The organism is Corynebacterium amycolatum SK46 (genome assembly GCF_000173655.1).
Classification (GTDB): domain Bacteria; phylum Actinomycetota; class Actinomycetes; order Mycobacteriales; family Mycobacteriaceae; genus Corynebacterium; species Corynebacterium amycolatum_A.
Map to the genome: position 1 here is coordinate 1 of NZ_ABZU01000009.1, position 57,671 is coordinate 57,671.

The 57,671-nt window shown below is 58.5% G+C and carries 42 protein-coding genes, 1 tRNA gene, 1 other RNA gene and 2 pseudogenes (1 of these 46 running past the window's edge); 27 read left to right on the plus strand and 19 right to left on the minus strand.

Translation table 11 applies throughout. The annotated features are described in order from the left end of the window. Positions 1–318: 318 nt before the first annotated feature. A complete protein-coding gene (locus tag CORAM0001_RS06820) occupies positions 319–2,193 on the minus strand; it encodes a vWA domain-containing protein (RefSeq protein ID WP_050773621.1) in 1,875 nt (624 codons plus the stop codon). A 489-nt stretch (positions 2,194–2,682) separates the two neighbouring features. Then, positions 2,683–3,798 (minus strand): branched-chain amino acid aminotransferase, encoded by a 1,116-nt coding sequence (locus tag CORAM0001_RS06825; RefSeq protein ID WP_005511072.1) that lies wholly within the window; start codon positions 3,796–3,798, stop codon positions 2,683–2,685. Positions 3,799–4,020: 222 nt separating this feature from the next. Here CORAM0001_RS06825 and CORAM0001_RS06830 point away from each other — a divergent pair, with 222 nt between their 5' ends. The 7 genes from CORAM0001_RS06830 to CORAM0001_RS06860 all read left to right on the plus strand — a co-directional run bounded on the left by CORAM0001_RS06830 (position 4,021) and on the right by CORAM0001_RS06860 (position 14,298). Beyond that, positions 4,021–5,559: a leucyl aminopeptidase gene (locus tag CORAM0001_RS06830; RefSeq protein ID WP_005511042.1), complete on the plus strand. Its 1,539-nt coding sequence runs from the start codon at positions 4,021–4,023 to the stop codon at positions 5,557–5,559. Between the two features lie 173 nt (positions 5,560–5,732). After that, positions 5,733–7,343 carry a 2-oxoglutarate dehydrogenase, E2 component, dihydrolipoamide succinyltransferase gene (gene sucB / locus CORAM0001_RS06835; protein WP_005511027.1) on the plus strand — a complete coding sequence of 537 codons (1,611 nt, stop codon included), beginning with the start codon at positions 5,733–5,735 and terminating at the stop codon, positions 7,341–7,343. Between the two features lie 570 nt (positions 7,344–7,913). After that, positions 7,914–9,539, plus strand: a complete 1,626-nt coding sequence (locus CORAM0001_RS06840) for an inorganic phosphate transporter (RefSeq protein WP_005511010.1) — start codon at positions 7,914–7,916, stop codon at positions 9,537–9,539. A gap of 130 nt (positions 9,540–9,669) precedes the next feature. Further along, positions 9,670–10,473, plus strand: coding sequence for a lipoyl(octanoyl) transferase LipB (lipB, locus tag CORAM0001_RS06845; RefSeq protein WP_005510992.1), 804 nt, complete (start codon positions 9,670–9,672; stop codon positions 10,471–10,473). Positions 10,474–10,482: 9 nt separating this feature from the next. Beyond that, on the plus strand, positions 10,483–11,541 hold the full coding sequence (lipA, locus tag CORAM0001_RS06850; RefSeq protein ID WP_005511014.1) for a lipoyl synthase: 1,059 nt from the start codon (positions 10,483–10,485) through the stop codon (positions 11,539–11,541). A gap of 93 nt (positions 11,542–11,634) precedes the next feature. Then, on the plus strand, positions 11,635–12,414 hold the full coding sequence (locus CORAM0001_RS06855; protein ID WP_005511046.1) for a DUF4191 domain-containing protein: 780 nt from the start codon (positions 11,635–11,637) through the stop codon (positions 12,412–12,414). 264 nt (positions 12,415–12,678) lie between these two features. Then, positions 12,679–14,298, plus strand: a complete 1,620-nt coding sequence (locus CORAM0001_RS06860; protein WP_208854646.1) for an aspartate:alanine exchanger family transporter — start codon at positions 12,679–12,681, stop codon at positions 14,296–14,298. Between the two features lie 52 nt (positions 14,299–14,350). Here CORAM0001_RS06860 and CORAM0001_RS06865 read toward each other — a convergent pair whose 3' ends face one another. Continuing rightward, the gene (locus CORAM0001_RS06865) at positions 14,351–14,869 is read right to left on the minus strand and encodes an RDD family protein (RefSeq protein ID WP_005511045.1); all 519 of its coding nucleotides are present in this window, start codon (positions 14,867–14,869) and stop codon (positions 14,351–14,353) included. Between the two features lie 404 nt (positions 14,870–15,273). Between CORAM0001_RS06865 and glnA the strand changes: the two genes are divergently transcribed. The 4 genes from glnA (at position 15,274) to CORAM0001_RS06890 (ending at position 19,000) form a co-directional block, all read left to right on the plus strand. Then, a complete protein-coding gene (gene glnA, locus CORAM0001_RS06870) occupies positions 15,274–16,710 on the plus strand; it encodes a type I glutamate--ammonia ligase (protein ID WP_005511002.1) in 1,437 nt (478 codons plus the stop codon). Between the two features lie 796 nt (positions 16,711–17,506). Then, positions 17,507–17,701, plus strand: coding sequence for a PspC domain-containing protein (locus CORAM0001_RS06880; RefSeq protein ID WP_005511104.1), 195 nt, complete (start codon positions 17,507–17,509; stop codon positions 17,699–17,701). A 51-nt stretch (positions 17,702–17,752) separates the two neighbouring features. Beyond that, on the plus strand, positions 17,753–18,043 hold the full coding sequence (locus tag CORAM0001_RS06885) for a PspC domain-containing protein (protein WP_005511008.1): 291 nt from the start codon (positions 17,753–17,755) through the stop codon (positions 18,041–18,043). A 309-nt stretch (positions 18,044–18,352) separates the two neighbouring features. Further along, on the plus strand, positions 18,353–19,000 hold the full coding sequence (locus tag CORAM0001_RS06890; protein ID WP_005511089.1) for a YtxH domain-containing protein: 648 nt from the start codon (positions 18,353–18,355) through the stop codon (positions 18,998–19,000). An 82-nt stretch (positions 19,001–19,082) separates the two neighbouring features. Here the strand turns inward: CORAM0001_RS06890 and CORAM0001_RS06895 are convergent, their stop codons facing one another. Both CORAM0001_RS06895 and CORAM0001_RS06900 read right to left on the minus strand, forming a co-directional pair. Further along, a complete protein-coding gene (locus tag CORAM0001_RS06895; protein ID WP_005511087.1) occupies positions 19,083–19,700 on the minus strand; it encodes a DNA-3-methyladenine glycosylase I in 618 nt (205 codons plus the stop codon). 52 nt (positions 19,701–19,752) lie between these two features. Next, complete coding sequence (locus tag CORAM0001_RS06900; RefSeq protein WP_005511070.1) at positions 19,753–20,670, minus strand: 2-dehydropantoate 2-reductase; 918 nt, start codon at positions 20,668–20,670, stop codon at positions 19,753–19,755. A 263-nt stretch (positions 20,671–20,933) separates the two neighbouring features. Here CORAM0001_RS06900 and CORAM0001_RS06905 point away from each other — a divergent pair, with 263 nt between their 5' ends. The 9 genes and pseudogenes from CORAM0001_RS06905 (at position 20,934) to CORAM0001_RS06940 (ending at position 34,312) form a co-directional block, all read left to right on the plus strand. Beyond that, on the plus strand, positions 20,934–23,045 hold the full coding sequence (locus tag CORAM0001_RS06905; protein ID WP_005511077.1) for a glucose PTS transporter subunit IIA: 2,112 nt from the start codon (positions 20,934–20,936) through the stop codon (positions 23,043–23,045). Positions 23,046–23,110: 65 nt separating this feature from the next. Then, a pseudogene (locus tag CORAM0001_RS11520) lies at positions 23,111–23,926 on the plus strand (PRD domain-containing protein); the annotation flags it as partial. A 192-nt stretch (positions 23,927–24,118) separates the two neighbouring features. Next, positions 24,119–24,385 (plus strand): HPr family phosphocarrier protein, encoded by a 267-nt coding sequence (locus tag CORAM0001_RS11525; protein ID WP_244262016.1) that lies wholly within the window; start codon positions 24,119–24,121, stop codon positions 24,383–24,385. An 88-nt stretch (positions 24,386–24,473) separates the two neighbouring features. Continuing rightward, positions 24,474–26,165, plus strand: coding sequence for a phosphoenolpyruvate--protein phosphotransferase (ptsP, locus tag CORAM0001_RS06915; RefSeq protein ID WP_005511102.1), 1,692 nt, complete (start codon positions 24,474–24,476; stop codon positions 26,163–26,165). A 467-nt stretch (positions 26,166–26,632) separates the two neighbouring features. Then, the gene (gene brnQ, locus CORAM0001_RS06920) at positions 26,633–28,036 is read left to right on the plus strand and encodes a branched-chain amino acid transport system II carrier protein (RefSeq protein ID WP_005511012.1); all 1,404 of its coding nucleotides are present in this window, start codon (positions 26,633–26,635) and stop codon (positions 28,034–28,036) included. Between the two features lie 80 nt (positions 28,037–28,116). Beyond that, complete coding sequence (locus tag CORAM0001_RS06925) at positions 28,117–29,361, plus strand: dicarboxylate/amino acid:cation symporter (protein WP_005511105.1); 1,245 nt, start codon at positions 28,117–28,119, stop codon at positions 29,359–29,361. Positions 29,362–29,484: 123 nt separating this feature from the next. Beyond that, entirely contained in the window at positions 29,485–30,933 is a 1,449-nt protein-coding gene (thrC, locus tag CORAM0001_RS06930; RefSeq protein ID WP_005511003.1) for a threonine synthase, read from the plus strand. 135 nt (positions 30,934–31,068) lie between these two features. Beyond that, the gene (locus CORAM0001_RS06935) at positions 31,069–32,805 is read left to right on the plus strand and encodes a thiamine pyrophosphate-binding protein (protein ID WP_244262014.1); all 1,737 of its coding nucleotides are present in this window, start codon (positions 31,069–31,071) and stop codon (positions 32,803–32,805) included. A 79-nt stretch (positions 32,806–32,884) separates the two neighbouring features. Next, positions 32,885–34,312 (plus strand): MFS transporter, encoded by a 1,428-nt coding sequence (locus CORAM0001_RS06940; protein ID WP_005511000.1) that lies wholly within the window; start codon positions 32,885–32,887, stop codon positions 34,310–34,312. Positions 34,313–34,341: 29 nt separating this feature from the next. On the opposite strand, the gene CORAM0001_RS06945 is transcribed toward CORAM0001_RS06940, so the two are convergent. The 3 genes from CORAM0001_RS06945 to CORAM0001_RS06955 form a co-directional block, all read right to left on the minus strand. Further along, positions 34,342–36,555 (minus strand): hypothetical protein, encoded by a 2,214-nt coding sequence (locus tag CORAM0001_RS06945; RefSeq protein ID WP_005511082.1) that lies wholly within the window; start codon positions 36,553–36,555, stop codon positions 34,342–34,344. Between the two features lie 98 nt (positions 36,556–36,653). Further along, positions 36,654–39,836 (minus strand): bifunctional [glutamine synthetase] adenylyltransferase/[glutamine synthetase]-adenylyl-L-tyrosine phosphorylase, encoded by a 3,183-nt coding sequence (locus CORAM0001_RS06950; RefSeq protein ID WP_005511091.1) that lies wholly within the window; start codon positions 39,834–39,836, stop codon positions 36,654–36,656. A gap of 62 nt (positions 39,837–39,898) precedes the next feature. Continuing rightward, complete coding sequence (locus CORAM0001_RS06955) at positions 39,899–41,239, minus strand: glutamine synthetase family protein (protein ID WP_005511085.1); 1,341 nt, start codon at positions 41,237–41,239, stop codon at positions 39,899–39,901. Positions 41,240–41,379: 140 nt separating this feature from the next. On the opposite strand from CORAM0001_RS06955, the gene panB reads away from it, so the two are divergent. Beyond that, complete coding sequence (panB, locus tag CORAM0001_RS06960) at positions 41,380–42,189, plus strand: 3-methyl-2-oxobutanoate hydroxymethyltransferase (protein ID WP_005511006.1); 810 nt, start codon at positions 41,380–41,382, stop codon at positions 42,187–42,189. A 29-nt stretch (positions 42,190–42,218) separates the two neighbouring features. Further along, positions 42,219–44,051 carry a CYTH and CHAD domain-containing protein gene (locus CORAM0001_RS06965; RefSeq protein ID WP_040361493.1) on the plus strand — a complete coding sequence of 611 codons (1,833 nt, stop codon included), beginning with the start codon at positions 42,219–42,221 and terminating at the stop codon, positions 44,049–44,051. A gap of 11 nt (positions 44,052–44,062) precedes the next feature. On the opposite strand, the gene CORAM0001_RS06970 is transcribed toward CORAM0001_RS06965, so the two are convergent. After that, a complete protein-coding gene (locus CORAM0001_RS06970) occupies positions 44,063–44,266 on the minus strand; it encodes an SPOR domain-containing protein (protein WP_005510996.1) in 204 nt (67 codons plus the stop codon). 263 nt (positions 44,267–44,529) lie between these two features. On the opposite strand from CORAM0001_RS06970, the gene CORAM0001_RS06975 reads away from it, so the two are divergent. Next, the gene (locus tag CORAM0001_RS06975; protein ID WP_005510979.1) at positions 44,530–45,693 is read left to right on the plus strand and encodes a galactokinase family protein; all 1,164 of its coding nucleotides are present in this window, start codon (positions 44,530–44,532) and stop codon (positions 45,691–45,693) included. Between the two features lie 11 nt (positions 45,694–45,704). Here CORAM0001_RS06975 and rnpB read toward each other — a convergent pair. The 5 genes and pseudogenes from rnpB to CORAM0001_RS06995 all read right to left on the minus strand — a co-directional run bounded on the left by rnpB (position 45,705) and on the right by CORAM0001_RS06995 (position 50,058). Next, positions 45,705–46,169, minus strand: an RNA gene (rnpB, locus tag CORAM0001_RS10910) — RNase P RNA component class A. 59 nt (positions 46,170–46,228) lie between these two features. After that, positions 46,229–46,894, minus strand: a pseudogene (locus tag CORAM0001_RS06980) (histidine phosphatase family protein); the annotation flags it as partial. Between the two features lie 24 nt (positions 46,895–46,918). Then, positions 46,919–47,662 carry a zinc ribbon domain-containing protein gene (locus CORAM0001_RS06985; RefSeq protein ID WP_005511052.1) on the minus strand — a complete coding sequence of 248 codons (744 nt, stop codon included), beginning with the start codon at positions 47,660–47,662 and terminating at the stop codon, positions 46,919–46,921. Positions 47,663–47,667: 5 nt separating this feature from the next. Continuing rightward, positions 47,668–48,855 carry a Nif3-like dinuclear metal center hexameric protein gene (locus CORAM0001_RS06990; protein WP_005511048.1) on the minus strand — a complete coding sequence of 396 codons (1,188 nt, stop codon included), beginning with the start codon at positions 48,853–48,855 and terminating at the stop codon, positions 47,668–47,670. Between the two features lie 69 nt (positions 48,856–48,924). Further along, positions 48,925–50,058: an aminotransferase class I/II-fold pyridoxal phosphate-dependent enzyme gene (locus CORAM0001_RS06995; RefSeq protein WP_005511076.1), complete on the minus strand. Its 1,134-nt coding sequence runs from the start codon at positions 50,056–50,058 to the stop codon at positions 48,925–48,927. A 35-nt stretch (positions 50,059–50,093) separates the two neighbouring features. On the opposite strand from CORAM0001_RS06995, the gene CORAM0001_RS07000 reads away from it, so the two are divergent. Next, complete coding sequence (locus tag CORAM0001_RS07000; RefSeq protein ID WP_005510993.1) at positions 50,094–50,774, plus strand: HAD hydrolase-like protein; 681 nt, start codon at positions 50,094–50,096, stop codon at positions 50,772–50,774. A gap of 68 nt (positions 50,775–50,842) precedes the next feature. Continuing rightward, positions 50,843–51,346: a low molecular weight protein-tyrosine-phosphatase gene (locus CORAM0001_RS07005; RefSeq protein ID WP_425265863.1), complete on the plus strand. Its 504-nt coding sequence runs from the start codon at positions 50,843–50,845 to the stop codon at positions 51,344–51,346. Here CORAM0001_RS07005 and CORAM0001_RS07010 read toward each other — a convergent pair. Next, positions 51,343–51,918: a GtrA family protein gene (locus CORAM0001_RS07010; protein ID WP_005511040.1), complete on the minus strand. Its 576-nt coding sequence runs from the start codon at positions 51,916–51,918 to the stop codon at positions 51,343–51,345. The two genes, CORAM0001_RS07005 and CORAM0001_RS07010, sit on opposite strands and share 4 nt — an antisense overlap. Positions 51,919–52,054: 136 nt before the next feature. Between CORAM0001_RS07010 and CORAM0001_RS07015 the strand changes: the two genes are divergently transcribed. Beyond that, positions 52,055–53,041 carry an SURF1 family cytochrome oxidase biogenesis protein gene (locus tag CORAM0001_RS07015; protein WP_005510999.1) on the plus strand — a complete coding sequence of 329 codons (987 nt, stop codon included), beginning with the start codon at positions 52,055–52,057 and terminating at the stop codon, positions 53,039–53,041. Here CORAM0001_RS07015 and CORAM0001_RS07020 read toward each other — a convergent pair. From CORAM0001_RS07020 to CORAM0001_RS07035, 4 genes are all read right to left on the minus strand, one after another. Continuing rightward, positions 53,038–53,997: a cobalamin biosynthesis protein gene (locus CORAM0001_RS07020; protein WP_279625281.1), complete on the minus strand. Its 960-nt coding sequence runs from the start codon at positions 53,995–53,997 to the stop codon at positions 53,038–53,040. The genes CORAM0001_RS07015 and CORAM0001_RS07020 overlap by 4 nt on opposite strands. A 1-nt stretch (position 53,998) precedes the next feature. Next, positions 53,999–54,187 (minus strand): hypothetical protein, encoded by a 189-nt coding sequence (locus CORAM0001_RS07025; RefSeq protein ID WP_005511024.1) that lies wholly within the window; start codon positions 54,185–54,187, stop codon positions 53,999–54,001. 72 nt (positions 54,188–54,259) lie between these two features. Next, positions 54,260–54,331, minus strand: a tRNA-Val gene (locus CORAM0001_RS07030). 123 nt (positions 54,332–54,454) lie between these two features. Then, positions 54,455–54,865, minus strand: a complete 411-nt coding sequence (locus CORAM0001_RS07035; RefSeq protein WP_005511050.1) for a DUF3052 domain-containing protein — start codon at positions 54,863–54,865, stop codon at positions 54,455–54,457. Positions 54,866–55,141: 276 nt separating this feature from the next. On the opposite strand from CORAM0001_RS07035, the gene aceE reads away from it, so the two are divergent. Then, on the plus strand, positions 55,142–57,671 hold the 5' portion of the coding sequence (gene aceE / locus CORAM0001_RS07040; RefSeq protein WP_005511071.1) for a pyruvate dehydrogenase (acetyl-transferring), homodimeric type. Its footprint extends 227 nt past the window's final position; only the first 2,530 of its 2,757 coding nucleotides appear in the window; the start codon lies at positions 55,142–55,144; its stop codon lies off the right edge, out of view.

Sequence of the window (57,671 nt, forward strand, 5' to 3'; positions counted from 1 at the left end):
GGGTTTGGGTTCAGTGGGGTTTGGGTTCAGTGGGGTTTGGGTTCAGTGGGGGGGGCTAGTGACTGCGGTTATGGCTGGCGGCGGTGGGTCGATGCGAGTTACTGACTGCGCTTATGTCAAAACTGGCCCGAAAAATGGCCTGAAAGTGTCATAAACTCACACAGTTTCACATCTGCGGCCCGTACTTCTTGGAGTTGTCAGTTTTTGTGGCTAAGTAGCAAAATGTGTCCGCCAGCGATACGCCAAGCGGACACAATTTTGCTGCCTGCCCCCTGCGCTCTGCCTCCTGCTCAGGAGCTTCCTAAGCTTACGATTTGTCTACTCCTTGCGCTTCTTGTTCTGGTAGACGATTGCGCCTGCGATGCCAATAAACACGGCGACCACTGCCACAACTGTGCCAATGACCAACGGGCTCATGCCCTCATCTTCCATGTCCGACGAGGATGCGGATGCCTGAGAATCCGTATCCGAAGAGTCGGATTCCTTCGACGCATCGTCTGACGAGTCCCTTGACGATTCCTGTTCCGACTCTCCCTTGGCCAGAATCGGCTTATCGGATGGAGTCGGGCCGTTCTTGTCGGTCGGTCGCCAGTCAGGCCCCTTAGTTGGCTTGTTGTCCAGGAGGAATGCGAGCTGGAACGGCTGATCGATACCACTGACCTCTTCATCAGGGCGATAGTTAGCCATTCGGACAGTCGCGTAGTAATAGCCGGCGTTGGCTATAGACTGTCCGCCAACATTGGTGCTTCGGTTGTTGTATTCGACCGGCCGATCTGTTGACAAGTTCAGGTCCTCGGAGTCCTGATAAAAGTGCATCGTTCCATCCGCCACGGAAACCTCGAATGGATTCAACAGCGCAACTCCCATGGAATCGGCATTGTCGCGCTCCGAATTTCCAGTGCGGGCAGCAATCACTGGTCGTTGACCCCACTCGACAGGAATCTTGTAGAACTTCTGCTCACCGGGCACGATTGTGTCGGAGATGGTATCCCCAGATTTAACTTCCGGTGCCTGAGCTGCGTTATTGCCACCGCTCACAGGTTTAGCTTCCCCGAAAGTGGCCTTGTTGTAGGCTTTGTCGCCGGAGGATAACCGACCTTCATTTAGCTTGTCAGCCTCCTGCTTTTTCAGCACTGGCTCAAACTGGACGCTAACCTCAACCTTCACGGGTTCATCACGATAGTCTGCTACTGATTCACTGTCATAGACCCACACGTTGTTTTCGACGAGCCATTTGGTTTGATCGCAGCTGGATTCGATGCTGTCGCTATCCCATTCAAGAATGCTTGCATCAGCTGAATTTGGAGTCCACGAATCGGCAGTTGCTGTGGCTCCGGTCAACGACCCCATGCGACTATCGTCCTGGCATTCTCCGCCGGTTTCATTGATGATTTCTTCAATTTCAGTTCGGACCTCTTGCTGCCCCTTACCCTCAGCATCGATGTTCGCTAACACCTTTGAGGTAACAATCGCGTTGTGCCCCTTCGGAACTGCGATTCGGTAGTAAAGCGGGGTGCGGTCATCATGGGCAACCTCTGGCACCAGCGTCGTCTGGTACTTGCCCTCACCAAGCCATTTCGCGTCCTCCTTAGTCTCGGAGAACTCGAACGGGGTGCCCGTGGTTTCGTAGCCCTGCACTGACCGCTGAGTCAAGAACTTCATGTGGTCTGCGAGCTGGGTGGCATCGTCCGCAGTCATGCTCTGTCCACCGGATACCTGCGCAACACACTCCAGCTCGGCGCGAGCTTCTTCATCGACCTTGAAGCCCACTGTGTGAATCGTCAGGCCAACACCCTGCCCCGCCAATTCTTTCGCAACCTCACACACCGGTGGCGGTGCGCACGTGTCAATTCCATCGGAAACCAAGATGATTGATCGCTCACCGTCTGAGCCGAGCTCGTCCGCCGCCTTACGCAGTGCATTGCCAATCGGCGTGTAGCCCTGAGCTTCCAACCCGGCAATTCTGCTCTTCAGGCCTTCTTTGTCGACCTTTTGAACCGGCGACAACACCTCGATGTCCTGGCAACCACGCTCGCGGTTGGATTCATCACTGGATTCGCGCTGGCCATAAACCAGCATGCCAAGCAGCGCATCATCCGGGAGGGAGTCAATCAGCTCCGTGGATGCGCGCTTTGCCGCATCGAGGCGGGTGCCTCCGGCGTCGTCGGCAAGCATCGAGCCAGACAGATCCATGATTAGCTCTGCTTTTGCTTTGCCCGTGCCCCCTTCGCCCGTAGGAGCGGGCTGTTCCGCCCCGGACGGCGAAGGCGAATCTTGGGCTGCCGCCTCCGGAGCCGGAATCGCACTAAACCCAATCGTCCATGCAGCCAACAACAGAGTGACAACGATGGTTACCCTTAGGCGCTTTGAACTACTTGACGAAAAACTAACTTTAAAAAAGTCTTGAACTACCACCATCACAGCGCCTCAAACTGTTTTCCCAACTACAAAAATCAATCGTGTTGGTAGTTTTTCACAGTGACCCCGGTCACGCTAGAGGTGTTTTTAACGGCTAAACAAATGCCGTCTGAACAATTCATGAACCATGAGAAAACCGCGCAGCTGTTGGGGAACCAGCAAAGCAAAAACGCAGCCCCTGACCAGCGAATACTGACCAGGGGCTGCGAAAGTACTAATTCTCGTAACCACTATTAAATTATTCTTTGCCGACCTACGACGAAACTAAGCCTCCACGAGCTTGTAAATCCAACCGTGGGTGTCCTCAACCTCGCCGTGCTGGATACCGGTCAGGCGCTCGCGTAGCTTCATAGTCCACTCGCCAGTGTTGCCACTATTAATCTCAAACTCGCCCTCAGCGGACTTCACAAAACCGACCGGGGTGATGACAGCAGCGGTACCGCAGGCGAATGCCTCGCTCATAACACCGGAGGTGGCATCATTCTTCCACTCCTCGGTGGAAATGCGACACTCCTCGACATTCATGCCCAGATCCTTGGCAGCCTGCAGCAGCGATGCCCGAGTAATGCCCGGCAGCAGCGAACCAGACAGCTCTGGAGTCACCAGCCGAACACCAGCGTCAGCAGTCTCATCCGGGTAGATGAACGCCAGATTCATTCCGCCCATCTCCTCGATGTACTTGCGCTCGACAGCGTCCAGCCACACAACCTGGTCGCAGCCCTTTTCCTCTGCCTGCTGCTGGGCCGCCAGCGAAGCTGCGTAGTTTCCCGCAAACTTCGCAGCGCCGGTGCCGCCCGGCGCGGCACGCACGTACTCGTGGGAGATCCACACGGTCACCGGGTTAATACCACCGGAGAAGTACGCGCCGGCAGGTGAAGCGATGAGCAGGAAGGTGTAAGAGTTCGACGGGTGCACACCCAGGGTGCTCTCGGTGGAGAACATGATCGGACGCAAGTACAGGGATTCTTCGCCACCAGCTGGCGGCACCCATGCTGCATCGACCTCAACCAGCAGGCGGATTGCCTCGAGGAAGGTCTCCTCCGGCAGCTGCGGCATTGCAATGCGGTCAGCGGAGCGCTGGAAGCGACGAGCGTTCTGCTCCGGGCGGAAAGTAACAATGGATCCATCCGGCATGCGATACGCCTTCAGGCCCTCAAAAATCGACTGCCCGTAATGCAGGACCGAAGAAGACGGCTGCATTTCAATCGAACCGTATGCCTGCAGCTTGGCGTCATGCCAGCCCTTGTCTGCAGTCCAGTCAATTCGGACCATGTGGTCGGTGAAGTGCTTACCAAAACCAGGGTTGGCCAGAATCTCTTCGCGCTCGGCATCAGAGAGTGGATTCGGGTTACGTTCGATTGCAAATTCCAAAGCAGACATGTCTTTCATCCTAAACCGTCGAGGATCGAGTCGTATCAATACTCGCCCCCGAAAGACCGTGTTAGTCAGGGCAATGTCAGCGTCGCGGGCACTAGGCGCGGGTACATTCCAATAGTCGTGGCGCTGGCTCGTCAGTCCGCTGTCCAGGGGTGAAGGACACGAACCGGCAAATAGGGATACGGTGGTGTACCACATAGTACGACTACAAGGAGATGCAACTACATGTCAGTCCCCGCTAACAATGATTCGGCACAGCTCGGAGCCTCTCGCAACGCCGCTGTTTTGTCCAATTACCTGCCAGCTATCGGCACTCGCGTGGTCATCGCTGCCGACAAGTCTCTGCCCGCAGACACCGATGCGGTTCTCGTCGCGCTTATCGACGGCGAGGATGGCCTCGAGCTGGTCGCCCCCGAGGCCATCGGCTCGGTTGCAGAGCAGCTGCTCGCCTCCTTTGAGGCAGTCTCCGCCAGCGCTAAGGCCGAGTCCGTGACCACCATCCCGGCTCCCGCTGGCCTGGATGTCGACAGTGTCACGGGCGTTGGCGTGGGTTCTGAGGACCTGGATGCAGAGGATATCCGCCGTGCCTGCGGCGCCGCTGCCCGCCGTATGTCCAAGGCCAAGGTGGTCTTTAATACTCTCGGCGCCATCGATCCGCAGGCTGCAGCCGAGGGCTTTGCGCTGGGCGCTTACGCTTACTCCGGCCAGAAGAGCACCGAAGAAAGCAACGAGGCCACCCAGAAGGTGGTCGTGTTGGGCGCCGATGACGACGTCGTAAAGCGCGCTGCAGCGATTGTGGATGCCGTTGCCACCGCGCGCGACTTCGTCAATACAGCATCGTCGCACCTCTACCCCGAGACTTTTGCTGATGCTGCCGCAGCGCTGGGCCGTGACGCTGGGCTCGAGGTCGAGGTGCTTGACGACGACGCTCTGCGCGCCGGCGGTTTCGGAGGCCTCAATGCCGTGGGTGGTGGATCCTCGCGCGGGCCGCGCCTGGTACGTCTGATCTGGAAGGGCGATGAGTCGGCAGAAAATTCGCTGGGCCTGGTCGGTAAGGGCATCACCTTTGATACCGGCGGTATTTCGCTGAAGCCGGGCGCCAGCATGGAGAACATGATCTCCGATATGGGCGGCGCTGCGGCTGTTATTGCCACAGTCGTCCTGGCTGCTCGCCTAGGGGTATCCACCCCGGTGACCGCAACCGTTCCAATGGCGGAAAACATGCCGGGTGGTAAGGCGTACCGTCCGGGCGATGTCATTACGCAGTACGGCGGTAAGACCATTGAGATTCTGAATACCGACGCCGAGGGCCGCCTCGTTCTCGCAGACGCCATCGTCCGCGCCTGCGAAGACAAGCCGACTCACCTGATTGACACCGCCACCCTGACCGGTGCGCAGCTGGTCGCTCTTGGCGAGCGCACCCCAGGTGTTCTGGGTAACGACGAGTTCCGTGACCGTGTTGCAGAGCTGTCTCAGAGCATTGGTGAAAATGGTTGGGCAATGCCAATTCCAGTTGAGCTAGCAGAGGCCCTGAAGTCGCCGGTAGCTGACCTGCGGAATGTCACGAACTCTCGCTTTGGCGGTATGAGCGTTGCAGCTGCATACCTGCGCGAATTCGTTGGCGAGGATGTTGAATGGGTTCACATCGATGTTGCCGGTCCGGCCTTCAACACCACCGGCGAGTATGGTTATACCCCGAAGCGGGGCACTGGTGTTCCGGTTCGGACGATGTTCTCTGTGATTGAGGATTTGGCAACGAAGTAGCCGGTCATCCGACTGCGCCCCGCCCGGCTGGATTCCTGGCTGAAATGAGCTATTCCACGCACCAGCCGAAAGCGGGCGCAGCCCACGGGGCAAGCAGAGTATTCAACCTGTAAGCTAGTTTGTAATAACCGTCTTAAAACGAGATTTCTTAACTTTTCGAGGAGTGCACAAACATGGCGACCTCTATTGAGATGCCGGAGCTCGGTGAATCAGTTACCGAAGGCACCATTACCACCTGGCTGAAGAAGGTCGGCGACACCGTCGAGGTCGACGAGCCGTTGCTCGAGGTTTCCACCGACAAGGTCGACACCGAAATTCCATCTCCGGTCGCAGGTGTTCTCACCGAGATTCTCTTTGAAGAAGACGACACCGTCGATGTAGGCGAGGTCATCGCAAAGGTCGGCGAGCCGGGCGAAGAACCGGAAGGCGCTGACGATTCCGCTGAGGAGACCGAGGAAGAGGCTCCGAAGGAAGAAGCTGAAGAGCCAAAGAAGGAAGCACCGAAGGCCGCTTCCGGTTCCGCTACTGACGTTGAGATGCCGGAGCTCGGCGAATCCGTCACCGAAGGCACCATCACCACCTGGCTGAAGAAGGTCGGCGACACCGTCGAGGTCGACGAGCCGTTGCTCGAGGTTTCCACCGACAAGGTCGACACCGAAATTCCTTCCCCGGTCGCAGGTACCCTCCTCGAGGTCCTCTACGACGAAGACGACACCGTTGACGTCGGCGAGGTCATCGCTCGCGTTGGCAGTGGCCAGCCAAAGAAGGACGCACCAAAGAAGGACGCACCAAAGAAGGAAGAGCCGAAGAAGGAAGCTCCAAAGGCAGAGGCTCCGAAGGCTGAATCCAAGCCTTCCGCTAACAAGGACGTTCCTTACGTCACCCCGCTGGTCCGCAAGCTGGCTGACAAGCACGGTGTTGACCTGACTAAGGTCGAGGGCTCTGGAATCGGCGGCCGCATTCGTAAGCAGGATGTTTTGCGCGCTGCTGAGGGTGGCCAGGAGACTGCTGCTGAGTCTGGCTCCAACTGGTCCACCAAGGGCGTTCGCCCTGAGCTGGCTGAGCTGCGCGGCACCACCCAGCGTGTCAATCGCATCCGCGAGATTACCGCTGCCAAGACACTCGAGTCTTTGCAGACTTCCGCACAGCTGACCCAGGTCCACGAGGCCGACATGACTGCCATCTGGGATCTGCGCGCTACAAAGAAGGCTGAGTTCGAGAAGAAGCACGGCGCGAAGCTGACCTTCCTGCCATTCTTTGCAAAGGCAATCGTTGAGGCTCTGGTCAGCCACCCGAACGTCAACGCTTCCTGGAACGAAGAGACCAAGGAGATTACCTACCACGAGCAGGTCAACCTGGGTATCGCTGTCGATACCGAGCGTGGTTTGCTCTCCCCGGTCATCCACAACGCTCAGGATATGTCCCTGCCGGAACTGGCTGCTGCTATCGCGGACATCGCAGACCGCGCTCGCAACAACAAGCTGACCCCGAACGACCTGTCCGGCGGCACCTTCACCATTACCAACATCGGCTCCGAGGGCGCGCTGACCGACACCCCGATTTTGGTTCCGCCGCAGGCCGCAATGATCGGCACCGGCGCGATTAAGAAGCGCGCAGTAGTCGTAACCGAGAATGAGGCAGATGCCATTGGTATTCGCGCCATGGTCTTCCTGCCAATTACCTACGATCACCGCCTGATCGACGGCGCTGATGCAGGTCGCTTCATGACGACCGTTGTTGATCGCCTCGAGGTTGCTAACTTCGAATCGGACCTGCAGCTCTAAGCCGCCTGCTCCCCTCCTGGGGTAGTAGCGCCGTGGGAATCCAGCTAGCTTGCTAACAGGAGGTTCTGTCTCTTCCCGGCCCGCGTTAGTCGCACTTTGCGGCTGACGCGGGTATTTCTTTTGCCACATTCGTCCCACAGTTGAACCGAATCAGCGATTCCTTCAAATGCGCAGGTACCCTATTCTTGGCTAGTGCTCAGATTTCGCCTAGCCACACATAGCTAACAAAGGCTCCATCGGCACAAAGAATTTACGTGCTGTTATTGTGCCATTAAGCCACTAGCGGACTGCAGGAGGAGCTAACCGAAAGCAAAGCCGCAAGTAGCAAATGTGCATGCTTTTTGTACTGCCGAAATGCAAAAACGCCACACACCCCCGCACACAGTTCCGGCTATCGCTTCCAGCTACGCCAACGAGAGCAGAAGATAACGATAATTAAATTCATTATTTGTTAACCTAGCCGTCACCTAGTTAGCAATTAGCCTTTACCAATCTAAGAAATCATTAGGCAGCAGGCTTCTTTGGCGTGCCTATTTTTTGCTCTCTGTACGTAACTTAGAAAGGTGGAGCATGTCCTCGGCTCCAGCGAATACTAGTTCGTCGACCGGGACCACATCGTCTGAGCAATCGAGCTCCTCAGATAAGTGGTGGCACCTCTTCTTCGGCGGGCTTCTCGCAATCAACATCGTAATTTTTGTCTTCTGGGCTTATGACTTTGTCGGACCGCAGGCAAATACGGCAATTCTTCTGATTACCATCGCGTTCGCCATCTTCATGGCGTTCAACATCGGCGGTAACGACGTTGCTAACTCCTTCGGTACTTCAGTCGGTGCCGGCACCCTGAGCATGAAGCAGGCGCTTGTTGTCGCTTCAGTCTTTGAGGTTTCGGGCGCCGTCCTCGCTGGTGGCGAGGTTACTGACACCGTCCGTTCCGGTATTGTGGACCTGAGCGCAATCCATGGTTTGGACCCGATGGAGTTCGCCTTCATCATGATGTCCGCACTTCTCGGCGCGGCAGTGTGGCTCCTCGTTGCCACCCGCATGGGTTGGCCGGTCTCCACTACCCACTCCATCGTCGGCGGTATCGTCGGTGCCGCACTGACGGTCGGTTTCATCACCGGCAAGGGTGGCTGGAGCATGGTCCAGTGGGATCAGATCGGTCAGATCGCGATTTCCTGGGTCCTGTCCCCACTGCTCGGTGGCCTAGTCGCGTTCCTCCTGTTCGGCGGCATTAAGAAATCGATTCTCGTCTACAATGACAAGGCTTCACAGCAGCTGCAGGCCATCCACCAGGAGAAGGCGAACCTCAAGGCTCAGCACCGCGAGGAATTCGAGAGGCTTCCTGAGCACGATCAGATTTCGTACACCAACGCGATGCTTCGGGACGCGACGACGATGCGTGACAACGACTGGACTCCGGATGACCTGGAGTCTGAGTACTTCCGCAAGCTCGTTGACATCGAGTCCAAGGTTGACGATGTCCGCGCTCACCGCGCGCTGGAAGCTTGGGTTCCAGGTCTGGCTGCACTGGGTTCCGTTGTCATCTCCGCGATGATGCTGTTCAAGGGTCTCAAGAACCTGCACCTGGGCCTGTCCAGCCTGGACAGCTTCCTGATTATGGGCATGATCGCCACCGCCGTGTGGCTTGCCGTTTACATCTTCGCGCGTACTTTGAAGCGCCAGGATTTGGATCGCTCGACCTTCCTGCTGTTCAGCTGGATGCAGGTCTTCACCGCTTCCGCGTTCGCGTTCTCCCACGGCTCGAACGATATTGCTAACGCGCTTGGCCCGTTCGTGGCAATTCTGGATGTTCTCCGTACCAACGAGATCTCTTCCGAGTCCGGTGTTCCGCTGGCAGTCATGGCCACCATGGGTGTCGCTCTGATTGCCGGTCTGTGGTTCATCGGTCGCTACGTCATTCAGACTGTCGGTTCCGGCTTGACCAAGATGCACCCGGCATCGGGCTTCGCTGCAGAGCTTTCCGCTGCGGTCGTCGTCATGGTCGCTTCCCTGCTGGGTCTGCCGGTTTCCTCCACCCACATTCTGATTGGTGCTGTTCTCGGTGTCGGTATCGTTAACCGCGCCGCTAACTGGAACCTGATGAAGCCGATTGGTTTGGCCTGGGTTATTACCCTTCCGGCCGCTGCAGGTATCTCGGCAATCACTGTTTCCATCCTGCGCGTCGTCTTCGGCTAAGCCCACAAAAGCACGCCACTTTCGCCCCGGCGGTCACTTTCTCGTGACCACCGGGGTTTTTGCGTCTAGCGCTATCCCAGTAACAAGAAATCTGAGCCCCCGAGAAAATCGGCGTATCCTATAGGCCACCATGACTGCCCCAAGAAAACCTTTTACTCGCGCAGATAAATCCATTCGGGAATCAAACTCCGACATCGAGATTCAGCACCTGGGTCTTGTCGACTACGAGGAGACCTGGCGCCTGCAGGCAGACCTTGCTGCCAAGCGTGCGAAAGACCTGATTCCAGATCAGGTTCTCGTGCTCGAGCACCCGAGTCTTTACACAGCCGGAAAGCGCACCCAGCCGGAGGACCGTCCTACCAATGGGTTGCCGGTCGTCGATGTCGACCGCGGTGGCCGCATCACCTGGCACGGCCCGGGCCAGCTGGTGATGTATCCCATCATCAAGCTCGCTCAGCCGGTCGATGTGGTGGACTACGTCCGCCGACTGGAAGAAGCCCTCATTCAAACCGTTCGCCGAGCCGGCATCGCGGCTGCTGGCCGTATCGATGGCCGCTCGGGGGTATGGGTTCCCGCATCAAACGGAAAAAGCGATCGAAAAATCGCCGCACTGGGCATCCGCGTCACTCATGGTGTGACCATGCATGGACTCAGCCTGAACTGCGATAATTCCATGGAGTTCTACAACTACATCATCCCGTGTGGCATCTCCGACGCTGGAGTGACCACCCTATCCCGGGAGCTTGACCGAGATGTTAGCGTGTCAGAGATGACAGAGCCGCTTCTGGCGGATTTGCAAGATGCTTTGGAGGGCCGTCTGACCGTTGCCAACCATTCTTTCGGCTCCGCGCCCGACCCCACGAGGGACCTGCCACACCGGGTGAAGCACAACTCCACCACCGGCATATTCGAGTACTCGTCAACAAAAAAGTAGGATGAAACTGTGACTGTTAAGCCAGAAGGACGTAAGTTACTGCGCGTCGAGGCACGAAATGCCCAGACCCCTATTGAGAACAAGCCCCGGTGGATTCGCAACCAAGTCCGTCCGGGCCCCAGCTACAAAGACATGAAAAACCGTGTCTCGGGCGCCTCCCTGCACACAGTTTGTCAGGAGGCTGGCTGCCCAAACATTCACGAGTGCTGGGAAGACCGCGAGGCCACCTTCCTTATCGGCGGCGATAAATGCACCCGCCGCTGCGACTTCTGCCAAATTAACTCGGCCAAGCCCGACCCATTAGATAAGGATGAGCCGCGTCGAGTTGCGGAATCCGTCCGCGAGATGGGTCTTCGTTACGCCACTATCACCGGTGTCGCCCGCGACGATCTGCCCGACGGCGCATCCTGGCTCTACGCCGAAACCTGCCGCCAGATCCACGAACTCAACCCGAATACCGGTGTCGAGCTCCTTGTCGACGACTTCCGTGGCGACGAATCCGCCGCACAGCAGGTTTTCGACGCCAAGCCTGAGGTCTTCGCTCACAATCTGGAGACGGTGCCGCGCATCTTTAAGCGCATCCGTCCAGCATTCCGCTACGAGCGCTCCTTGGAGCTCATTACTCGTGCTCGCGAAGCTGGACTAGTTACCAAGTCCAACCTCATCCTGGGCATGGGCGAATCCTACGACGAAATCATCTCCGCTATGGAAGATTTGCACGGAGCCGGCTGCGACATCCTGACAATTACGCAGTACCTCCGCCCCACCCCGCTGCACCACCCAATTGAACGTTGGGTCAAGCCGGAAGAGTTCGTCAAGCTATCCAAGGCCGCTGAAGAGATGGGCTTTGCCGGCGTCATGTCCGGCCCGCTAGTCCGCTCTTCCTACCGCGCTGGACGGCTCTACGCCCGCGCACTGGCGCACCGCGGTCAGGAACTGCCTGCGCATCTGTCCGCGCTTGCCGACGACAGCGACAACAACCTCGCGCTTCAGGAAGCCTCGACTCTGCTCGACCGCTATGGTGCATCAGAGGATACGCCAGTCACTTCGGCTATTCCGGCTTCCTAGAGGCTGACGGCCGCAGCGCCGTCGTAAAGCGAAACGGCGCTACGGCGCGGTCTATTGCCTAAAACTACATCGCATGCCCTAAAGTTGGTGATTATGGCGACCAATGATGCGAAAGAAATGAAGAAGGCGAACCGCGCCGCCAAGCGCGCTCAGCGTAAGCAGACTCGTAGCCAGATGTGGCAGGCGTTTAAGCTGCAGCGCTCGCGGGACAACAAGCTCGTGCCCTACATGGCGCTGGGCTTCTTCGGTCCGATTATCCTGCTGTTACTGCTTGGTCTGCTGATTGGTGGAGTCTGGCCCTGGGTTCTGACGATCATTGGTATTTCGATCGGCTTTATGGTCGCGATGTACATCTTCTCCAAGCGTCTTGAGGCTTCCTTCTACACAGAGGCAGAAGGCCAGGCCGGTGCCGCAGCGTGGACGCTGGACAATATGCGTCAGGGCGTTGGCTATGTCTGGCACGTCAAGACCGGTGTTGTCGCTAATCAGCACATGGATGCTGTTCACCGTGTTATTGGTAACGCCGGTGTTGTACTGGTCGGTGAAGGTGACCCGAACCGCGTCAAGCAGATGATTGCTCGTGAGAAGAAGTCGCTCGCACGCATTGCGGGCGAAGCTCCGATTTACGACATGATTGCTGGCAGCGACGAGGGCCAGGTCCCGCCAAAGAAGCTGCAGCGCGAACTCATGCGTCTGCCGCGCAACCTAAATAAAGATCAGGCCAATGCTCTGAATGAGCGCATCCAGTCGATGGACCGTATTCGCGATGCGCGCGCGAACATGCCCAAGGGGCCGATGCCGAAGGGCGCTAACCCACAGGCCGGCATGAACCGTCGTGCACGCCGTGCCGCCAATCGCGGCAAGAAGCACTAGAGGTTTTAGCTAGGATGAACCAGGTCGGTTGCTCGGGCAACCCGCCGAGGGGCAATCTAGGTTGAAGCACAAAAAAGGGGCTTTCGGGCCCCTTTTTTGTGCTCTAAAGCTCTGCAACGAAGTCCAAACCATGCCTTCAAACACAGCTACTGATGTCTTGTTGAAGTGTTTGCTCCCACTTATCACGACGTCAGCAAAGGTTATATCCTTGCTGGAAAACAATGCTTAATGAAGATTACTGCTAGTTGTGTCACCATGGGATATGTGCAACTCTTGGCTGAAAATGAACTCTTAGCGCTTCTAGTGATTTTGTTTCTTGGCCTGGCAATTGGCCAGATCAAGATCTTCGGCTTCAAGCTTGGCGTGGCTGCCGTCCTCTTCGTCGGCCTTATCCTCGCAACTATAGAGCCGGAAATTCAAATCTCCCCGTTGATTTACATCGTGGGCCTTGCATTATTCGTCTACACCATCGGGTTGGAGGCGGGCCCCGAGTTCTTCAGCTCGTTACGCTCGCGCGGTATCAAGCACAACCTGTTCGGCATTGGTGTGCTCGCAGTTGTCACTATCGAGTCTTTCTTGCTAATCAAGTTTTTGCCTATCGACCCGGTGGAGGGCGCAGGCGCCTTCACAGGCGCCCTGACCAACACCCCGGCTATGGCAGCAATCGTCGATGCTCTTCCTAGCCTCATTTCGGATAAGGGCGAGCTGGCCGCTGCCCACGATATGCCGGTGATTGGATACTCCCTGGCCTACCCAATCGGTGTGCTGGCAGTGATTGCCTCTATCGGTATTATGTCGAAGGTCTTCCGCGTCGATCACGATCAGGAAGCTATTGACGCAGGTGTCGCCGCGCTTCCGCTGCATACTCGGGACATCAAGGTCCTCAAGGAGGATTTGCCTTCCATCACCGATCTTCCGTCGAAGTTCGGTTTGGACATCACGGTTTCACGCATCGAGTACAAGGGCCACCTCTACATTCCATCTCCGGGTGACACTGTCTCCGTCGGCGATATTGTTTCCGTCGTCGGTACAGAGGAAGAAATTGCTCGTGCCTCCGAGTACATTGGCGAGCTTATGCCAGGTGATCCGACACACGACGGCCGCCTGGACTTCCGCCGCATCTTCGTCTCTGCATCTGACGTGGTTGGCGTACCCATTGCGGAGCTTCAGACTCGCATGGACGGCATGATCATTACGCGTATTCGCCGCGGCGACCACGACATCGTCGCGGAACCAAACATGCGCCTTGAGCTTGGCGACCGCGTCCGTGTGGTTGCAACGCCCGAGAAAATCAAGGACGCAACAAAGTTCTTCGGCGACTCCTACAAGAAGCTTTCCGACGTCAACCTCTTGCCACTCACCCTTGGGCTTACGCTGGGTGTCTTGGTGGGTCTCATCAAGATTCCGCTTCCGGGCGGCAGCTCGCTCGCCCTGGGATCTGCTGGTGGTCCACTGGTTGTGGCGCTGATTCTGGGTGCTGTCGGCCGCACTGGCCCGTTGGTCTGGCCTATCCCCTACTCGGCTAACCTGGCGTTCCGCACGATGGGGCTAGCGCTGTTCCTGGCTGGTATCGGCACCACTGCCGGTAAGGGATTCCAGGCTGCGTTGTCTGACCCGGCATCACTGACAGTTCTGGGCCTTGCCGCCATCATCGCGTTCAGCTCCGCGCTGTTGACCCTCATTGTCGGTCACCGAGTGCTGAAGATTCCGTTCGGCCAGACGGCGGGTATTCTCTCGGGTCTACAGACTCACCCGGCAGTGCTCTCATACGTCAACGACCAGGCCAAGAACGAGTTGCCGGCAATGGGGTACACAACGGTGTATCCAATGGCCATGATCATGAAGATCATTCTCGCCCAAGTTCTGGTCGTGTTGGTGCTATAGCACTCGCTCGTCGCAGCGCTCCCGGTTACTGAAGCGCTAGCCGAAACTGCGGCTAACCCAAAATGACGGCTGTGCCAGTGGCACGGTCGTGCATGCCGCGCATATCCGAGTCGGTGATTGCTGGCGGCAGCAGGAAAAGAGTAAGCAAGCTGCGGAAGAAGGCACGAACAAAGCCAACTCGCTCGCCGGGCTTGTCCACGCGAGCGACGCCCATCTTCATCATCCACTGGCCCGGAGTGCGGGCGAACAGCCAAACCGACACCGTGCCAATAATGAGGAAGACAACTGGCGTATAGGTTGCAAGGAATGACTGCCAAGCGATAAACGAATCCCCGAACTGTTCAATCTGCTCCTCGCTCGAGCCGAAGAACATCGAAAAAGCGCCGGCAATCATCAAGGAAATGATCCAGTCAATGAGAATGCCGCCGACGCGACGCATCAGCGTCGCTTGCGAGCCTGGGCCATCGGGGGCGAGACCCAACGCCTGGCCGGGATAGTCCGAGAGCTTGTCCGGATTATCGAACTCTCCCGGAATCTGAGGGCCATCTAGCCAACTGTGCTTTTCTTCCATGGGGTCATAGTCTAATGCAGCAACCCGGCTATCAAATCACGGGCTGGGACAGCCACACAGCGCGTGCGGGGGTAATTCGGGGGCGATGTTGCGTCGCCTTTTCCATTTTCTTATCAGCATGGGAGCGAAAGGCTCGTCGTAAAGCGTGTGTGACGCGAATGCGCAGGGTATTGCCTTGTTTCCACAAACAGATAACTTGCTCCCTATTTGCGTAATACGTTCCGTATTGGTGAATTTATCACGCGCCATGACAGGAATTCGTGGTTCTAATTCCAGAATGATTGCGCAGTTCGTTAAGCTTGAGAGCGTCAACCGGCCAGTCCTTGACAGCGTGGCAGGCGTACGAAGAGTCGTACAAAAGTCCCCTGCCACGTACGAAACAAGGCCAACTAAGGAGACCGCACATGTCCTTCAATACTCCCGAGGAAGTAGTCGCGTATATCGAGGAAGAGGGCGTCGAATTCGTTGACGTCCGATTCACGGATGTTCCCGGCACCGAGCAGCACTTCACCATCCCGGCATCCGCATTCGACGAGGACGCGATGACCGAGGGTTTGGCGTTCGACGGCTCTTCGGTTCGTGGCTTCACTTCCATCGACGAGTCCGACATGGCGCTGCTGCCTGACCTGAGCACCGCGCGCATTGACCCGTTCCGCAAGGCAAAGACCCTGAACGTTAAGTTCTTTGTCCACGATCCATTTACCCTCGAGCCATTCTCCCGCGACCCACGAAACGTCGCCAAGAAGGCAGAGGAATACCTAATTTCCACCGGTATCGCCGACACCTGCTTCTTCGGCGCTGAGGCAGAGTTCTACATTTTTGACAACGTCAAGTTCGAAACCGACACCAACCGCGGCTTCTACGAAGTTGACTCCGTTGAAGGTTGGTGGAACCGCGGCAAGGACGAGAACCCGGACGGTTCTGCAAACCTTGGATACAAGACCCGCCTGAAGGGCGGCTACTTCCCAGTCGCTCCATATGATCACTACCAGGATCTGCGCGATAAGATGTGCCTCCAGCTGGCCAATGCCGGCTTCGAGCTGGAGCGTGCCCACCACGAGGTCGGCACCGGTGGCCAGCAGGAAATCAACTACAAGTTCAACACGATGCTGCACGCCGCAGACGACCTGCAGTCCTTCAAGTACATCATCAAGAACACCGCCTGGGAAGAGGGCAAGTCGGTCACCTTCATGCCGAAACCACTGTCTGGCGATAACGGCTCGGGCATGCACGCCCACCAGTCGCTATGGAAAGACGGCAAGCCCCTGTTCCACGATGAGGCCGGTTACGCAGGTCTGTCGGACATCGCTCGCTGGTACATCGGCGGCATCCTGCACCATGCCGGTGCGGTACTGGCCTTCACCAACCCGACCCTGAACTCCTACCACCGCCTGGTCAAGGGCTTCGAGGCTCCGATTAACCTGGTCTACTCGCAGCGCAATCGCTCTGCCGCTGTTCGTATTCCAATCACCGGCTCCAACCCGAAGGCAAAGCGCATCGAGTTCCGCGCCCCGGACCCGTCGGGCAACCCGTATCTTGGCTTCGCTGCCATGATGATGGCCGGACTGGACGGCGTGAAGAACCGCATCGAGCCGCACGCTCCGGTCGACAAGGACCTCTACGAGCTCCCGCCAGAGGAAGCCGCCGACATCCCACAGGCTCCAACCTCTCTCGAGGCCGCGCTCGAGGCTCTGCGCAACGACCACGAGTTCCTGCTCGAGGGCGATGTCTTCACCGAGGACCTCATCCAGACCTACATCGACTACAAGTACGAAAACGAGATCGAGCCGGTTCGCCTGCGCCCGACTCCGCAGGAATTCGAAATGTACTACGACTGCTAAAGTTTTCGCTTCACGACGGCCACAGCGAGCAGCACCCAATGCTTCTCATGGCCGCCCAACGGGCTTGTTAGATGCCGCCTGACCACAGTTAATGTGGCCAGGCGGTTTTTCATTGCGGCCATGCTGACTGCGGGTGCCTGGGCCCGCATATGCGCGCGTATGTGAGCACGAATTTGTGCGCGGTTCCGGGCCACTTCCCTGAACAGAGCCATACACCACCACAAAAGGGCCGAACCTCCTGCACGAGTAGAGTCGCGCTCTCTCCTCCCCAGTCTTATCGATGCAATATTCACTTGTCGATGCGCTATAGCGTGGCCATAAGTGAACAGCGCATCGACAAGTGACAGGGTGAGGAGAATACCGCGCGCATAAGAGCCGGAAAGCCGTCGATAAGTGACGAAAAATCGTCGACAAGTGAAGGAAAATCATCGATAAGTGCCAGAAAATTGGCCATAAGTGCGAGAGGGGGCGCTAGGGACAACGCGAGGGACGGATGCGAGTGACGGATGCGGGGGCGCGGGGCTACCAAGGATGGATGGGGCATGCCGCGAAGGTAGGATGCCAGGCAATCACGCCCGTTGGAATTTTTTAAGCACAGCAGCCGCATACGGTGGCCGATGAACATTAAGAAGGTTTAGGCTCCCAGGCTTCCACTCAGAAGGCTGTCGATTGGCTTAAGAACGAGTTCCCTCAGCTTGAAGAGGTCCGTATAACTGAGACATGCTGTTATAGTCGGCACAATTAGTAGAGCTAGCACCACTGCGAACTAAACGGATCAGGGCTACCCTCGATAAGTATGAACAACAAGTCACTGACCCGTTCCACCAATAACAAAATGGTCGCCGGCGTGCTCGGTGGGTTCGCTGAGTATTTCGACTGGGATGCGACTTTGCTGCGCGTTATTTTTGTCGCGTCTTTCCTGATGCCTGGTCCGCAGTTTCTTCTCTACCTGGCAGCATGGATTATCATGCCAAAGGAAACTTACGTATAAGCGCGTTCTACTGAAAAATACTTAAAAGCCATACCTTGGAGAATTTATCTAATGAGCGACGTCGCTCCCGAAAAATCCACCAAGAAAATTTACCGCTCGCGCCATGATCGCCTCCTCGGCGGCGTCCTCGCAGGAATCGCGGAAAGCCAAGGCTGGGATATCACATTCACACGAATGGTCTACATCATCCTTCCCTGCGTTGGATCGATGCTCGGCTGGAAAATTGGCGCTGGATTCCTCGCTCTTTACCTCTTGGCCTGGTTCGTCCTGCCAGATGGCGAGTACACGCTTGACGACGATGCCCGCGGCTCCAACCCCGCAGGGAAAGAAAATAAGCAATAAACGTCAAGCTTAATAAGATTGATACCTTTCCGTTACTCGCAACGCCCTCACCAGCGCTATTCCAATTTCGCAATCACGCAAATTTGGTAACAAATAGTGCATAAAGTGCACAGATTCACGCCTCTTGACTTGCGCAAGCCTCAGAATTACCTAGTGTTCCTGCTGTACGGCTTTGAAGCCACGACCTCTTCCAATGCCTGATATTCAAAAGAATTGTCAATTTCTCTTTGAATTTAATTCGGGCAAATAGTGGAAGATACCAATAATTGAATAGGTAACTTAGTTAGCTCTAAAGAAAGTGATTTTGAAATGCAGAACAAGAAGATGACCCGTATCGCTACCGCAATCGTTGGCTCCGCTACTCTTCTCGGCGGCCTGGCTGCATGTTCTTCCGATGATGCACAGGATGCTGCTAACAACGCCAAGGATCAGGCTGGCCAGGTAGCAACCGACGCCACTGATAAGGCTGGCGACGCTAAGGACAAGGCCGGCGAGGCTGCTGATGGCGCTAAGGACAAGGCCGGCGAGGCTGCTGATGGCGCTAAGGACAAGGCTAACGAGGCTATGAACGGTCTGGGTCTGGGCGACGCTGCTGGCGAGGATGTGGCAGAGGCTGACCTGCCTGAGTCCATCACCGAGGCAGCTTCTTCCTTCACCTCCCCGTACGGCACTGAGGCTGGCGAGTTCAAGTCCGCTAAGAAGGTCGGCGATGCAGTTGCCGCTGAATACGAGAACGTCACCTTCGTTGAGTCCCCGGAGACCAACGGTGCACAGCCGCTGATTGGTAAGATTCGCGAGACCTGGGTTGCCAACGGTGCACTGGAAAACGAGATTGGTCTGCCGACCGCTCCGGAGTCCGAGATTGAAAACGGCTGGGAGCAGCCGTTCACTAAGGACACCATGAAGTGGACCTCTGAGGACGGCCAGAACTACTCCGACTCCTACGAGAACAAGTAGTTCTACACGAACCGAAAGATTTTGAGCGTGCCGGGTGGCACGCTCTTTTTCTTTTCCCTAGCTAGTCAAATTCCCTTGTCCCCTAGTCAAAAACGCCAAAGGCACCGCGCCGATGTGCGCCGACAATGTTGATATCGACAATCCCCACGGCAGCCATTGATGCAAAGACCGTGGTGGGGCCTACGAACTTAAAACCAGCTTTCTTCAATGCCTTGGCAAGCGCCTTGGACTCCTCGGAGGAGCTGGGCACCTCTTCGATTGAACGTGGCTCCGGAGACTTCTCCGGTTTAAACGACCACATCAACTCGGCTAAGCCGCCGTTTTCACGCAGAGCAATAGTCGCCGCGGCGTTATTGATTACCGCAGTAATCTTCCTGTGATTCCGAATGATTCGTTCATCATTCATCAATCTTTCGACATCTTCGTCATCGAAGTCGGCTACCGCATCGGGGTCGAAGTTGGCGAAGGCCTCCTGGAAAGCGGGACGCTTCTTCAGCACTGTCTCCCACGACAGTCCCGCCTGAAATACTTCCAGGCTGAGCCGTTCGAATAGTCCTTGCTCATCGCGCACCGGCATCCCCCACTCGGTGTCGTAGTACTCTCTCAGCAGCTCACTGTGAGCAGCCCATGCCGGTCGAGCCAATCCATCCTCACCGATGATGAGCCCATTGTTTTCCGTGTAGTCCGATCCAATTTTCATCAGTCTTTCCAATCCCCCAATTCCGGTTTGACTTAGCTGAGCACCGCAGCTCTTAATTCTTATGCTTGTGTTGACGCCCAACCAGAGCGCCATACACCAGATCCAGCGTCGGCGTTTCCACTTTCGCCTTCTGCCCCATCCGGCGGATCGCGCCAATCTGGGCATCGAGCTCATTAGCAAGCCCCGCGGTGTAGTCGCGCTGCATCGACGAGGTGTTGTCGTACCCCTGAGCATCAGTAAAGGCCAAGGTCCGCGACACGATGTCCTCTGGCAGCGCGACGCCGCAGGCTCGACCAACTGCCTCGGTTTCTTCAAACATCCGCGTCAAGCTGTCGCGCATTTCCGAACGCAAGTAACCAATCGGACTATCAGCCAGGGCACCTAGTGCACCGAGGTTGGCCACGAACATCGCTTTTGCCCAGATATCGACCCAGATATCCGGGAGCTGTTCGCCACCGAGCCCAGCCGTGAGTAATGCCTCGATAACTTCCCCGACCAGGTCATTAGTGGAGCCATCGAATGTGCCGATGTTCAGGCTCATCGGTCCTGGTCGGAAGGTGACTTCTGCCGGGCCAGTGTGGATAAAGAAACCGCGGATAACACCCGGGAACACCTTGTCCTCACCGAACCGCCCCGCTGCCAAATAAGGGATTTCCACCGAGTTATGGGTGATCACCACTGCTGCACCAGCCGGAACTTGTGGGAAAGGATCGTTGCCCGGCAGCGCCTTGGTTGCCGCAATCACAACATCGACATCGACTCCATCGGCAGTGAGCTCACCCCAGTTGTCGGCTGCCTTGACGGGGATAATGCTGCGTTCCCCGTGCTCGTCGATAAGCGTGAGCCCCACCTCACAAAGACGTGTCAGGGTCTCACCGCGGGCGAGAAAGACGACATCGTAACCAGCTTCAACGAGGCGACCGCCGAACCAGCCTCCGACGGCTCCTACACCTAAAATTCCGATCCTCATAGCTGCCACCTTACGGCTTCCGCACTGCGCGCGAAGTAGGTTGCATGCGGTTGTCCACAGGCAATCCGGGCTATCCCCAAATGTGAAAATTTGGGCTTGAATTACTGCCTTGTCAAAACTATGTAAAGCGGAGTAGGGTCGAAGTCAATAGATATCAACCCAGGGTTGTTACTCTTTCGAGGCAAGACCTGAGGCCCACATTTCGTGGTGCCTCGGGTCTTTTTTGCGTTTAACGGCCCTGTCTACCGTGAAAGAAGGTCACGATGGGATCATCAAAAGATTCCAGCGCGAGGTCAATAGTTGAAAACCTCGGTGGGCCAGGGAACATCACCAGTCTGACGCACTGTGCGACGCGTCTGCGCTTTGAACTCGGTGATGTCTCCAAGATCAACGAGGACAAAATTGACAAGGTGCCGGGCGTGCTCGGCGTCGTTCACCAGGGCGATAACCGCTACCAGGTCATCTGTGGCGGTGGCGTCGAATCGATGTACACGGCAATTAAGCACCTACCGGAAATGAAGGGTGCCGGCGCAGTCGCCACTAAGTCCGACGCAGATGTAAAGGAAGAAGCCCGTTCAAAGGCACGCGGCAAGTACGCGTGGATGGACAACTTCTTCGAGTACCTCTCGGATTCGTTCCGTCCAATCCTGGGCGTGCTGCTCGGCGCATCACTGATTATCGCTATTGCCGCGGTTCTCGACGGCCTCAACATCGTCGACTTCCGCGCTGAGGATAAGTCCGCCACCTGGGTTTTCGTCGATGCCATGTGGCGCAGCGTCTTCTACTTCCTGCCAATCATGGTCGCCTACAACGCAGCGAAGAAGCTGCAGGTAGATCCGTGGCTGGGCGCAGCCATCATGACTGCTCTAATGACGCCGGAGTTTATGAGTCTGCAGGATACCGAGCGCTTCTCGGACACTATCAAGACAGTCAACGAGGAACTCGGTACCGAAAACTTCACCGCCAACATCTTCGGTCTGCCAATGCAGCTCAATGATTACGGCGGACAGGTCTTCGTACCACTAATCATGGTGGCCATCCTGGCAGTGGTTTACCACGGTTTGAAGAAGATCTTCCCGGAGAATGTTCAGATGGTCTTCGTACCGTTTATCTCCATGCTGATTATGATTCCGCTGACCGCCTTCCTCATCGGCCCACTGGGCATCTGGCTTGGTAACGGCATCGGCTCCGGTCTGGCATGGATGAACTCGAACGCACCGTTCGTGTTCGCAATTCTGATCCCGATGCTCTACCCGTTCCTCGTACCGCTTGGCCTGCACTGGCCACTGAATGCGCTGATGCTGGTCAATATCCAGACTCTCGGCTACGACTTCATCCAAGGCCCGATGGGTGCCTGGAACTTCGCCTGCTTCGGAGCAACTGCCGGTGTGCTGGTTCTTTCCATGCGCGACCACGACACTCAGATGCGCCAAACTGCAACGGGTGCACTCGCTGCCGGTCTCTTCGGTGGTATCTCCGAGCCGTCCCTCTACGGTATTCACCTGCGCTTTAAGAGGATCTACCCACGCATGCTGCTCGGTTGTTTCGCCGGCGGTCTGACCATCGCCATCCTCTCCGCCCCGTACGGTGGCGTGACAACCAACGCCTTCGTCTTCACCTCCCTGATCACCACCGTCGTGTTCAAGCCGATGTGGGTCTACCTAATCTCCATCGCTGTGGCGTTCTTCGTTGCCATGTTCGCCATCATTCTCACCGACTACCGCACGCCGGAAGAGAAGGCGGAGGCCGCACACGCCGCAGAGCTTGACGACGAGCCCAGCGACGACACCCCGCGTGCTTCGAGCAACTCCGATTCCGCTCCGGCGGAGGCTTCCAGCGACAACGGTGCCAACGTCGAGGCTGCCGCACCGGCTGCTGTGGCTGCTGGCATCGGTGGCATCGCAACTGCCGTTGATACCAAACCTGTACAGGTTCAGGCCCCGGTTGCCGGTGAGGTTGTCAGCCTTGCCGAGGCCGGCGACGCGGTCTTTGCCTCCGGTGCTCTCGGTGACGGTGTCGGTATCAAGCCGACCAGTTCTACCGTGGTCGCACCCGTATCGGGCACGCTGATGACTGTGGCAAAGACCGGTCACGCCTTCGGCATCAAGACCGATGACGGTGTAGAGGTACTCGTCCACGTCGGTATCGACACTGTCAAGATGGCCGGTGAAGGCTTCGATGTCCAAGTTTCCAAGAAGCAGCACGTCGAGGCCGGCGATGTTCTTGCCGAGGTCGATTTCGACAAGGTCAAGGAAGCTGGTTACCCAACCACGACACTGATGACCATCACCAATACCAAGAAGCTGAACAAGGTCTCCCCGGTCACCGGCATCTCCGTCCAAGCCGGCGACATGGTCATCGAAGTTCAGCCATAATTGATTTCTAGAAGGCATACCGGCCTGAAATCCCTCAACTTATGGAGGAGTTCACGGTTACCGACATGGAAATCCTGAGAGTATTCAATAACAACGTGGTCCTGGCCAAGGACGCTACCGGTGAAAAAATCCTCACCGGCCGCGGCATTGGCTTCAAGGCCCGCCCGGGACAGTCGGTTGATTCGAGCAAAGTTGTTCGCGTCTTTGTCCCCGCGGAAGGCCGCGATCCGGACTATATTGCCACGATGCTCACAGAAATTCCGCTGGCTCACATCACCCTTGTGACCGATGCGGTAACCGCAGCCGGCCTGCCGGAATCAATGACGAAGAACGCTTCCCTCCTTGTGGCGTTGGCCGATCACATTGGTTTCGCCATCATGAGGGCAGCTAACGGGCAGCGCGCCGATTACCCACTGCTCGCAGAAGTCAGCCAACTTTATAGTGAAGAATACGCGCAGGCGCAGGCAATTTTGTCGTATATCAATCGCGCCCTCAATGACCGTCGTATAGCGCCATTACCCCGCTCAGAAGCGGTGGCGATTACGTTACACCTGGTCAATGCCGGTTTTTCCACGGGTGATTTGAGCTTCACCTACACCATGACAGGCATGCTGCAGCAGCTGCTCGCAATCATTGAAAGTGATTTTGGCATCGCACTGGAGCCAGAGACTGTCAATGTGGGGCGCTTCATCACGCACCTGCGCTACCTGTTCGTCCGGATCGCCAAGCATGAGCAGTTGAAAGATCACTCCTCCGCTATTGGCCGGGCTATCCGTGACTCCGCCCCAGAGGCGTTTCGCTGCGCACAGCGCATCTCCGCAGTCATTGAACTGCGTCTGGGGGCGGGGTTGACGGAAGACGAAGTTTCCTACCTCACCCTGCACATTGCACGCATCGTGCAGGCAGCGGCTGTATCTCCCACCGCCTCCAGGGCTTCCCGGAGCGTGCGCGACGTTGATGCTAAGCAAGCACCAACGAGCGATGCACCAGCGGGCGGCGCACCCGCGGTGGGGTGTACAGGCACTGTGCCTGAGTCAGAAAATTTCACATATTCGACCCGAAAGGATTCAACCATGATTACTCGTACCGCTACCATCGGTTCCTCCGTAGGCCTGCACGCTCGCCCGGCTTCCCTGTTCACTCAGGCTGCCGCTGAGTACGACTACGACATTGTCATTTCCCTTGACGACGAAGAGGCCGATGCCGCTTCGATTCTGGAGGTCATGACTCTCGGCGCTAAGCATGGTGACGAAGTTACGCTCAGCTGCGAGGACGACTCCGCGACTGCAGCTCTGGACGAGCTTGCTGCGATGCTCGAGCGCGACCTGGATGCCGAGTAAGCCCAGCTAAAACACTCCTGGATAACACCACGGCACACCACGCCCGACGAGTATCCCCGCAGAGGTCCCGAAAAGGAGATCGGAAGCAATGAACGAGCAGCACACTGTCATCTATGGCATCGGTGTCTCGACCGGTACGGCCAGCGCTGAAGTAGTAAAGGTACTCCCCGCTCCGGGAGTTGATACCAAAGAGCCGTCGTCGACCGATCCTGTCGCCGATGGTGAGCGTGTCCGCGAAGCGATGGCCAACGTCGCAGAGTCGCTGAAGAAGCAGGCTGAGCACTCCAGCCCGAAGGCACGTCCGATTCTGGAGGCCACCGCGCAACTGGCTTCCGATAGGGCGCTCGCCAAGGCTGTGGTGAAGAAACTCAAGGCGGGCTCCGGTGTCACCCAGGCCGTTCACGATGCCGTTGAGGACTACGCGCAGCTCCTTGCAAGTCTCGGTGGCTACATGGCTGAACGTGTAACCGACCTCTACGATGTTCGCGACCGCACGATTTGCGAGCTGCGTGGCCTGCCAAAACCGGGCGTCCCGGATGTCACCACCCCAACTATCCTGCTTGCCGACGATCTCGCGCCCGCCGAAACCGTGGGTCTTGACCCCGAGTTGGTCGTAGGCATCGCCACCGCTGGTGGCGGGCCGACCAGCCACACGGCTATCCTCGCAGCACAGCTGGGCATTCCGGCCGTCGTTAAGGCGAAGGGCGTCATGGAACTTGGGGCCGGTACCTTTGTCGCCATTGACGGTGGCGCCGGTGAGGTGATTGCGAATCCGACCGCCGATGAGGTCGCCGAGTTGGAAGAGCGCGCTCGACGCCGGGAAGCTGCCCTGTCGCAGTCTGTGGGCGCAGGCAAGACCGCTGATGGTTACCCGGTGAATCTGCTGGCCAACATTGGTACGGCGGAAGATGGTGAGTCTGCGGCAGCGCAGGATAATGAGGGCACCGGCCTGTTCCGTACTGAGTTCCTTTTCCTCGACCGAGACAAGGCTCCGAGTTTGGAGGAACAAACGGAAACCTACACTCGTGTGCTGAAGGCATTCGGTGAGCGACGGGTGGTTGTGCGCACACTGGATGCGGGTGCGGATAAGCCGCTGAGCTTTGCCGACCTAGGCGAGGAAGAAAACCCGGCGCTGGGTCGCCGCGGACTGCGTCTGTCGCAGGCTCGGGAAGATTTGCTGGATACGCAGCTGGATGCACTCGCCGCTGCATTTGACGCCACCGGCCGCAAGGCTGACCTGCGGGTTATGGCTCCGATGATCGCAACGGTCGAAGAAACAAAGTGGTTTGCGGACAAGGCACGGGAGCGTGGTCTGCCGAAGGTCGGCATCATGATTGAGGTCCCCGCAGCAGCAATTCGCGCGAAGCAGCTGCTGTCCATTGTGGACTTTGCCTCCATTGGTACTAACGACTTGTCGCAGTACACTATGGCGGCCGACCGTATGCAGGGGGCTCTGGCGGATCTGCTTTCCCCGTGGCAACCAGCGGTACTGCAAATGATTAAGTCCGCATGCAAGGGCGGCAATGCTACCGGCAAGCCCATTAGTGTCTGCGGTGAAGCCGGCGGTGACCCGCTGCTGGCACTGGTCCTGGTGGGCCTCGGCGTGAGCTCGCTGTCCATGGCTTCCAAGAAAGTGCCGGCCGTCCGCGCCGCTCTCCGCCTCCACGACCGCGCTACCTGCCAGCAGATGGCAGCATACGCTGTCGATGCCGAAACTGCGGCCGATGCGAAGGCCGCAGTGACCGCGCTGGTGGATCCGAAGGTGAAGGATCTGCTGTAGAGCGACGGAATTAGTACTAAGCCTGGCGTACACACGCAGTCAGCGTAAATGTGTGTGCCAGGCTCTTTCTCTTTTGTTCGCTGCCCCATTCCAGGCAGCAAACTTTCTGGGAATTTTCTTGATTTTCCCTCTCTCGAACGCCCCATTAGGATAAATAGAGTGCCTTCGTCAGCACCACCAACGCCGTCGAAGCCCCTTAATAATTCAAATAAAGACGGCTCATACAAGCCGCAACTCAATTCACGCATCAGGCTCCACCCAGCCCGTGAAAATTCACAATTTCACATTAAAAGTGTCAGTTTTCGACATCGTGGCCCTTCATCTACAGGGGCACGCGAACTGCAATTGGGCTGCTGTAACGGGCGTTTGCGCCACCACAGCACCGGCAACAACGGCGTCGCCACAGCAGCATGCAGCATCGCCCTTGACCTTACGGGCGACACTAATTTAGAAAGAACACAATTCTCATGACCAAGTCGAGCGGAGTGGAGTCCCCGAAGTCTTTCGCTTCCATTATCGTTGTTACAGCTCTCATGCTGTTTTCGATGTTCTTCGGCGCGGGCAACCTTATCTTCCCGCCGAAGCTCGGAGTGGATTCCGGTACCAACTTTGGCCCCTCAATCACCGGCTTCCTGCTCACCGGTGTGGCATTGCCAGTTCTGGCCATCATCGCCATTGCCATTTCAGGCAACAACCTGCGTGACTTAGCGTTCCGCGCGGGCCGCATCTTTTCCCTGGGCTTCCCGGTAATCGCATACCTTTCCATCGGTGCTTTCTACGCTCTGCCGCGTACCGGTGCTGTGTCGTACGAAACTGGTGTCCAGCCGATTTTCGGCAGTGATTCGCTGGCCGCCGCTGCGGCCTTCTACTTCGTTTTCTTCGGTATCGCCTTAGCATTGGCGTGGAATCCGAATGAAATTGTGTCCAAACTGGGCAAGATTCTCACCCCGGCTCTGCTTATTCTCTTGGTTGTGTTGGTTGGAATGTCCGCATTCAAATTCGATGCCGCTCCGGCTACGCCAACTGAGAAGTACTCCTCTACCCCCTTTGCCTCCGGCCTAGTCGAGGGCTACCTCACCATGGACTCCATCGCCGGCCTGGCATTCGGCATCATTGTCATTTCTTCCCTCCGCGTCAGCGGTGTCCCAGAGGGCAAGCGTATGGTTCGCGGCACAATGATCTCAGGCCTGTTCGCCGGCATTTTGCTGGCCATCATCTACTTGGGCCTGGGCTATATCGGCCAGGTGCTGCCGAATGCCGCCTCCTTCGATAACGGCTCGGGCATTCTCGCGGAGGCTTCCAAACAGGCCATGGGTCAGGGCGGTCAGGTCGTCTTCGGTCTCATCGTTCTGCTCGCATGTATGACCACGGCTGTCGGCCTGATTGCCGCCACCAGTGAATTCTTCAACCTGCTGCTTCCGGGGATCAGTTACAAGGCCTGGGCCATTATCTTCACGGTCATGTCCTTCGCAATGGCAACACAGGGGCTGTCTCAGGTATTGGCGATTGCCGCGCCGATTATCACCTTTATTTACCCGCCGGCTATCACGCTGATCGCACTGACTCTTCTCGACCCGGTCATTTCCTACTCCTTCAAGCTGCATTACACCTACCGCCTGGGCGTCTGGGTTGCCACCATCTGGTCGGGTATCTCAGTACTCTCCGGTTTGGGTGTCGGCGGTTCTGCGTTGGCGGACTTCCTCAGTCTCGTACCTGGTCAGGCCATCGAGTTCGGATGGTTCCTGCCGACTCTGGCAGCGACGGTGATTGGTTACGCAATTGACGTCGTCACGCGAAAGCAGCGCGCAAATCGCCCGGCGAGTGTGCTTGCCGACGCGGCCGTTGCAGAAGAGGTAGCCGAAAAGGCGTAAAACCACACCCGGTTATTTGCGTTGCATAACGTAAATACCGCACGCTAGAAAAGTAATTTCCATCCGAACAAGGATTGACTATGAGTACCCGAATGCGTTTTACGCAAACGCTCCTATTCCGCGTTATTGTCGCGATTATTCTGGGCATTGTCTGCAGCTTTTTCTTCCCAGAATGGCTGGCTCGAATTTTTGTCACTTTCAATGGCCTCTTTGGTAACTTCCTGGGCTTCTTTATCCCGGTGCTGATTTTTGCCCTCATCACGCCGGCAATTGCCAGCCTGGGACGCGGCGCCGGAAAGTGGCTGGGGATTACCACTGCTATCGCCTACGGCTCGACGGTGTTTTCGGGTCTATTGGCCTACGCCGCCACCCAGGGGCTCTACCCTTGGCTGCTCGGCGCTGACCAAGCCGGCGCATCGGTGGATATTGATGAGGGCGCGCTGGAGAGCTTCTTCAATGTGGAGATGCCACCGCCGTTTGACGTCATGACCGCCCTACTGCTGGCTTTCACAGTCGGTGTGGCGATGACCACCGTGAAGTCGGACTCGCTCTACCGCGGTGCGACGCAGCTGCGCGACGTGATTATGAAGATCATCTCGGCGTTTATCATCCCGCTGCTGCCGATTTACATCTTCGGCATGTTCCTGTCTATGGGCATGAACGGCAACCTGACCACGACGCTGTCGATGTTCTTCAAGGTGCTGGTTCTGGCCGTCATCGGAACCGTGCTCCTGTTGGCTATCCAGTTCTCTATCGCAGGTGCCATCGCGGGCCGCAGCCCGTGGACGTCCCTGAAGAATATGCTTCCGGCCTACGCCACTGCACTGGGCACGTCGTCCTCGGCCGCTACCATTCCGGTGACGTACAAGGCCGCGCTGAAGAATGGTGTCTCGGAGAAGGTCGCTGGCTTTACCGTGCCGCTGTGCGCGACCATTCACCTGGCCGGTTCGATGATGAAGATCACGCTGTTCGCGTTTGCGGTGATGTTCATGGCGGACAAGCCGCTTTCGCCGGGCATGGCCATCGGCTTCATTCTCACTTTGGGTATCACCATGATTGCTGCTCCGGGCGTTCCGGGTGGCGCAATTATGGCTGCGGTCGGTGTGCTGCAGTCCATGCTGGGCTTCGATCAGGAGCAGGTCGCTTTGATGATCGCCGCCTACATCGCCATCGACTCCTTCGGTACCGCATGTAATGTCACGGGTGACGGTGCAATTGCCATGATTGTTAACCGCTTTGCCAAGGATGATGTCATCGACCGTTCCGAAGAGCTCAGCTTCGATGCTGAAGAGGCCAATTCCGCATCTTCAGCAACCGAGGCCTAACAGGCTTCGGTGCATATGTAAAAATTAAAGAAAACATCCACCGGTCAACCCCGTCGCAAACTTTCAAAAGGCCTTCTTATGGGTCGATGCGGCGGGTGTTGGCATACATGTAAGGGGCCCGCCTTGGACTTCATTTCGACTCGCGACCCAGAGCGCACGCCGCACAAGTTCTCAGACATTCTCCTGGGAGGTCTCGCTAACGACGGTGGCCTCTACCTGCCGGTCGAGTACCCTCAGGTTGACGATGCCACTTTGACGCGTTGGCGCTCCGTGCTTGTCGACGACGGTTACGCAGCCTTGGCTGCAGAGGTCGTCAGCCTTTTTGTGGACGACATTCCACTGGAGGATTTGCGCGGTATCTGCGCACGGGCGTACACCTACCCGAAGTTCTCCGATCCGAATATTGTGCCGGTGACGAAACTGGAAGATCAGCTCTACATCGGTCACTTGTCCATGGGCCCCACAGCGGCGTTCAAGGACATGGCGATGCAGCTTCTCGGTGAGTTCTTCGAGTATGAGCTGGCTCGTCGTGGCGAGACCCTGAATATCCTCGGCGCCACCTCTGGTGACACGGGTTCCTCGGCCGAGTACGCAATGCGCGGCCGTGAGGGAATCAGCGTGTTCATGCTTACTCCGGCTGGTCGAATGACAGCTTTCCAGCAAGCTCAGATGTTTGGTCTGCAGGATGCCAACATTCACAACGTCGCCCTCGACGGTGTCTTCGATGATTGCCAGGACATCGTTAAGGCGGTCTCCGGTGACTTGGATTACAAGGCCAGCCGCCACATTGGCGCAGTCAACTCCATCAACTGGGCTCGCCTGATGGCTCAGATCGTGTACTACGTCTCCTCGTGGATTCGTGTCACTGGCGGCAACGGCGCTGAAGCCGATAACGCGCAGAAGGTCAGCTTCAGTGTGCCGACCGGCAACTTCGGTGATATCTGCGCCGGCCATATTGCACGTCAGATGGGTGTGCCAATTGACCGCCTGATCGTGGCTACCAATGAAAACGATGTCTTGGATGAGTTCTTCCGCACGGGTGCCTACCGCGTGCGCAGTGCTGCGGAGACGCAGGCTACCTCTTCCCCATCGATGGATATCTCCCGCGCGTCTAACTTCGAGCGTTTCATCTTCGACCTGCTGGAACGCGATGCTGAGCGCACTGCAGACCTCTTTGGTGTCAAGGTCAAGGAGGGCGGCTTCTCTCTTACTGCTGATCCGATCTTCCCGGAGGCTTCTGCCCAGTACGGTTTCCTCTCCGGTCGCTCGACTCACGCTGACCGCGTCGAAACCATCAAGGACTGCTGGGAGCGCCTAGAGGTCATGGTCGATCCGCACACCGCTGACGGCATCCACGTCGCCCGCGGCTTGGTAGACCAGGTATCCACCCCAATTGTCTGTCTGGAGACTGCCCTGCCGGTAAAGTTCTCCGAGACCATCCTGGAGGCCACCGGACGCGAGCCGGATTGCCCGGAGCGTTTCGCGGACATCATGAATGCCCCGCGCCGCGTCACCGAGCTGCCGAATGATGCCGATGTGGTGAAGAAGTTCATCGACGACAACGTGGCTTAAAACCGGACAGAGCCCAACGTCACCCCCATCCGCGCAGCAACGATGTGGAATAGTGCCCTCTTTTTTAAGGGCAAACAGCATTATCTTGGGCTATAGGGCTGTTATTACCCCCGTGATTACCTCACAATTGTTCACATGAGTTTCACTCGAGTTAATAGCCGTCCTATGCCCCACGCGCCCGTTTCTTCCCCGCAGGAAGGTTCCCAAAAGACCACAACGGTCTCGCGGGCGCTGGCCGACACACTGGCCCAGCACTGCGACCACTGCTTCGGTCTCATCGGCAACGCGAACTCCCACTTCACGTCAGCCCTTACTGAATCGGGATTCGGCTACTCCTCCGTCCGACACGAATCGGCTGCTGTGGGTGCCGCCGATGCCTTTCACCGCGCAGGCGGAGGGCTTGCTATCGCGACCGCCACTTGCGGCGCAGGATTCACCAATGCGCTAACCACTCTGGCCGAGGCTCGAGTAGCCCGTATTCCGCTGATTTTTGTCGTCGGCACGCACCCGGAACGCCCACGTCCCTTTGACCTCAATCAGGCGGCGCTCCTCGACGCCCTCGACGTCTGTCATCGCACCGTCACTCCCGAGTCCGCGCTTGACGACGCAAACTTTGCGGTCCAGCACGCACTGAGTTCTCGGCAGCCTGTTGTGCTGCTGCTCCCCTATGACATCCAAGAAGCACCGATAACGGCATCTGCGTCTGAAACACAGTCGACGAATCAGGAGCATCTACACACCGGCCGACCAGAATGGTTGGAGTCAACTGTCACGTCGCTGGCAGAGGAACTGCAGACTGCCCGTCGCCCACTCATTATCGCTGGTAGAGGTGTGCTGCTCTCTGATACCGCAGACCTAGTCCGCCGCATCGGGGACAGTGTGGGGGCACTGTTTATGCACTCAGCGATGGCTCGTCATGTGCTTTCCAGTCCGTGGCAGATTGGCACCGTGGGCGGTTTTGCGCATGCGTGGCAGGTGGAGCTAGCTCGACAGGCCGATGTGGTGCTGTTCCTGGGAGCAAGCTTCAACGCTTTCCAAAACCGTGGCGGCAACATGTTTGCACCGGACGCGAAGATTATCCAGGTTGTCGACGAGCCCCATCCTGCCGCTCAGCCGTCGGTGACACCGTTATTGGCTAAGTTGGAGGAACTTCTGCCCGTACTGGCAGAGCAGCTGGAGAAGCCCCGGGGATCGTCGTCAAGCACATGGCGTGCGGAGTTGAAGACACTGCCGACGACAGCGGAGGTCGAATCACTGACGTGCGCGGATGGCCGGTTGGATCCGCGGGCGTGCCTGCAGTATCTGAATCGTGTCCTGCCCAATCAGCGCGCTGTGTGTACCGACGGTGGCCATTTCCTGGGGTGGGTTCCGAAGTATCTCGATGTGCCTGGTCCGCAGCAGCAAGTGATTGTGGGCACGGCGATTCAGTCAATTGGTTTGGGCATGGGGTCGCTTGTCGGCCTCGCGGCGGCGCGGCCCGAGGACTATTGCGTGCTAGTCGCCGGCGACGGTGGCGGCACGATGGGCATTGCGGATTTACCTGCGGCGATCGAGCAGCTGCGGCGTGGGCGTGGCGGTTGCGTGGTGTTCATTAACGATGCTGCCTACGGCGCGGAGCTGCATCAGTTTGGCGATGTCGGGTTGGACACCTCGTCGATGGAGATTGCCGACTACGACTTCGCCGCAGTCGGGCGTGCCTATGGCGCCCACGGTTTCAGTGTCGGCACACCTGAGGACTTTGCCCAGCTCGACGCCTATTTCCATGACGTGTCCAACTCCGCTGAGGCTTCCGTCGCCGTAATTGATTTCAAGGTCTCACGGCTGGTGGTTGCGGACTTCGTGAAGGAAGTTCTGGCAAAGGCACAAAGGTAGTTTGTCGCGGGCATAATCGGGGGTCGCCTAGACCCCCGGTTCAACCCCACTTCAGGCCGGTTGGTTGATGGGGTCTACAATGTGGCGAGTGGTAAAGCAGTGTAACGGTAAAGATCAGATTTCATCAACAGATCAGCCCGCCACCACAATGGCAAAGGACCCGCGCGAGCACGTCACTGGCCGCGCGGTTGCCGTCTGGCTGGCTGCGCTGATTACCTACATCGTTGCCATCGTCGGCCGCACCTCCATGGGTGTCGCTGGCGTCGAGGCGCTCGATCGCTTCCATATCAACGCCTCCCAACTCGCGCTGTTCACAGCCGTGCAGGTTGGCGTCTACGCCCTGGCGCAGATTCCGACGGGCATCATCATTGACCGCGTCGGCGCCAAGAAAACCATGGTCGTCGGCGCACTGATCATGGCGCTGGGCCAGGTCATCATCGCGTTTACGACATCGTATCCGCTGGCTGTCATCGCTCGTGTATTCATCGGCGCCGGCGATGCCACCGCCTTCCTCGGTGCGATGCGACTGCTTCCCGCATGGTTCCCGCTGCGTGTCACTCCGCTGTTCACGCAGCTCACGGCTGGTCTTGGCCAGCTCGGCCAGTTCATCTCTGCGGTCCCGTTCCTCGCGATTCTGCACGCCGCGGGGTGGGTGCCCGCGTTCTTGTCGCTGAGCACCGCAGGTCTTCTCATCGCCATCGTGGGCATGATCGCGCTTGCCGACGTCCCGGAGAACTCCTCCACGGTAAAGATGTCACTTCGTGAACGCCGCGCTGCCAAAAAGGCCGCGAAGACGGCTGCTGATGGCGGAGCCCCTGCCGTAGCCGATGAGAAACTGACTATCGGCCAGACGCTCAAGATTGTCACTACCCACCCGGTGTGCTGGCAGGGTTTCTTCACTCACTGGACTGGTTTGATGCATCAGTGCATCTTCACATTGCTGTGGGGCATGCCTCTGATGATGCTGGGTATGGGTCTTAAGCCCTCCGAGGCCAGTGTGGTGCTGGTCATTAACACGCTGTCAGTAATTATCGCCGGGCCGTTGATGGGTATGGTCTCGGCACGCACCGGCCGCGACCGTATCAAGGTTGTGGTCGCAATCGCGTTTATCAACATGGCCGTCTGGATTGTGTTCCTGGCACCGAGCAACCCACCAGCATACTGGGCAATTATTGTGGTCAACATCCTAATGGCCGGTCTTGGCGCGATGTCCAACTTCGGTTTCGACTCAGTGCGCGAAGAGGTCGATCGAAAGGTACTCGCGACCGGCACTGGGCTGGCGAATATGGGCGGTTTTGTCGCCACCATGCTCGCAGCACAAGGTGTCGGCTTCCTGCTGGATATTGCAGCTCCCGATGGAAACTACACCTGGGAGACCTTCCGCATTGGCTGGTTGGCTGTCGTCGGTGTGTGGGCGATTGGTTTCGTTGGCCTACTGGTCGCAAAGCGTGCGGCGGCACGCTTTGTCGCCCAGCAGAGCCGTTTTGAGCTGGAACCTACTGAGTAGGAACTATAGGAAGCCGAGAGACAGAGCGGCTAGAACAGCGAAAGCTGCTCTGGCCCTTCCAGGCCCTCCGAGTCGTCCGAGTCCTCCGCTTGCTCGGAGGAGCCTGCGTGGCCGCTATCCTCCGTGCGTTCACTGCCATCAGTCTGAGCACCATGAGAAATGCGCTCACCGGTGTCAGTTTCGGGGGCTGCGTTCTCCGGGACGTCGTCAAGCGAAGGCGTTGGTGTAACGGCCTCACGCTCATACATTTCCTGTAGCTTCTCGGTCTTGGTAATACGGACTAGTTCGGCGTAGATGACCAGCTTCATAGAACTATTGACCAGTGGTCCCAGCTGGGAAAACAGGACATCGACATCACCGTCAACCGCGAGGCATGCGCGACGCAGGCTCTCCTCGGAAATAATCCAGCGGGAGGTTTCCGCGCAGGTTTCGCGGTCGCCGATGAAGTCCAATGCGAGGGCAACCTGGTTGCTGGCGACGCCATCCAGTGTGGCAGCCAGGCGCTCGTTAGGTGCGGCATCCTTGAACAGGCGGGCAATCTGGACTGCTTCCGCCGTCGGCACCTGGCCAGCGGCATACTCAGCGATGAGTTCGGCCATACGCTGAGCACCGACGTGCTGATCCGTCAGCCAAATGTCGTGCAAGGCATACATGATAGCCATGGCCTGCCAGGAGGCGTGCCCTTGGTAGAGAATGCCCAAGATGCCGGCCTGCTCCAGCAGCCAACCGACCATCGCTTCCCCATCAGCGCCGTTGCGAGCGCAGAGGTTGTCGACATTCCAAGCCATATGCCCTTCGACGCAGCAGCCATAGAACTTCTGGTCTTCCTCCAGCTGCGCGGCCAGCGACACTACTTCGCGTGCGGCATACGGGTAGCCGTAGGCAAGGGTGGCATGCGACAAATCATCGACGCCCATAGTCACCCACGGAAACTCGCCGTGCCACGGACCGCGACCAACGAGGAAGCCCGCCGCGAGATACGCCCATCGGGTCGAGGCATCCGCGTTGTACCAGTACTGCAGTGCGCGTGGAGTCGGATGCCCGCTGTCAGCGTGAATCAATCCGGCGTTGACCAGCATCTCGACGATCCAGGGCGCCGCGAAAGCACTCGCACCTATTGATGCTGCGAAGTCCTGAATCCACAGCAGGCTCGATTCCTCATACATGTGCAACGGGTCCTTCAGACGCCCGTCGCCGCTGCCCGCAGCATCCATAAACGCCGAAGCAAACGCCACCGCAGCCACCGAAGCTTCGGTTAATTCCCTCGACTGCAGCGTTGCCGGGAAAGACTCCGTCGGATGGGGCTTACGAATCGACCACATGTCGCCCTTGAGCGCCAACGCGACTGCACCCACCAGGCGGGCAACCACTGTCGATTCGGTGCGTGCTTCCGATTCTTGCTCGGATACCGGCATCGCCGGTTCTTCTAGCACAGTCAGCAGCAGACGCTCTTCGGCCCAGCGCACCGCGTCGGCACGCAGTTCAGACCACATGTAGGAGGGCAAGTACTTCTCGTCGGTTGCCATCCAGCGCAGCTCATTGCGAATATCCACCGGAGCTGTCATCACCAGAGCCCGCACCTTCACCGGATCGCAGAGGAAGCCTGCAATTTGCTCCACCTGGCGAGCCTGCAAATTTCGCACCGTTAAATCGCTGGCGCTCAGTGCTCGCGATGTGCCCTCTCCCGGAGCGTTATACGGCTCCAGCCCCATGCGCTCCATACGGCGACTCAGCACATCCGCTGGCATATTCGCCACCAAGTCGGCGACGCGGAAGCTGAGGCTCGGTTCCGCCGGGAACACCTCCGAAATATGTGGCGGCACATGCCACACACCCGCCGGTTCCTCCCACACGAGCCCCTGACGCTGGCCACGGCGTAGCACATGCTCAAGCTGCTGCTTGCCGACGCGACGACGCTTGCGGTCAACACCCTTCGGCGTATCGTGCGCCATCACGTCCGCATCCGATGCCCAATAGGCCACTTCCGTGAGGGTATCCAGCGATGCGGAGTCCTCCAGAATATGAACCAAGTGGGCCACATCGAGAACATCGGGATCACAAAAAGACAGCGCCGTATGCGCTGAATCCTGTGACATCAGCAATTCCACCGCCTCTTGCCCAGCAGCTGAAGTGTCAGCTGCTGGACACGTGCGGCTCAATAGAAAACGCAGGTCAGTGCCATCGAGGTTGAGAATGAAATCCTCATACCTAGGGCGTACCGAGTAATCGACGTTGCGTTCCATAGCCCACCATTATGCCCGGTCGCCGTGCTAAGACAAAGGCTGCACCCCGCTGCCACATAATCAGCCTCGCAGCGAGGTTCGGCAGACCTCTGCCCGGTCTACTCGTGGTCGGGGTTCTCCTCACCCCAAAACACGCGGTTGACGACACGGCTGGAGTGACGAGTCAGACGCAAATAATGCTCAATAAAACCGTTGGAATCCGATGCTTCCCACCCCGCCGCACCGGCGACCTGAGTCAGCTGACGCCCCGGCTGTGGCAGCTGATCCGTGCGCTTACCACGCGTGAGCACCAGCGCATTGCGAGCATTCGTCGCCATCAGCCAGGCATCCCGAAGCGCATCGGTATCCTCCGCATCTAGAATTCCGCGGTCTTGCAGCACTTCCAGACACTCCAGCGTCGAAGTGTTGTGCAACTCCGGCACTTCGTGGGCATGCAGCATGATCAGCAGCTGCACAGTCCATTCAATATCGGTCAGTGCACCGGAACCGAGTTTGGTGTGGGTACGGCGATCAGCTCCGCGAGGCAGTCGCTCGGAATCAACACGCGCCTTCATACGGCGGACATCGCGGACCATCTTGGCATCAGCTCCGCCCTGTGGGTACCTCAACGGATCGATGGCCTTGAGGAAGCGGGTGCCCAGGTCTTTATCGCCGGCAATCCAGGTAGCACGTAGCAGTGCCTGAATCTCCCAGGTTTCACCCCAGCGCTCGTAGTAGGTCACATAGGAATCCAGAGTCCTGACAATCGGGCCCGAGCGTCCTTCTGGACGCAGGTCCACGTCAACCTCCAATGGCGGGTCCTGGCTTGGCTTTGCCAGCCGACGACGCAACGAGTCACAAATCCTGGTTGCCCACTTGACCGCCTCGGAATCGTCGACAAGCGGCGTTCCATCGGCGTCCTTGCGGGGTTCACAGATGAACATCACATCGGCATCGGAGCCGTAGCCCAGCTCAGCACCGCCGAGCCGCCCCATACCAATCACGGAGATAACGCCCGGGACCTCCGAGTCAGGATGCTCCAGCGACCACGCACGGATTTCAGCGGCGAGGGCAGCTTCGAGCACGTTGTCCCACACCATCGACAGAGAGTGACAGACCTCTTGCACATCCATCAGCCCGAAGAGATCCGCGGAGGCAATGCGCGCGAGCTCCGCACGGCGCAACGCACGTGCCACGCCAATGGCCTTAGCGGGACTGTTGTGACGGGCAGCCGCTGCGACCAGCGCACGCCCGACTGCATCGGAGTCGGTATTCAGTAGCTTCGGCCCGGACGCACCGTCGCCGAACCGTTTAATTACGTCCGGTGCACTCATAATCAGATCAGACGCGTACGGCGAAGAACCGAGCGCACGCATCAGCCGCTGGCCGACGACCCCCTCATCGCGCAGCGTACGCAGGAACCACGTTTCGTCGTGGAGCTTCTCAGAGAGCTTGCGATAATTGAGCAGACCCGCGTCGGGATCTGACGTCGACGATAACCACTCCATCAGCGTCGGTAGCAGCATCGCCTGAATACGCGACTTGCGCGAGGTCCCCGCCGCCAGCGCAGAAAGATGCTCGTAGGCGCGATCCGGGTACTGATAGCCCAGCGCGGCCAGCTGGCGCTTTGCCGCATCGGCCGATAGCTGCAGGGTTCCAATGTCCTGCTCCACCACGGAGTTCAGCAGTGGACGGTAGAAAAGCTTGTTGTGGAGGGAGCGAATCTGTGAGCTGGCCAGTCGAACCTGCTTGGCCAGCGGTTTGCTGGCATCGGTGCCGCCCTCACCGACGATGCCAGAGGCCCGACCGAGCCACTGAAGAGCTTCGGTGTCGTCCTCGGCAGGCAACAAATGCGTCCGCCGCATCTTCTGCAGCTGCAGGCGGTGCTCCAGTAGACGGACGAACTCGTAGGCGTTAATCAGCGCGGCACCGTCTTCGCGACCGATGTAGCCAGCCTCGACAAGTGCGTCGAGCGCCATCACAGTTGGCAGCACGCGGAGGCTATCGTCATAGCGACCATGGACCAGCTGCAGCAGCTGCACCGCGAACTCGACATCGCGCAGTCCACCGCGACCGAGTTTGAGCTCTCGGTAGCGAAGCTCTTCAGGGACGTTTTGGACCACGCGGGCGCGCATACGTTGAACATCGTCGACAAAGGATTCCCGCTGAGAGGCGGTCCACACCATCGGGGCTAGAGCATCGATATATTCGCGGCCCAGCTCGACATCGCCCGTCATCGGCCGCGCCTTCAGTAACGCCTGGAACTCCCAGGTTTCGGCCCAACGCTTGTAGTAGGCGACGTGGGAATCCACCGTGCGTACAAGCGCACCTGATTTGCCCTCCGGGCGGAGATTCGCGTCGACCTCAAAGAAGCAGTGACAAGAAATCCGGATAAATTCACTGGCCAAACGGGTGGCTCGGGCATCCGCCGGTTCTGCGACGAATATGACATCCACATCGGAGATGTAGTTCAGCTCTTCCGCACCGCACTTACCCATGGCGATTACGGCCAGGCGTGTTGAGACCGGCGACGAAGGAAATACCTGTTGCACCGCGACCGAGAGCGCAGCCGTCAACGCCGCATCAGCCAGATCACTGAGTGCCTCCGAGACCTGACGAAATGGGACTTGTGGCTGTCCCGGACGGCGAGGGCCCCGTGGGTACGTGCCAGCCAAGTCGTAGCACGCAATACGCATAATCAAATCGCGATAGGCGCACTGCATCGCAACTTCCGCCTCACGGCCGGTGAGCTTCGCACGGTATAAACCGGGGCCTTCGAGCGTGGCGGGCGCAACGACGGGCTTGCGATACTCCGGATCCTCCTGCTTTTCCAGGCTGGCCTCATCAGTGAGTTCGATGGCCTCTGGCACAGCACCGACGCTGGAAAGCATCTCGCGGAACATGTCCGCCTCAGTTGGGAGCTCAGCTTGGAGCAGAACCCACTTTTCTGGGTGTGCGACCAGGTGATCGCCCAGTGCACTCGAGCCGCCGAGCAGCGCAAACATACGCGTACGCAGCGGCACCTGCTCGCGCATGGCTTCATCTAGACCGGACCAGGTGGCCCAGCCCTCCAGCTTTCCCTGCTGCTCCAGCTCGTCGAGAGCGCCTTTCAGCCGCACTAGCGCCATGAGCGCCAGCTTGGGATCGCTGGCTCCGGCAAGCCCCCACAACAGGTGTAGGGACTCCTCGTTGTACCACCCCAAATCTTCCAGGTCAGCGCGCGTCCGATCGTCGTTACGCAAGCCCAGCGCTGCGGGCCGCGGCACTGATTGGCGGGATGTGCGAGGTCGATTCATCACCATTGAAACTGGTCACCCAAAAAACAAATTAAAGACGAGAAAAGGAAGGGAGCGGTACGGAGAAGCTAATAATCCAGGGTTGTGCGCAGCTCCCACTGCGTCACCTGACGCTGGAACTCGCGCCACTCGCGCCACTTATTGAGCAGGAAGAACTCGTAAACATGGTCACCGAGAGCATCGGCCACCAAATCGGAGCGTTCCATCTCCTGCAGCGCCACCTCCAGGGATGTCGGCAAATCGCGGTAGCCCATCGCACGTCGTTCCCGCTTGGTCAACTCGGAGATGTTGTCCTCTGCCTGCTCCGGAAGCTGATAGCCCTCCTTAATTCCCTTCAGACCGGCGGCCAAAATCACCGAGTAAGCAAGATACGGGTTACAGGCCGAGTCCAAGGAACGAATTTCCACGCGGCGCGAATGTGCCTTACCCGGCGAGTACATGGGCACACGCACGAGAGCCGAGCGGTTGGCCATGCCCCAGGTCGCGGACGTCGGAGCCTCATCGCCAAATGCCGTGCGCTTGTAGGAGTTGACCCACTGATTGGTCACAGCGGAAATTTCGCTGGCGTGAGTCAGAATGCCGGCAATGAAACCCTTTGCGGTGTCGGAGAGCTGGTTTTCATCATCCGGGTCGTGGAATGCATTGGTGTCCCCTTCAAAGAGGGAAATGTGAGTGTGCATGCCATTGCCCGGCAAATCCTGGAAAGGTTTCGGCATGAATGTCGCCTGCACACCGTTTTTCATTGCAATCTGCTTAATGATGTAGCGGAAGGACATCACGTTATCCGCCATAGTCAGCGGATCGGCGTAGCGCAGATCGATTTCCTGCTGCCCCGGCGCATTTTCGTGATGGGAGAACTCCACGGGGATCCCCATGTCCTCCAACACGGTGATCGCTTCTTGGCGAAAGCGCGGTGCGCGGTCGTAGACCGCCTGGTCAAAATAACCGCCATTGTCCGTTGGCACCGGCGGCTTTCCATCAGTAGCCAGGCTCTCTACTAGGAAAAACTCAATCTCCGGGTGGATGAACGCGTGGAAGCCCTCGTCGGCAAGCGCCTTAATTTGGCGGCGCAGCACCTGGCGTGGATCTGCCCACGACGGCTGACCGTCGGGCATGACAATGTCGCAGAACATGCGCGCGGAGGTGATTGTGTCTTCTTTATGCAAGCGCGGCATGACCTGGAACGTCGAGGGATCCGGTTGCGCAATAGTGTCAGCTTCGGAGACACGGGAAAAGCCCTCTACCGCGGAGCCATCGAAACCGATGCCCTCTTCGAAAGAACCTTCAAGCTCAGCCGGTGCGACGGCAACGGACTTCAGGTACCCCAAAATGTCGGTAAACCACAGACGGATATAGCGGATATCTTGCTCTTCGATTGCGCGGAGGACGAATTCCTGCTGACTGTTCATACTTTCCAACGTTACCCAGGTGCCCGGATTCGCGGTACACATTTTGGCCATCCGGCGTGGCTAGCCAACTGCCGCGCCCGTGCCATTACCGCTGCCCTCGTGGCCTCGAATTGCGAGTGACTATGGCATGCTCTATTGACATGAGCGGAAAAAAGATTCGTCTGAACAACCTTGCCGAATGGAAGGCTGAGTCTCGCCCCTGGGCGATGTTGACCTGCTACGACTACTCCACCGCGCGTGCCTTTTCCGCCGCCGGTATCGAGCTGCTGTTGGTCGGTGACTCTGCAGCAAACGTCATCTACGGCTATGACACCACCACTGAGATCACGCTCGAAGAAATGATCCCACTGGTTCGGGGTGTCGTCCGTGGTGCTGGTAACGCACTGGTTGTGGCCGACTTGCCTTTCGGCACCTACGAGGCCTCCGATGAGCAGGCCGTGCTGTCGGCCGCGAAGATGATGCGCGAAACGGGCGCGCACATGGTCAAGATTGAAGGTGGCGTGCGTATCGCTCCACGTATCAGAGCACTGGTCAACGCCGGTATTCCGGTAATGGCGCACATCGGTTTCACCCCACAGTCCGTCAACGCACTGTCCGGATTCAAGGTTCAGGGACGCGGTGCGGGGGCGGAACAACTGCGTGCCGACGCCCACGCGGTAGCCGATGCTGGTGCCGCGGCCGTGGTTCTGGAGATGGTGCCTGCGAATCTGGCCACCGAGATTACCCGCGAGCTATCGATCCCGACCTGCGGCATTGGCGCTGGTAATCAGTGCGATGGCCAGGTTCTCGTCTGGCAGGATGCCTTTGCAGTTCCGGCTGATGGCCGCAGGCCGTCGTTTAGTTCGGTGTTCGAAGAGGTCGGTGAGATGCTGACCAAGGGAGCTAAGCAGTATGTCGATCAGGTGCACTCCCGCGAGTTCCCAACTGAGGCGCAGAACTTCTCGGGTTAGCTCTTCGATTCGGGGTAGACTTGGTGCTTATGGCATCTAAGTCTGGTTCTAAGTCCAAAACTCCAACTGCGGCGTTGGAGGTGGAATCTAAGTTCTCAGCTACCCCAGAAGTGGTAGCCCCATCGTTCGATTTCGTTCCACAGGTTGGCTCCACCACCACTGAGGTGCGAAATCTCTCCGCGATTTACCTGGACACGGCGGACCTGCGTCTGACCCGGTCTAAGCACACTCTGCGTCGCCGCACTGGCGGCCCCGATGAGGGTTGGCATCTGAAGGCGCCGGGTACCGGCGGTCGCCTCGAATATGGCGTTGGTCTGGAAGAGGGCTCTGTTAACGGTGAAGGGCGCGATGCCGACTACGTCGTGCCGACTGAGTTGCTTGCCCCGGTCCGTGCAATTGTGCGCAATCACCCGCTGCAACCAATCGCGCAGGTAGACAATGAGCGCCACGTCACCACTGTGTTTGCCATCGATGGCGCGCCCATGGCGGAGTTCGCGGATGATCACGTCACGGCGACTTCCTTCCTCGACGGCGGCGAAACCACTACCTGGCGTGAGTGGGAGATTGAGCTTTTGGGGGATTGGGCAAATCACCCGGACGGCAAGGCCGTAATGGCAGCGATGTCCAAGGTCGCTGAGGTGGCCGGCGCCGTGCCGTCGGAAAGCCCATCGAAGTTGGCGACGGCGTTGGGTGACTCCATCAACTCCGCTCCCCTGCCGCCGGTTCCAGCGAAGCTGCCGAAGGGCACTCCGGGGCGCACCGTGGTCGATGCACTGGCCGCTAACGTGGCCAAGATGGTCGAATACGATCCGAAGGTGCGCCGCGATGAGTTCGACTCGGTACACCAGATGCGTGTCGCTACTCGTGAGCTGCGCAGTCACATGCAGACCTTCCACGGCATTGTTGTCGGTGATAAGGTCGCGGATCTCGAAAACAATCTCAAACAACTGGCGGGAGTTCTCGGCGTGGCCCGTGACGCCGAGGTCGTCGCTATGCGCTGGGAAGAGCTGCTGGCTAGTCGTGATAGCGCCGCTCTGGGTGAAGAGCTACGTGCAAATCTCGTCGCCGATGTACAAAAGGACTATGAGCGCGCTCATCACCGCGTCGTTTTCGCACTGAATTCCGGTGAGTACCTACAGCTCCTCGACGACCTCGATGAGTTCCTCGCCAACCCGCCGATTGCCGCAAATGCGGAAGAGGCCGAGGCTGCTGAAAAGAAGCCCAAGAAGAAGGGCGACCCGCTTGGCGACGGCGTGGAGAACGCAGCCACGGCGGATTCTTCGGCAGCAGACGCCAAGGGCACAGCTGAGGTTGATACTGAGGCCACCACTGAGCCCTCAGACCCGACTCCGCAGGCTGAATCTCAGCCCGCAACAACTAAGACAGCAGCTGCGGAGGAACTCGACACCACGGCGGTACTGCTTGACCATCTGGGCAAGGCATTTTCAAAGCTAAGGCGCCGCCACAACTTGGTGCTGGACGGTCGCGAGGATGCCGACCTGCCAGAAGCCGAGTTAGACGAGCGCTACCACGATGTCCGCAAGGCTGCGAAGAAGCTGCGCTACAGTGCAGAGGCCGCCCAGAATGCGGACTTGCCGACCGAAAAGCTCTACGCTGCCTGCAAGAACCTGCAGTCGGTTCTCGGTGACTTCCAGGACACCTGCACTGCGCGTGACTTCGTGCTTGCTCGCGCTAAGCGTGCCTCCCGTGCAGGCAGGGACACGTTCGGCTACGGCGTGCTCTACCAAATGGAGTACTACGACGGCCTGAAGGCCCTGGATGAGTACGACGATGCCGTGGCAAAGGTTTTCAAGGCCTTCCGCAAGATGGAAAAGAAGATTAAGAAGGGCAAGAAGGCCTAAGGGCGTAGAGCCTACTTCTCAGCTGCGCCCCAATCGTCATCCTCTTCATCCCAGTCGTCGGCCGCCTTGTTGCGCTCGGCGACTTTTTCCATGGCAGCGCGGGCTTCCTCTTCGGAATCGTAGGGGCCCATTCGGTCGTCCCAACCGGTTTTCTTCCCCTGAAACACCGTGCCCGTCGACGGCTGGTAGTACCACTTACTGCTGTTGTCGCTCACGATTCTTCTCCTCTTCTACATCGAGAACATGTCGAGTTATCAAGCGGTTCTGCCACCGCTAACTCCGCACACAAGCAAACTTGCAAAGACGCAACCTTTTGCCTGCCATGTGCACTGCGGCGACATAAAATCCCAGTATAGAGGTTTGTCACTCATCCCTGAGGCGGGTATTATCGACGGAATTGTTCACCTTAGAACACAAGCGTTGAACGCGAACACTGCACACCAGCACTATGAGTCCGATCTCTGGAGAGGTTTCACCCATGCCCGCCGCACCCGCTGTCGTAAACGACGTCTTCGATGCCGTCGGTTCTAATGCTTCAGTTGCATACGCCCCGGGTTCCATCAACCTGTTGGGTGAGGACTGCGCGTCCTCCGGCGGCATCCTCCTAGCCACCGCCATTCCGGCCTATGCCGCGGTCGGTATCGAGGAAATCGACGAGCAGCAGCTCGTTGTCGTGTACAAGCGCGAAACTACCAAGATGGATTTCCCGGATAGCGTCCCCGCCGCTTTTTCTCAGGTGCCGACCGCTGTCGCGGCTGCCATCGTCGCATTGCAGCACTCGCTGCATCTCGTTCCGCGCAATAGCAACGGCCTGAAGGTCACCATTGCTTCCACTATCGCGCCAGGTCGCGGTTTTGGAGAGATTCCGGCAATTCAGTGTGCTCTCGCGCTGGCTCTCAATGCGCGTTTTGGCGACCGCGATGATGTGCCCACCCGCACGCGTATTGCCACCGCTCTCCACGAGACCATGGTGCAGATCAAGGGGCAGTCGTGGCCGCTGTACCCCTACACCACGGCACTGCGCAGCCGCCCGGACAGCCTACTGTGCATCAACCACTCGGATGAGGCAGTCACGCAGACGGCGTTCCCGCAGTCGTTGGCGCTGACTGTCGCTTACTCCCCCGATGTCACCGGCGGTTCGCCCGACGAGGAGCGCTACGAGTTCTTCCAGCAAGCCTGCGCCGCTTTTGGCGTGCCGACTCTCGCTAGCCTGCCCGACTCACAGGAGCGGGTCGCGGACTGGGTGCGTGCTCGTCACGAGGTGCACCCGGACGACGAAGACATCCCTACCATCGGCCGTGCCATTCAGTGGCTCGACGACGCCGACGCATCCTCCGACCGCGCCCGCGCAGTCATCGGCCACATCCGTCACAGCGATATTCAAGCAGCCATCGCGGGGGTTTCGCGCGACGTCAGTGAACGTGGCTCCGCGCCGTCGGCAAGCTCTGTGCTGGGGCAGATTGCCGAGCTGACCGACACCATCGACTGCGAGAAGATCGCCCGTTGTGCGCCATGCCCGGGTGCGTCGCTTGTAATGTGGTCCCACGTCGACGACGCCGATCGGATTGCCTCCGCGCTTAACGACGGAGGTTCCGAGACCATCCGCGTGGAGAACACCTCGGCCGGCGCGGTGGTCGAGTAAAAAAGCTTATGTGAACGAGTCGGCCTATGAGCCGGATTCTGTCCCTCGGCGCTCCTTTCGGAAAGCGCCGGGTGGCGATCATCCATCTCGGTCTGCCATTGCTGACAGCCTGAAGCAGCACACCCGCGAGTATCGGACGGGCAGCCCTCAAACACTCGCGCACGCGCACGACGAAGCATGCGCGATTTTGCCTTGCTCCTGGTGGGGTTTACCTAGCCGGGGCAATCACTTGCCCCGCTGGTGCGCTCTTACCGCACCTTTTCACCCTCACCGGATCTCCACAGCTTTACGTCGAAGACTTCGGCTGTGGGCCCGGCGGTCTATTTTCTGTGGCACTATTCCCGCAGGTCACCCTGGGTTGCTGTTAGCAACCACCATGCCCAGTGGAGTCCGGACTTTCCTCGACAGCGGCCTGGACACACTCTGTAAAAGAGGCGTCCGGTTCCGTTAACTGCCGCGATCACCCGGCCGGCTCGCTCGAATGGTTAGTGTACCCGCCACAACCGCAATTCAAATAACCCGCCGTGCCCAGCTGCTAACCACGCAGGTAGCTGGTGTCGTTAATCAGTCGCACTGATGTCGGCCCATCTGCGTAGAACTCCGCGATGGAGAGGCTCGCCAGGTCCAGGTGCAGGCGGGTGAAGATTTCAAAGCCACAGCCGAGCCCCTGGCGCAGCAACGACTTGATTGGCGTGACATGGCTGACTACCAGCACATCCGAGGCGCCGAATTGTTGAGCGATGCGCTCACGCGCGGCGCTCACTCGGCTATCGACCGTGCGGAAATCCTCCCCCTCCGGCGGCGCCACGGTCGGGTCCGCAAGCCAGGAACTGTGCCGCTCAGGGGTGGCGTTGTGCGCCTCGGAGAAAGTCATGCCCTCCCACTGCCCAAAGTCGGTCTCACGCAGATCCTCTTCAACGTGGATGTCCAGGCCGAGCGCTTTGGCTGCCGCCTCTGCGGTCTGCTGTGCACGACGCTGTGGAGAGGCCACAATCGCCGAGAAACTCAGGTTGCCGCTATCGACCAGCGCCGCCAAGTGACGTGCCGCCGCTTCCGCTTGCTGCCTGCCCACCTCTGTCAGGTCGGGGTTCGAACGGCTTCCCGAGTACTCCCGGCGAATCGACATTGGCGACTGCCCATGGCGCAGCAGCACCAGCCGCGTAGGATCCGTAGTCGCACCCGTCCAGCCCGGCGCGCTATCGCGCTTGTCTGCAGCCTGCCTCATTTACTTGCCTTTCACCTCTCCCAGCGTTTCCGCACGCACGATCATCGCGCCACATTCAGGACAAAACGTCACTTCCTCCGGCGCGAGCGTGGTGAATTCATGCACGGTTCCGACATCGAGCTCCATGAAGCAGGAACCGCAGGTGCGTCCGTTCAAGCGTGCAACGGGGATGCCGTTAGCAAGCGCTAGACGACGATAAAGCTTGGCTGCTGAACCATCAATGAGTTTGTCAGCCTCTTCGATTCGGGTCTCAGCGATGGAAATACGCACAATGATGTCAACCTCGGCGTCGTTAAGCCTTTGCTTGGCAGCGACGATGTCATCGTGCGCCTCGTCGGCGTCATATTCGTGCTCAGCGTCAACCTGATAGGCCTCCTGCATGCGCTCATACTGCTGGAGTTCCTGTTCAGCGCGTTCGCGGCGGCGCTTGGTGGAGCGCAGGTCGTGCTCGAGGTCACGGCGCGTGGATGCGTCTTCTGCGGCGCCGAGCGACAGACGGTCAGCCTTTTCGCGGGCCTTCAGCTTGTTGATGTCTGATTCCAGCTTGGCAATATCGCGGCCGATATCGGAGGCGCTGAGTTTGGAGCGCGCTGCCTCACTGGCCTGACGGCTGTGCTTTTTTCGCAGCTCCTGCAACTCGGCACGCTCGGGCAGAACGTTCTGGCGGGCGGTGAGCCCATCCAACAGAGTTTGGTTTTCCGCCTTTTCCAACATCGCCACTTGGATTTGTGGACTAAGCCTCATGGTCTTCACTTCCTTGCCTGTGTCGACGATTCTGCCACTGTCCAGGGATCGGTGCGCACCTCCAGGACCTCGGTCGCGACCCCGAGCCTCTCGGCCAGCATGTCTGCGGCCTGGTAGCACCAGGGGAACTCGCTGGCCCAGTGAGCCGTGTCCACCACGCAGAAGTCCGCGGTCCGCAGCGTCTCATCGACAGGATGATGCCGCAGGTCAGAGGTAACAAACGCATCGACACCCATTTTCGCCACAGTGTCCAGGAAAGAGTCGCCTGAACCAGATGCGACGGCAACCGTGCGAATCATCCGCTCCGGATCGCCTGCGCCACGCACGCCCCATGCCGTTGCGGGCAGGCGCTCAGCCACGCGGGCGACGAAATCCTTAAATGGCATCGGCGTATCCAGCGTGCCCACTCGCCCAATGCCCACGGCCTGCTGTGGATCCAAGCCGGTGGCCTGATTGTCCACGATGTCGAAGGCCGGCTCCTCATACGGATGCGCTGCAACGAGAGCCTTGACAATCGCCGCGCGCACGGCCCGTGGCGCGACCATCTCCAGGCGCACTTCCTCGACATACTCAACCTGGCCCTCGGCGCCGATGAAGGGATTTGCCCCGCTCAGCGGGCGGAACTGGCCGCGGCCGTTAATGCGAAACGCACAGCTGTCGTATTCGCCGATAGTGCCCGCGCCCGCCTCAAACATGGCTTGCGCGACCTTATCGACGTAATCTGCCGGAACCTTCACCGTCCAGGTATCCAAGCCGGGAGCCGGCTGCGGAGCTAGCGGCGCACCCGGTTCAACTCCGAGCACCGTGGCCAACTGGTCGTTGACACCCGGTCGTGCGCTGTCAGCGTTGGTGTGCGCCGCAAAGAGAGCCACACCTGCCCGAATCAGCTTATGAATAATCCGGCCCTTCGGTGTATCCGCCGCCACGGAATTCACACCGCGCAGAAGCAGCGGATGGTGCACAACGAGCATCTGAGCACCGGAAGCAATCGCGCGATCTGCGACCTCGTCAGTGCAGTCCAGCGCCAACGCGATGCGACGCACCTCATCCTGCGGGTCACCACAGATCAGGCCAACTTTATCCCAGCTCTCCGCCAGTGCCGGTGGGTAGGCCGCATCCATCGCCGCACGCACGTCGGCAACGGTCACCACCGTGGTATTGCCCTCGGCACGGGTCTGCGCAGAGTCCGTCATACATCCATCCCTTCAACATGCATTTCTCTCCAGCTTCTCCTCCAGCGTAGTGAACTCTGCCCCGCCCCATCAGTTCTGCGACAGCAAATCCGCTACTTCCGCAATAAGCCGCCGCACACTCGCCTCGTCCCGCACAGCCAGCCGCCACCACGAACCGTCCAAACCGGCGAAGGTGTCGCAACGCCGCACGGCTACTCCGCGCGCAGCGAGCCGCTGCCTCAGACGCTCGTGCTTGACGACGTCAACCTCCGCAGCGCCCGGACCATCATGCGTGCTCAGGGCAGCATCCGGACGTGCCAGCACAAAGGGAGCCTCGGAATCCAACACCTGCCAACCGGCGGCCACTAACAGCTGTGTCATAGCCTCGCGCTGCTGGCCGATCTCAACACGGATTTGTGGCAACAGCTCTCCCTCGCGCCGAGCGATTGCCGCCATAGCGGTAAGTTGCAGCGTGCCCAGCGGCCAGTGCGGACGCAGTCGCGCCAACTTCGCCAGGAGCTCAGGGGTCCCCAGCGCGTAACCACAGCGCAGACCTGCGATTGCCCAGGTCTTAGTCATGCTGCGGAAAACGATGACATTTTCGGGGATGCTGTTCGCCTCCCCCGGCCTGCAATCGGCTAGCGAGCACCGCTGAATAATCCCACCATCGGCGACATCCATAAACGCCTCATCCACGACCAGGATTCCACAATGGCTGGCGAGCCCCCGCAGGTCATCCGCCGAATGAGCAACGCCGGTGGGGTTGGTCGGATTGCCGATGATGACCATCCGACCGTCAAGCTGCTGGGAATGCGGGGAGGATACGTTCTCGTGGACGTCGGCAAGCGTAGGCCTGAGTGTGTACGGCGACGGCAGTACCAGCGAATCCACCTCGACTCCCGCGGCGCGGAATGCGGCTTCAGGTTCGGTGAACTGCGGCTGGACAATGATGGCGGGCAAGCCCAGGTGTGGCAAGAGCGAGAAGCCCTCAGCGACGCCGTGGAGAAGCAGTACCTCGTCGGCGCTGCGATTGTGGCCCGCGGCAATTGCGGCGCGGACGTCGGCATCGAGCTGCTCAGACGGATACGCGGCAAGTTCTCCGAGGGAGGTGGCCAGCGAGTCCTGCAGCCACTGCGGTGTGGTGCCGTGAACATTGACGGCAAAGTCCAGGTCAGCGCCATGGGCAGCCTGGTCGCCGTGATAGCGCAGCGGGTCGTCTAACATGCCATCCAGCCTAATGACCTTTTAGGATGAACAATATGTCCACTGGCCATCGCCCCACTGTCCTTATTGATGTCGACGGCACCATCGCCGATTCTCTCCCCGCAATCGCGCATGGATTCCGCCTTGCATTGGAGGCAATTGACCACCCACTTCCGCCCGCGAGCTTTATCAACACGATCCCCGGCCCGCCAATGGTGGAGACACTCGCATCCCTCGGACTTTCCGACGAACAGGTCGACCGAGCCTTCGCTGTGTATATGGAGCATCAACACGCCGGTGCTTGGCAGCGTGCCAAGATGTTCCCCGGCTGGCCGGAGCTCCTGCGCGATTGGCGAGCAGCAGGCGTACAGCTAGCCACTGCGACTTCCAAGGGCGAGTACTTCGCCCGCAAGACCCTGGACAATTTCGGACTTCTCGATGCCTTTGACTTCATCGGCGCCGCCAGCGACGACGGCTCACGACAGACAAAGACCGAGGTCATTGAGTACACGCTCAAAGAGTTGGGCATTGAAACCGATGAAACAGTGCGCCCACTTGGTTCGGTCGTAATGGTCGGCGATCGCATCCATGATTTTGAGGGCGCCGCACAGTTCGGCATCCCCGCCATCGCTGTTAAATGGGGCTACGGCTCAGAATCTGAGTGGGCATCGGCAGCGGCGGTGGCGTCGTCGCCTGAGGACCTGAATCGAGTTGTCCGGGAAATGTTGTATCTTTAAGACTCGTCAACGAATAGTGACAATCCTATTTTTATTTTCCGAGAAGTTTGGTTTTGCCTATTATGCTTATGAACTCGTCGCATCGTACTGAGTCCGTGTACGTCGTGTTTGTCTGCTCCGGAAATATCTGCCGCTCCCCCATGGCTGAAATCATCGTCCGTGACGCAGTTGAAGCCAATGCGCTTGCCGACGATGTCCTGCTCGCCTCCTGCGGAATCGGCGGCTGGCATGTCGGCGAACCCGCCGACGAGCGGGCACAAGCCGAGCTGGAAAATGCTGGCTATGATCCGAACCACACCGCGGCACAGCTGGGCGATGAACACATGGATGCAACGCTTTTCATCGCCATGGATGAATCGCACATCAATGGTCTACTCCGCGCTGGCGTGCCAAAAGAAAAGATTCGCCTGATGCGTTCCTTCGACCCGGCATCCCCGAAAGGCGCCGTCGTGGCCGATCCTTACTACGGAGGCCCGGAGGGATTCGTCCGAACTAGAAACGAAATTGAGGCCGCGACGCCGGGTATCATCGCATGGTTGCGTGAGACTCTGGCGCTGGCCTCTGAGCGTTAAGGCTTCAAAACAACCTTTTCTTTATTGGCATTGCCGCGGTTTCGGAACGCCCAGATTTTATTCAAGATGAAGTTAGCGGGCGTGCCCAAGATGACACCGATGAGGTTTGCCCAGTAGAGGCGGTTCCTCAAACCGGTGGAATCATCGAAAATGTCCATCGGCAATGCCAGCGGCGAGGTGGGGTTAGTCAGCAGCGTGATGACAATCAGGTTTACGATCAGCGCTGAAACACCGGCAAATAGGAACGGGAAGAACTGCCTAAACCAATTCGGGCGATTGTCAGTTCGGAAGGTCCAGGACCGATTGAGCTGGAAGTTCCAGATGTTAGCCACGACAAACGCCAGGGTTGCGTAGACGTGGGAATAACGGATATTCCACCGTGTCCCGAACAAGTTCATAAACACATCGTGCTCATTGATGTCCAGACTGAGACCCAACTTGCGGGCAATAATCACGACAATCAGGTTGACAACCACACCTGTGCCGCCGACAAGACCGAACTTAATGAACTGGCGCGAGACTGTGCTGAAGCGGCGTGAAGGCGAAGAATTCGCTGCTTGCGTGCCCACCACGACACCTCTCTTTCCATCTATCCCCGGGTAGATCCCCCGTCAAATACGCTCAAACAACTTTACCCGAAGTTCACTCAATCTCCGCACCGCCAACCACCAGCTGCTCTAGTGCCCTCCACGGCACCGGGTAAGCTCAATGAATGTGTTTAAGAATGTGCGCCAGTTTCTGACCCCCGGATGGGTTCTCACTGCCATTGTCGCCATTGCGTTTTCCTATCTCGCATTTACTGTTCTGGCTCCGTGGCAGTTGGGTAAGAACACCGCGACGCAACATCGCAATCAGCAGCTTGAGCGCTCATTCGAGCTCGACCCCGTAGACGTCAATGAGCTAATGCCCAAGGGCAAAGGGTTCGTCGAGGGCAACGAATGGCGTCGCGTTACCGCCACCGGGTCCTTCCTGCCGGATACCCGCGTACTATTGCGTAACCGCCCGGTCAATGGCGCTCCTGCCGTCCAGGTACTCGATGTCTTCGTCGCTAACAATGGCGAAAACTACCTGGTCAACCGCGGCTTTGTACGCCCGACAGACTCCAGCACCCCCAATGTTGAGCCAGCCCCGAAGGGCACCTTGACTATCTCGGCCTTTACCCGCCGAAACGAGATTCCCGCCGAGACCGCCCCAATCCCCGGCACCCCGCCGCAGGTCTACGGAATCAATACCAAGGAAGTGTCCGAGCTAGTCGACACCGAACTCAACCCCGATTGGCTTCAGCTCTCGGACAAATCCGATGCCGTCATCGAGGCCATTCCGCTGCCCACCCTGGAGTCCGGCCCCTACCTCTCCTACGGCATTCAGTGGATCTTCTTCGGCGCTCTCGTGCCACTGGCCGTCGTGTGGTTCATTCGCGCCGAGATTGTCGAGCGCAAACGCGACCGCGCGGAGCAGGAGGAAATGGAGAAGAACCTCCGCGATGCCGAAGCCGCGGAACCAGTAGATGACGCTGATGGCGCCGAGGACGCGGCACCCGAATCGGACGATGCCACCACTCCCACTCCTCCGCAGGCTAAGCCCGAAGAGGATCGCGCCGCCGAGCTGCACCGTCAGCGCATGGCGCAGCGCTACGGCAACACTGGCCACCGCGCCGCAGGTTACCGCGACAACCGGTACGACGAACGATTCTAACTCTCAGCGCGCGCTTTCACGCCTCGGACGCATCCGGCGATTACGGCTGCTCCGGCGCAGCTGAGCGCAACAGTGTTTTGTACTCGTTTGCTCAGCTCAGCCGCACGCCGCACATCGACCACCTCAGGCCTCCGACCACTGCCCAGCACCGGGCGCATCTCCACTCCACTGGGATACACCGTCGCGCCTCCCAGCTGCAGCCCCAGCGCGCCTGCAGCGCTTGCCTCCACGACGCCTGCGTTCGGACTTGGGTGATTGCCGGCGTCTCGTCGCCACGCTGCCAATGCTTGACGACGGTCCGGACCTGCAACCACAGTTGCGACAGCAGTAAGTCTCGCGGGGAGGAACCCGGCGACGTCGTCAAGCCGTGCACTAGCCCACCCGAACTGGCGATAGCGAGCGTTGCGGTACCCCACCATCGCGTCGAGGGTATTGGCCGCTCGATGAGCGACCACACCAGGAGCTCCTGCAATGGCGCCCCACATGAGGCTGCCGGTGACTGCGTCGGAGGTGTTTTCGGCGAGCGATTCGACGGTGGCTCGGGCGATACCATCAGCGTCGAGAGCTTCCGGATCACGCGAGCACAGCCACGGCACTAGCGCACGAGCGGCATCGATGTCACCGGAGGTGAGTCGGTCGGCCATGCGTTCACCAGTGCGGCGAAGAGTGGTGCCGCCAAGAGACGCCCACGTGACGGCAGCCAGCGTGAGGCTCGGAGCGACTGTGCTGGCCGCGACGGTTAGCGCTACTGGTGTGGCCACGGCGATTGAGGTGAAAGCTATCCCGCGCGCTTTGGAGTCGGCGTAGATTCGGCGCTCAAGCTTACTGACAGCCTGCCCGTAGAGGGCCACCGGATGGTGATTGCTGGGATCTGCGAAAATGCGATCAAGTACATACCCCACAGCGATAGCCGCACCGCGCCGACAGAGGTGTCGGCTTCTGGCATGTTTACGCAATCTAATCAAACTGTCCCTGCAGAACGGCTACGACATCGAGCGGCTCGCCCGCATTTGTGGCCTTGACCATTGCCTTACAGGTGGCCGCGTCAATTATCGGTTTGCCATCTCCGCCGGTTGCGTAGGCCTGTGGGCCAGCGAGCAGAGATCCGACGAAAACAATGGTGGCAAGCGATTTTGTAAAACGCACAGACCGGAAGTCTAGCACAAACAAAAATCCGCCCGGATTCTCATTTACAAGAATCCGGGCGGATTATGTCTGTGCGGCGAGAGGGTTTCGAACCCCCGACCGCTGGTGTGTAAAACCAGAGCTCTACCGCTGAGCTATCGCCGCGCTGCTGCGAAACTTTAACACACGGCAAACATAGATTGCCAATTGCGCACTACACACAGCGTTTATACAAATTATTTCAACAGCTCAGCTAGCAGCCGATTCAAACGGGGCAGCTAACGTCGGCTAGCTAGAGCGCTGCACCAGGCAATTGCCCTGCCAATCCCCCAGCCGAAGCGCCGAGGTGTTGGAGAAACCTGCCAGCTGTGCAGACTCGTCAATCACGCCAGGATCAATGGCGCCCGGCTGACCTGCGCCCGGCGTGAGCAGCCAAACGCGGCCTTCATCCTCCAAAGGGCGGGAAGCATCCACAAGACCATCGACCAAGTCGCCGTCTTCTTCACGCCACCACAGCAATACGACGTCGACAACCTCATCCGTGTCTTCGTCGAGCAGATCTGCATCCAGGAAATTCTCGACCGACTCACTGATTGCTGAGTCACAGTCTGTATCCCAGCCAACCTCCTGGACTAGCTGACCTTCCTTGATGCCGAGCCTGCTCGCATATTCATGAGCAGCGCCTGTGGCGTTGACCACTTCCCTTTTCCTCCTCTAGAAAAAATATTCAGCTCGATGTTTCGAACTATGTGGAGAAATTTTACCGCTCAAATACATTTTTCACAGCTGCAAAATAAGAATTTCCCCAAAAAGGTGCAGTTTTCGCAGTGTTCTTCGCAGTGTTCGTCGTAAAGCGGAGCGGATTATTCGGTGAAAGCGTGTGTAAGAAACGGCTAGGGGCACAACAAACGATTCAGACGTAGAGTGGAGAAAAATAACCTTTGCCTTTCCTTCAGGGACTGAAAGGAGCTCACAATGTCCGATACCTCGTCAGGTACGCCACAAGCCCACTCCGATGAGTCAAACTTTGCCCTTATCCGTGACGGGGTCGCCTCCTATCTCACGGATGCAGATCCTGAAGAGACCAAGGAGTGGCTTGAGTCTCTCGACGGCCTGTTAGAAGAGGCAGGTCCGGAACGCGCACGCTTCCTCATGCTGCGGCTGCTGGAACGTGCCACGGCAAAGCGCGTGGCGCTACCGCCACTGACCTCGACAGACCTCGTCAACACCATCCCGACTGAGATGGAGCCGGAGTTCCCAGGCGATGAGGACATTGAGCGCCGCTACCGCAAGTGGATCCGCTGGAATGCGGCAATTATGGTCCATCGCGCACAGCGCCCGGGTATCGGCGTGGGCGGCCATATCTCCACCTATGCGGGCGCCGCACCGCTTTACGAGGTCGGCTTTAACCACTTCTTCCGCGGCAAGGACCACCCAGGCGGCGGTGACCACATCTTCTTCCAGGGCCACGCTTCGCCGGGTATGTACGCCCGCGCATTCCTAGAGGGGCGTCTGACCGAAGAGGACCTCGACGGTTTCCGACAGGAAGTCTCCCTCGGCGAGGGCAATGGCCTTCCCTCCTACCCGCACCCGCATGGCATGCCGGAGTTCTGGGAGTTCCCGACGGTGTCGATGGGACTTGGCCCACTCAACGCGATCTACCAGGCCCGCTTTAACCGCTACCTCCATGACCGCGGCATCAAAGACACCTCGCAGCAGCACGTTTGGGCTTTCCTCGGTGACGGCGAAATGGACGAACCGGAATCCCGTGGCGCCATTCAGCATGCGGCGCTGAACAACCTGGATAACCTGACATTCGTCATTAACTGCAACCTGCAACGCCTCGATGGCCCGGTGCGCGGTAACACCAGCATCATCCAAGAGCTGGAGTCGTTCTTCCGCGGCGCTGGTTGGAATGTCATCAAGGTCGTTTGGGGCCGCGAGTGGGACGAGCTCTTCGCTAAGGACAAGGACGGCGCACTAGTCGACCTAATGAATAAGTTCTGCGATGGCGATTACCAGACGCTGAAGGCTAACAACGGCGCTTGGGTGCGCGAGCACTTCTTCGGACGTGACCCGCGCACTGCCAAGCTGGTCGAGGACATGACCGACGAGGAGATTTGGAACCTCCGTCGCGGTGGACACGACTACCGCAAGATTTACGCTGCCTACAAGAAGGCCTTGGAGACCAAGGACCAGCCGACCGTCATTCTGGCGCACACGATTAAGGGCTATGGCCTCGGCCACAACTTCGAGGGGCGCAACGCGACCCACCAGATGAAGAAGCTGACGCTCGATGATCTGAAGCTTTTCCGCGATAACCAGCGCATTCCAATCTCCGACGAGGAGCTGGAGAAGGATCCATACCTGCCGCCGTACTACAACCCGGGCCCGGACTCCGAGGAAGTGCAGTACATGCTGGAGCGACGCAAGGAGCTCGGCGGTTTCGTGCCAGAGCGCCGCACTAGCTACGAGCCTCTGACAGTGCCAAAGCCTGAGAGCCTGAAAAACCTCCTCAAGGGATCAGGTAAGCAGAAGGTTGCCACCACTATGGCGACGGTGCGTGTTTTCAGGGACCTGATGCGCGATAAGGACCTCAAGGACCGCTTCGTGCCTATCATCCCTGATGAGGCCCGTACTTTCGGCATGGACTCCTGGTTCCCGACGCTGAAGATCTACAACCCGCACGGCCAGAACTACACCCCGGTCGACCATGAGCTGATGCTGTCCTACAAGGAGGCGAAGGACGGCCAGATTCTACACGAGGGCATCTCCGAGGCGGGCTCCGTGGGGTCCTTTACCGCTGTCGGCTCTGCGTACGCCACCCATGGCGTGGCCATGATTCCGCTCTACATCTTCTACTCGATGTTCGGTTTCCAGCGCACGGCTGACTCCATTTGGGCCGCTGGTGACCAAATGTCCCGCGGCTTCCTGCTCGGCGCTACTGCTGGCCGCACGACGCTGACAGGTGAAGGCCTGCAGCACATGGACGGTCACTCCCAGCTACTGGCAGCTACGAACCCGTCCGTGGTCTCCTACGACCCAGCATTCGCCTACGAGATTGCCTACATCGTCTGCGACGGTATCGACCGCATGTACGGCCCGGAGCGCGGCGAAGATGTCATTTACTACCTGACTATCTACAATGAGCCGACTTCGCAGCCGGCTGTCCCGGAAGATCTCGATGTAGAAGGGCTGCTTGGCGGCATCTACCGCTTCCGCAAGGCCGAGGGCGACAAGCATGTCAACCTACTGGCTTCCGGCATTGGCATGCAGGAGGCGCTGCGCGCCGCGGACATTCTGGAAGACTACGGCGTGGCATCCTCGATTTACTCCGTGACCTCGTGGAATGAGCTGGCGCGCGACGGCCACGAGCGTGATACTGAGCGTCTGCACAACCCGACTGAAGAGGTCGAAGACGCCTTCGTTACTCGCCAGCTGTCCGACACCGATGGGCCGTTCATCGCAGTGACCGACTTCCAGCGTGCAGTGCCGGAGCAGATTC

Bases quoted from the DNA above. Each gene is read 5' to 3' on its own strand.
- CORAM0001_RS06820 (WP_050773621.1), bottom strand. From the start codon at position 2,193: ATGGATCTGTCTGGCTCGATGCTTGCCGACGACGCCGGAGGCACCCGC.
- CORAM0001_RS06825 (WP_005511072.1), bottom strand. From the start codon at position 3,798: ATGTCTGCTTTGGAATTTGCAATCGAACGTAACCCGAATCCACTCTCT.
- CORAM0001_RS06830 (WP_005511042.1), top strand. From the start codon at position 4,021: ATGTCAGTCCCCGCTAACAATGATTCGGCACAGCTCGGAGCCTCTCGC.
- sucB (WP_005511027.1), top strand. From the start codon at position 5,733: ATGGCGACCTCTATTGAGATGCCGGAGCTCGGTGAATCAGTTACCGAA.
- CORAM0001_RS06840 (WP_005511010.1), top strand. From the start codon at position 7,914: ATGTCCTCGGCTCCAGCGAATACTAGTTCGTCGACCGGGACCACATCG.
- lipB (WP_005510992.1), top strand. From the start codon at position 9,670: ATGACTGCCCCAAGAAAACCTTTTACTCGCGCAGATAAATCCATTCGG.
- CORAM0001_RS06855 (WP_005511046.1), top strand. From the start codon at position 11,635: ATGGCGACCAATGATGCGAAAGAAATGAAGAAGGCGAACCGCGCCGCC.
- CORAM0001_RS06865 (WP_005511045.1), bottom strand. From the start codon at position 14,869: ATGGAAGAAAAGCACAGTTGGCTAGATGGCCCTCAGATTCCGGGAGAG.
- glnA (WP_005511002.1), top strand. From the start codon at position 15,274: ATGTCCTTCAATACTCCCGAGGAAGTAGTCGCGTATATCGAGGAAGAG.
- CORAM0001_RS06880 (WP_005511104.1), top strand. From the start codon at position 17,507: ATGAACAACAAGTCACTGACCCGTTCCACCAATAACAAAATGGTCGCC.
- CORAM0001_RS06885 (WP_005511008.1), top strand. From the start codon at position 17,753: ATGAGCGACGTCGCTCCCGAAAAATCCACCAAGAAAATTTACCGCTCG.
- CORAM0001_RS06890 (WP_005511089.1), top strand. From the start codon at position 18,353: ATGCAGAACAAGAAGATGACCCGTATCGCTACCGCAATCGTTGGCTCC.
- CORAM0001_RS06895 (WP_005511087.1), bottom strand. From the start codon at position 19,700: ATGAAAATTGGATCGGACTACACGGAAAACAATGGGCTCATCATCGGT.
- CORAM0001_RS06900 (WP_005511070.1), bottom strand. From the start codon at position 20,670: ATGAGGATCGGAATTTTAGGTGTAGGAGCCGTCGGAGGCTGGTTCGGC.
- CORAM0001_RS06905 (WP_005511077.1), top strand. From the start codon at position 20,934: ATGGGATCATCAAAAGATTCCAGCGCGAGGTCAATAGTTGAAAACCTC.
- CORAM0001_RS11525 (WP_244262016.1), top strand. From the start codon at position 24,119: ATGATTACTCGTACCGCTACCATCGGTTCCTCCGTAGGCCTGCACGCT.
- ptsP (WP_005511102.1), top strand. From the start codon at position 24,474: ATGAACGAGCAGCACACTGTCATCTATGGCATCGGTGTCTCGACCGGT.
- brnQ (WP_005511012.1), top strand. From the start codon at position 26,633: ATGACCAAGTCGAGCGGAGTGGAGTCCCCGAAGTCTTTCGCTTCCATT.
- CORAM0001_RS06925 (WP_005511105.1), top strand. From the start codon at position 28,117: ATGAGTACCCGAATGCGTTTTACGCAAACGCTCCTATTCCGCGTTATT.
- CORAM0001_RS06935 (WP_244262014.1), top strand. From the start codon at position 31,069: ATGAGTTTCACTCGAGTTAATAGCCGTCCTATGCCCCACGCGCCCGTT.
- CORAM0001_RS06940 (WP_005511000.1), top strand. From the start codon at position 32,885: ATGTGGCGAGTGGTAAAGCAGTGTAACGGTAAAGATCAGATTTCATCA.
- CORAM0001_RS06945 (WP_005511082.1), bottom strand. From the start codon at position 36,555: ATGGAACGCAACGTCGATTACTCGGTACGCCCTAGGTATGAGGATTTC.
- CORAM0001_RS06950 (WP_005511091.1), bottom strand. From the start codon at position 39,836: ATGGTGATGAATCGACCTCGCACATCCCGCCAATCAGTGCCGCGGCCC.
- CORAM0001_RS06955 (WP_005511085.1), bottom strand. From the start codon at position 41,239: ATGAACAGTCAGCAGGAATTCGTCCTCCGCGCAATCGAAGAGCAAGAT.
- panB (WP_005511006.1), top strand. From the start codon at position 41,380: ATGAGCGGAAAAAAGATTCGTCTGAACAACCTTGCCGAATGGAAGGCT.
- CORAM0001_RS06965 (WP_040361493.1), top strand. From the start codon at position 42,219: ATGGCATCTAAGTCTGGTTCTAAGTCCAAAACTCCAACTGCGGCGTTG.
- CORAM0001_RS06975 (WP_005510979.1), top strand. From the start codon at position 44,530: ATGCCCGCCGCACCCGCTGTCGTAAACGACGTCTTCGATGCCGTCGGT.
- CORAM0001_RS06985 (WP_005511052.1), bottom strand. From the start codon at position 47,662: ATGAGGCTTAGTCCACAAATCCAAGTGGCGATGTTGGAAAAGGCGGAA.
- CORAM0001_RS06990 (WP_005511048.1), bottom strand. From the start codon at position 48,855: ATGACGGACTCTGCGCAGACCCGTGCCGAGGGCAATACCACGGTGGTG.
- CORAM0001_RS06995 (WP_005511076.1), bottom strand. From the start codon at position 50,058: ATGTTAGACGACCCGCTGCGCTATCACGGCGACCAGGCTGCCCATGGC.
- CORAM0001_RS07000 (WP_005510993.1), top strand. From the start codon at position 50,094: ATGTCCACTGGCCATCGCCCCACTGTCCTTATTGATGTCGACGGCACC.
- CORAM0001_RS07005 (WP_425265863.1), top strand. From the start codon at position 50,843: ATGAACTCGTCGCATCGTACTGAGTCCGTGTACGTCGTGTTTGTCTGC.
- CORAM0001_RS07015 (WP_005510999.1), top strand. From the start codon at position 52,055: ATGAATGTGTTTAAGAATGTGCGCCAGTTTCTGACCCCCGGATGGGTT.